The organism is Enterobacter sp. SM3 (genome assembly GCF_009811935.2).
GTDB lineage: Bacteria > Pseudomonadota > Gammaproteobacteria > Enterobacterales > Enterobacteriaceae > Enterobacter > Enterobacter asburiae_D.
This window is the reverse complement of sequence record NZ_CP099971.1, coordinates 1-56,562: the sequence shown is the minus strand read 5'-3', so window position 1 is coordinate 56,562 and position 56,562 is coordinate 1. Positions and strand designations below refer to the sequence as shown.

Annotated in this window: 54 protein-coding genes and 1 other annotated feature (1 of these 55 only partly in view); of the genes, 22 read left to right on the top strand and 32 right to left on the bottom strand. The window is 58.3% G+C overall.

The annotated features are described in order from the left end of the window. On the bottom strand, positions 1 to 871 hold the 5' portion of the coding sequence (locus GVO84_RS00270) for an MDR family MFS transporter (RefSeq protein ID WP_159515213.1). 629 nt of this gene lie to the left of the window's left edge; the window shows 871 of its 1,500 coding nt (coding positions 1-871); its start codon is at positions 869 to 871; its stop codon lies off the left edge, out of view. Positions 872 to 949: 78 nt separating this feature from the next. On the opposite strand from GVO84_RS00270, the gene GVO84_RS00265 reads away from it, so the two are divergent. Then, positions 950 to 1,597 (top strand): TetR/AcrR family transcriptional regulator, encoded by a 648-nt coding sequence (locus GVO84_RS00265; protein ID WP_032661988.1) that lies wholly within the window; start codon positions 950 to 952, stop codon positions 1,595 to 1,597. On the opposite strand, the gene GVO84_RS00260 is transcribed toward GVO84_RS00265, so the two are convergent. After that, positions 1,594 to 2,013 carry a GNAT family N-acetyltransferase gene (locus tag GVO84_RS00260; protein ID WP_159515212.1) on the bottom strand — a complete coding sequence of 140 codons (420 nt, stop codon included), beginning with the start codon at positions 2,011 to 2,013 and terminating at the stop codon, positions 1,594 to 1,596. The genes GVO84_RS00265 and GVO84_RS00260 overlap by 4 nt on opposite strands. Before the next feature lie 186 nt (positions 2,014 to 2,199). On the opposite strand from GVO84_RS00260, the gene GVO84_RS00255 reads away from it, so the two are divergent. The 5 genes from GVO84_RS00255 (at position 2,200) to GVO84_RS00235 (ending at position 8,930) form a co-directional block, all read left to right on the top strand. Further along, positions 2,200 to 2,769 (top strand): TetR/AcrR family transcriptional regulator, encoded by a 570-nt coding sequence (locus GVO84_RS00255; RefSeq protein WP_121426064.1) that lies wholly within the window; start codon positions 2,200 to 2,202, stop codon positions 2,767 to 2,769. Positions 2,770 to 2,917: 148 nt separating this feature from the next. Continuing rightward, entirely contained in the window at positions 2,918 to 4,039 is a 1,122-nt protein-coding gene (locus GVO84_RS00250) for an efflux RND transporter periplasmic adaptor subunit (RefSeq protein ID WP_159515211.1), read from the top strand. Further along, positions 4,039 to 7,149 carry an efflux RND transporter permease subunit gene (locus tag GVO84_RS00245; RefSeq protein ID WP_159515210.1) on the top strand — a complete coding sequence of 1,037 codons (3,111 nt, stop codon included), beginning with the start codon at positions 4,039 to 4,041 and terminating at the stop codon, positions 7,147 to 7,149. Before GVO84_RS00250 ends, GVO84_RS00245 begins: the two co-directional genes overlap by 1 nt. Then, complete coding sequence (locus GVO84_RS00240) at positions 7,149 to 8,513, top strand: efflux transporter outer membrane subunit (protein WP_159515209.1); 1,365 nt, start codon at positions 7,149 to 7,151, stop codon at positions 8,511 to 8,513. The genes GVO84_RS00245 and GVO84_RS00240 overlap by 1 nt, the downstream gene beginning before the upstream one ends. A gap of 21 nt (positions 8,514 to 8,534) precedes the next feature. Next, on the top strand, positions 8,535 to 8,930 hold the full coding sequence (locus GVO84_RS00235; protein WP_423257765.1) for a YicS family protein: 396 nt from the start codon (positions 8,535 to 8,537) through the stop codon (positions 8,928 to 8,930). A gap of 49 nt (positions 8,931 to 8,979) precedes the next feature. Here the strand turns inward: GVO84_RS00235 and GVO84_RS00230 are convergent, their stop codons facing one another. Next, positions 8,980 to 9,930 carry a LacI family DNA-binding transcriptional regulator gene (locus GVO84_RS00230; RefSeq protein WP_121426068.1) on the bottom strand — a complete coding sequence of 317 codons (951 nt, stop codon included), beginning with the start codon at positions 9,928 to 9,930 and terminating at the stop codon, positions 8,980 to 8,982. A 293-nt stretch (positions 9,931 to 10,223) separates the two neighbouring features. On the opposite strand from GVO84_RS00230, the gene GVO84_RS00225 reads away from it, so the two are divergent. The 6 genes from GVO84_RS00225 (at position 10,224) to GVO84_RS00200 (ending at position 16,133) form a co-directional block, all read left to right on the top strand. Next, on the top strand, positions 10,224 to 10,538 hold the full coding sequence (locus GVO84_RS00225) for a PTS sugar transporter subunit IIB (RefSeq protein WP_010426508.1): 315 nt from the start codon (positions 10,224 to 10,226) through the stop codon (positions 10,536 to 10,538). Positions 10,539 to 10,549: 11 nt separating this feature from the next. Beyond that, entirely contained in the window at positions 10,550 to 11,875 is a 1,326-nt protein-coding gene (locus GVO84_RS00220; protein WP_159515207.1) for a PTS sugar transporter subunit IIC, read from the top strand. Between the two features lie 17 nt (positions 11,876 to 11,892). Then, positions 11,893 to 13,269 carry a glycoside hydrolase family 1 protein gene (locus tag GVO84_RS00215; RefSeq protein WP_159515206.1) on the top strand — a complete coding sequence of 459 codons (1,377 nt, stop codon included), beginning with the start codon at positions 11,893 to 11,895 and terminating at the stop codon, positions 13,267 to 13,269. A 5-nt stretch (positions 13,270 to 13,274) separates the two neighbouring features. Continuing rightward, entirely contained in the window at positions 13,275 to 13,577 is a 303-nt protein-coding gene (locus GVO84_RS00210) for a PTS lactose/cellobiose transporter subunit IIA (protein ID WP_029741865.1), read from the top strand. Between the two features lie 136 nt (positions 13,578 to 13,713). Continuing rightward, complete coding sequence (locus tag GVO84_RS00205) at positions 13,714 to 15,093, top strand: carbohydrate porin (RefSeq protein WP_047347464.1); 1,380 nt, start codon at positions 13,714 to 13,716, stop codon at positions 15,091 to 15,093. A 134-nt stretch (positions 15,094 to 15,227) separates the two neighbouring features. Beyond that, positions 15,228 to 16,133: an EamA family transporter gene (locus GVO84_RS00200; RefSeq protein ID WP_159515205.1), complete on the top strand. Its 906-nt coding sequence runs from the start codon at positions 15,228 to 15,230 to the stop codon at positions 16,131 to 16,133. 101 nt (positions 16,134 to 16,234) lie between these two features. Here the strand turns inward: GVO84_RS00200 and nepI are convergent, their stop codons facing one another. Both nepI and GVO84_RS00190 read right to left on the bottom strand, forming a co-directional pair. Next, positions 16,235 to 17,425, bottom strand: coding sequence for a purine ribonucleoside efflux pump NepI (nepI, locus tag GVO84_RS00195; protein WP_159515204.1), 1,191 nt, complete (start codon positions 17,423 to 17,425; stop codon positions 16,235 to 16,237). 102 nt (positions 17,426 to 17,527) lie between these two features. After that, entirely contained in the window at positions 17,528 to 17,980 is a 453-nt protein-coding gene (locus GVO84_RS00190) for a DUF1198 domain-containing protein (RefSeq protein WP_047646739.1), read from the bottom strand. 197 nt (positions 17,981 to 18,177) lie between these two features. Between GVO84_RS00190 and GVO84_RS00185 the strand changes: the two genes are divergently transcribed. After that, a complete protein-coding gene (locus GVO84_RS00185) occupies positions 18,178 to 18,978 on the top strand; it encodes an MBL fold metallo-hydrolase (protein ID WP_159515203.1) in 801 nt (266 codons plus the stop codon). Positions 18,979 to 19,042: 64 nt separating this feature from the next. Here the strand turns inward: GVO84_RS00185 and uhpT are convergent, their stop codons facing one another. The 7 genes from uhpT to ivbL form a co-directional block, all read right to left on the bottom strand. After that, entirely contained in the window at positions 19,043 to 20,434 is a 1,392-nt protein-coding gene (gene uhpT, locus GVO84_RS00180; protein ID WP_023333957.1) for a hexose-6-phosphate:phosphate antiporter, read from the bottom strand. Positions 20,435 to 20,566: 132 nt separating this feature from the next. Continuing rightward, positions 20,567 to 21,886 (bottom strand): MFS transporter, encoded by a 1,320-nt coding sequence (locus GVO84_RS00175; protein ID WP_159515202.1) that lies wholly within the window; start codon positions 21,884 to 21,886, stop codon positions 20,567 to 20,569. Continuing rightward, the gene (gene uhpB / locus GVO84_RS00170; protein WP_159515201.1) at positions 21,879 to 23,384 is read right to left on the bottom strand and encodes a signal transduction histidine-protein kinase/phosphatase UhpB; all 1,506 of its coding nucleotides are present in this window, start codon (positions 23,382 to 23,384) and stop codon (positions 21,879 to 21,881) included. The genes GVO84_RS00175 and uhpB overlap by 8 nt, the downstream gene beginning before the upstream one ends. Beyond that, positions 23,381 to 23,974 carry a transcriptional regulator UhpA gene (gene uhpA, locus GVO84_RS00165; RefSeq protein WP_024907372.1) on the bottom strand — a complete coding sequence of 198 codons (594 nt, stop codon included), beginning with the start codon at positions 23,972 to 23,974 and terminating at the stop codon, positions 23,381 to 23,383. Before uhpA ends, uhpB begins: the two co-directional genes overlap by 4 nt. A 125-nt stretch (positions 23,975 to 24,099) precedes the next feature. Further along, a complete protein-coding gene (gene ilvN, locus GVO84_RS00160) occupies positions 24,100 to 24,387 on the bottom strand; it encodes an acetolactate synthase small subunit (protein ID WP_010426528.1) in 288 nt (95 codons plus the stop codon). 3 nt (positions 24,388 to 24,390) lie between these two features. Then, the gene (gene ilvB / locus GVO84_RS00155; RefSeq protein WP_159515200.1) at positions 24,391 to 26,079 is read right to left on the bottom strand and encodes an acetolactate synthase large subunit; all 1,689 of its coding nucleotides are present in this window, start codon (positions 26,077 to 26,079) and stop codon (positions 24,391 to 24,393) included. Between the two features lie 106 nt (positions 26,080 to 26,185). After that, positions 26,186 to 26,284: an ilvB operon leader peptide IvbL gene (ivbL, locus tag GVO84_RS00150; protein ID WP_057979964.1), complete on the bottom strand. Its 99-nt coding sequence runs from the start codon at positions 26,282 to 26,284 to the stop codon at positions 26,186 to 26,188. A gap of 521 nt (positions 26,285 to 26,805) precedes the next feature. Here ivbL and tisB point away from each other — a divergent pair. From tisB to emrD, 4 genes are all read left to right on the top strand, one after another. Next, entirely contained in the window at positions 26,806 to 26,895 is a 90-nt protein-coding gene (tisB, locus tag GVO84_RS00145; protein WP_023309830.1) for a type I toxin-antitoxin system toxin TisB, read from the top strand. A 64-nt stretch (positions 26,896 to 26,959) separates the two neighbouring features. Then, on the top strand, positions 26,960 to 27,406 hold the full coding sequence (locus tag GVO84_RS00140; RefSeq protein ID WP_121426079.1) for a GNAT family N-acetyltransferase: 447 nt from the start codon (positions 26,960 to 26,962) through the stop codon (positions 27,404 to 27,406). Between the two features lie 62 nt (positions 27,407 to 27,468). Next, positions 27,469 to 28,302 (top strand): EamA family transporter, encoded by an 834-nt coding sequence (locus tag GVO84_RS00135; protein ID WP_121426080.1) that lies wholly within the window; start codon positions 27,469 to 27,471, stop codon positions 28,300 to 28,302. Between the two features lie 175 nt (positions 28,303 to 28,477). Further along, positions 28,478 to 29,662: a multidrug efflux MFS transporter EmrD gene (emrD, locus tag GVO84_RS00130; RefSeq protein ID WP_159515199.1), complete on the top strand. Its 1,185-nt coding sequence runs from the start codon at positions 28,478 to 28,480 to the stop codon at positions 29,660 to 29,662. Here the strand turns inward: emrD and GVO84_RS00125 are convergent. Continuing rightward, positions 29,565 to 30,653: a cellulase family glycosylhydrolase gene (locus tag GVO84_RS00125; RefSeq protein WP_159515198.1), complete on the bottom strand. Its 1,089-nt coding sequence runs from the start codon at positions 30,651 to 30,653 to the stop codon at positions 29,565 to 29,567. The two genes, emrD and GVO84_RS00125, sit on opposite strands and share 98 nt — an antisense overlap. 84 nt (positions 30,654 to 30,737) lie before the next feature. Then, the gene (dsdC, locus tag GVO84_RS00120; protein WP_159515197.1) at positions 30,738 to 31,664 is read right to left on the bottom strand and encodes a DNA-binding transcriptional regulator DsdC; all 927 of its coding nucleotides are present in this window, start codon (positions 31,662 to 31,664) and stop codon (positions 30,738 to 30,740) included. Between the two features lie 204 nt (positions 31,665 to 31,868). On the opposite strand from dsdC, the gene dsdX reads away from it, so the two are divergent. After that, positions 31,869 to 33,206 (top strand): D-serine transporter DsdX, encoded by a 1,338-nt coding sequence (dsdX, locus tag GVO84_RS00115; RefSeq protein WP_159515196.1) that lies wholly within the window; start codon positions 31,869 to 31,871, stop codon positions 33,204 to 33,206. A 17-nt stretch (positions 33,207 to 33,223) separates the two neighbouring features. Further along, entirely contained in the window at positions 33,224 to 34,510 is a 1,287-nt protein-coding gene (dsdA, locus tag GVO84_RS00110) for a D-serine ammonia-lyase (protein ID WP_159515195.1), read from the top strand. An 81-nt stretch (positions 34,511 to 34,591) separates the two neighbouring features. On the opposite strand, the gene GVO84_RS00105 is transcribed toward dsdA, so the two are convergent. From GVO84_RS00105 to GVO84_RS00070, 8 genes are all read right to left on the bottom strand, one after another. Continuing rightward, positions 34,592 to 34,939 (bottom strand): DUF202 domain-containing protein, encoded by a 348-nt coding sequence (locus GVO84_RS00105; RefSeq protein ID WP_159515194.1) that lies wholly within the window; start codon positions 34,937 to 34,939, stop codon positions 34,592 to 34,594. After that, positions 34,929 to 35,276: a YidH family protein gene (locus tag GVO84_RS00100; protein ID WP_023309821.1), complete on the bottom strand. Its 348-nt coding sequence runs from the start codon at positions 35,274 to 35,276 to the stop codon at positions 34,929 to 34,931. Before GVO84_RS00100 ends, GVO84_RS00105 begins: the two co-directional genes overlap by 11 nt. Before the next feature lie 9 nt (positions 35,277 to 35,285). Continuing rightward, positions 35,286 to 35,456 carry a hypothetical protein gene (locus GVO84_RS00095; protein WP_159515193.1) on the bottom strand — a complete coding sequence of 57 codons (171 nt, stop codon included), beginning with the start codon at positions 35,454 to 35,456 and terminating at the stop codon, positions 35,286 to 35,288. Between the two features lie 13 nt (positions 35,457 to 35,469). After that, the gene (locus GVO84_RS00090) at positions 35,470 to 36,123 is read right to left on the bottom strand and encodes a DUF2931 family protein (protein ID WP_159515192.1); all 654 of its coding nucleotides are present in this window, start codon (positions 36,121 to 36,123) and stop codon (positions 35,470 to 35,472) included. A 9-nt stretch (positions 36,124 to 36,132) separates the two neighbouring features. Further along, the gene (locus tag GVO84_RS00085; RefSeq protein ID WP_370686481.1) at positions 36,133 to 36,789 is read right to left on the bottom strand and encodes a DUF2931 family protein; all 657 of its coding nucleotides are present in this window, start codon (positions 36,787 to 36,789) and stop codon (positions 36,133 to 36,135) included. After that, positions 36,783 to 38,684 (bottom strand): PAAR domain-containing protein, encoded by a 1,902-nt coding sequence (locus GVO84_RS00080; RefSeq protein ID WP_159515190.1) that lies wholly within the window; start codon positions 38,682 to 38,684, stop codon positions 36,783 to 36,785. Before GVO84_RS00080 ends, GVO84_RS00085 begins: the two co-directional genes overlap by 7 nt. 186 nt (positions 38,685 to 38,870) lie before the next feature. Then, a complete protein-coding gene (locus tag GVO84_RS00075) occupies positions 38,871 to 40,193 on the bottom strand; it encodes a 6-phospho-alpha-glucosidase (RefSeq protein ID WP_159515189.1) in 1,323 nt (440 codons plus the stop codon). Next, a complete protein-coding gene (locus GVO84_RS00070) occupies positions 40,190 to 41,812 on the bottom strand; it encodes an alpha-glucoside-specific PTS transporter subunit IIBC (protein ID WP_047646753.1) in 1,623 nt (540 codons plus the stop codon). Before GVO84_RS00070 ends, GVO84_RS00075 begins: the two co-directional genes overlap by 4 nt. Positions 41,813 to 42,033: 221 nt before the next feature. On the opposite strand from GVO84_RS00070, the gene GVO84_RS00065 reads away from it, so the two are divergent. Continuing rightward, positions 42,034 to 42,780 carry a GntR family transcriptional regulator gene (locus GVO84_RS00065; RefSeq protein WP_024907387.1) on the top strand — a complete coding sequence of 249 codons (747 nt, stop codon included), beginning with the start codon at positions 42,034 to 42,036 and terminating at the stop codon, positions 42,778 to 42,780. On the opposite strand, the gene GVO84_RS00060 is transcribed toward GVO84_RS00065, so the two are convergent. The 3 genes from GVO84_RS00060 to ibpA form a co-directional block, all read right to left on the bottom strand. Beyond that, a complete protein-coding gene (locus tag GVO84_RS00060) occupies positions 42,748 to 44,409 on the bottom strand; it encodes a putative transporter (protein ID WP_032662051.1) in 1,662 nt (553 codons plus the stop codon). The two genes, GVO84_RS00065 and GVO84_RS00060, sit on opposite strands and share 33 nt — an antisense overlap. 172 nt (positions 44,410 to 44,581) lie before the next feature. Next, positions 44,582 to 45,010 carry a small heat shock chaperone IbpB gene (gene ibpB / locus GVO84_RS00055; protein WP_108417247.1) on the bottom strand — a complete coding sequence of 143 codons (429 nt, stop codon included), beginning with the start codon at positions 45,008 to 45,010 and terminating at the stop codon, positions 44,582 to 44,584. A 136-nt stretch (positions 45,011 to 45,146) separates the two neighbouring features. Then, on the bottom strand, positions 45,147 to 45,557 hold the full coding sequence (gene ibpA, locus GVO84_RS00050) for a small heat shock chaperone IbpA (RefSeq protein WP_008500162.1): 411 nt from the start codon (positions 45,555 to 45,557) through the stop codon (positions 45,147 to 45,149). Then, positions 45,551 to 45,622: a sequence feature (ROSE (Repression Of Heat Shock gene Expression) occurs in the 5'-region of heat shock genes and acts as an RNA thermometer to modulate expression.), on the bottom strand. (Overlaps the previous gene by 7 nt.) A gap of 248 nt (positions 45,623 to 45,870) precedes the next feature. Here ibpA and GVO84_RS00045 point away from each other — a divergent pair. Beyond that, entirely contained in the window at positions 45,871 to 46,203 is a 333-nt protein-coding gene (locus GVO84_RS00045; RefSeq protein WP_032640291.1) for a YceK/YidQ family lipoprotein, read from the top strand. Here the strand turns inward: GVO84_RS00045 and GVO84_RS00040 are convergent. The 3 genes from GVO84_RS00040 to GVO84_RS00030 form a co-directional block, all read right to left on the bottom strand. Further along, positions 46,200 to 47,429, bottom strand: a complete 1,230-nt coding sequence (locus GVO84_RS00040) for a DUF3748 domain-containing protein (protein WP_159515188.1) — start codon at positions 47,427 to 47,429, stop codon at positions 46,200 to 46,202. The two genes, GVO84_RS00045 and GVO84_RS00040, sit on opposite strands and share 4 nt — an antisense overlap. Before the next feature lie 50 nt (positions 47,430 to 47,479). Then, positions 47,480 to 48,292 (bottom strand): sugar-phosphatase, encoded by an 813-nt coding sequence (gene yidA / locus GVO84_RS00035; RefSeq protein WP_023333936.1) that lies wholly within the window; start codon positions 48,290 to 48,292, stop codon positions 47,480 to 47,482. Between the two features lie 115 nt (positions 48,293 to 48,407). After that, complete coding sequence (locus GVO84_RS00030; RefSeq protein WP_159515187.1) at positions 48,408 to 49,433, bottom strand: zinc-dependent alcohol dehydrogenase family protein; 1,026 nt, start codon at positions 49,431 to 49,433, stop codon at positions 48,408 to 48,410. 110 nt (positions 49,434 to 49,543) lie between these two features. Between GVO84_RS00030 and GVO84_RS00025 the strand changes: the two genes are divergently transcribed. Next, on the top strand, positions 49,544 to 50,479 hold the full coding sequence (locus tag GVO84_RS00025) for a LysR family transcriptional regulator (protein ID WP_159515186.1): 936 nt from the start codon (positions 49,544 to 49,546) through the stop codon (positions 50,477 to 50,479). Positions 50,480 to 50,513: 34 nt separating this feature from the next. On the opposite strand, the gene gyrB is transcribed toward GVO84_RS00025, so the two are convergent. From gyrB to dnaA, 4 genes are read right to left on the bottom strand one after another with little or no spacing between them, the layout of a single operon-like run. After that, on the bottom strand, positions 50,514 to 52,925 hold the full coding sequence (gene gyrB / locus GVO84_RS00020) for a DNA topoisomerase (ATP-hydrolyzing) subunit B (RefSeq protein ID WP_159515185.1): 2,412 nt from the start codon (positions 52,923 to 52,925) through the stop codon (positions 50,514 to 50,516). A gap of 28 nt (positions 52,926 to 52,953) precedes the next feature. Continuing rightward, positions 52,954 to 54,027 (bottom strand): DNA replication/repair protein RecF, encoded by a 1,074-nt coding sequence (gene recF, locus GVO84_RS00015; protein WP_159515184.1) that lies wholly within the window; start codon positions 54,025 to 54,027, stop codon positions 52,954 to 52,956. Further along, a complete protein-coding gene (gene dnaN, locus GVO84_RS00010) occupies positions 54,027 to 55,127 on the bottom strand; it encodes a DNA polymerase III subunit beta (protein WP_010426557.1) in 1,101 nt (366 codons plus the stop codon). Before dnaN ends, recF begins: the two co-directional genes overlap by 1 nt. 4 nt (positions 55,128 to 55,131) lie before the next feature. Further along, positions 55,132 to 56,526, bottom strand: a complete 1,395-nt coding sequence (gene dnaA, locus GVO84_RS00005) for a chromosomal replication initiator protein DnaA (protein ID WP_121423358.1) — start codon at positions 56,524 to 56,526, stop codon at positions 55,132 to 55,134. Positions 56,527 to 56,562: the final 36 nt, after the last annotated feature.

The following is a 56,562-nucleotide window of genomic DNA, read 5'->3' as shown; positions in this document are numbered from 1 at the left end:
TCACCGAGCCGAACAGCGACATGCCAATGATAAAGCCAATCAGGCTGCAGAGCAGGAAGCTGCGGTCGCGGAAAAGTGACAGCGGGATGATCGGCTCCCACGCCAGCCGCTCCTCATAGATAAACCCGGCAATGCCCGTCAGGCCAAAGGCCAAAATGCACCACAGTTGCGGGTCGCTCCACTGGCGAACGGTGCCGCCTTCGGTGGTAAACAGGATGATGCACAGCAGCGCCATACTGAGGTAAATCGCCCCCAGATAGTCAATCTCGTGCTTGCTGCGCCGCGCGCTACCGTGGAACACCGCACCAATTACCAGCAGGGCAAACAGCCCCAGCGGCAGGTTGATGTAGAAAATCCAGCGCCAGGAGACGTGCTGGACGATAAACCCGCCGATCAGCGGCCCAATGACCGTCGCCAGCCCGAATACGCCGCCAAACAGCCCCTGATAGCGCCCGCGATCGGCAGGCGGGATCACGTCCGCCACGGCGGCCATGCTGATGACCATCAGGCCGCCGCCGCCCAGCCCCTGCAGGGCGCGCATCATCACCAGCTGGGTCATGTTTTGCGCCAGCCCGCACAGCGCGGAGCCCACGAGGAACAACACAATCGCGATTTGCAGGACGATTTTACGCCCAAACAGATCGCCGAACTTACCGTACAGCGGTACCACGATAGTGGAGCTGAGAATATAGGCCGTTACCACCCAGGAGAGCTTATCCAGCCCACCAAGTTCGCCGACGATGGTCGGCAGCGCGGTAGAGACAATGGTCTGATCCAGCGCCGAAAGCAGCATCACCAGCAGCAGCGCGCTGAACAGCAGCTTTATCGACGGCGCTTTTTGCACGGGTGGGGTCATGACGTCGGATTCCATAAGAGATCGCTTGAAATTAATTAATCGCATAATTAATATTTGTGGAAGTGATGAATAAGATCAAGAGGCACCGTGGTCATGCCAGCATTAAAAGACAATTCTGAACCGCGCCGCCCCGGCCGCCCTCGCGGAGGTAAACGCGTCACCGCCAGCCGCGAACAGCTGCTGGATATCGCCCTGAACCTCTTTTCCCGTCAGGGGATCGCCAACACCTCACTCAACGCCATTGCCAAAGAGGCGGGCGTCACGCCCGCGATGCTGCACTATTACTTCAACTCCAGAGAGCAGCTGCTGGATGCGATGATTGAGGAGCGTTTTCTGCCGTTACGCGAGAGGATCGGAACTATTTTCGCCGATAACCGGGATTCGCCGGTGAATGCCCTGACGGAAATGGTTAAGGTGCTGGCTGAACTGGCAGAACAGCATCACTGGTTTGCGCCGCTGTGGATGCAGGAGGTGATTGGCGAAATGCCGGTACTGCGCACCCATCTTCAGGCGCGGTTTGGTGACGAGAAGTATCAGGCGACGCTTGCCACCATCAAAGGCTGGCAGCAGGAAGGGAAGCTGAATCAGGCGCTGGCACCGGAGCTGCTGTTTACGACCTTGCTGAGCCTGGTGCTGGTGCCGTTCTCACGCATGCGCAATGACGAGAGGCTAAAATCCCTCTCGCCGGAAATCATTGTCCGTCATGCGCTTGCCGTGATCGGCACCGGGATCGGCGGTTAAAGCGCTTTCGCCAGATAGTGCCGCTGCATGCCCTCATACGGATAATCCTGCAAAGACATCTGCAGCTGGTACCCCTGTTTTTCATAGAACGGGCGCGCCTGGAAGCTGGCGGTATCGACCAGCGCGTGCCTGCAGCCTTTGCGTCGGGCTTCCTCTTCGGCCGTTCTGATGAGCTGGCTGCCGACGCCGGATCCGCGCACGGTCTCGCTGACCCACAGAAAATCAATATTCAGCCAGTCGCCTTTACGCACCCCAATCAGCCCACCGAGCATGATGCCTTTTTCGTCCCGCACGTAAACGCCAATATCCCCGCTGAAGGTCGCCAGATCTAAAAACTGCCCGTTATACGATCTCAGCCCCGTTAATAACTCTTCTTTTTCTTCTGGCGTAACTTTTTCAGTGATGCTCAACTGCATATTGTTCTCCTTATTTTCAGCGCAATCTGAATATCTCACAGCTTCACCTTCATAAAAACTCCTTATTTCCTCCATTGTTTAACCCTGGAAATATTCATTCAATATGTAAATAAAAAAAGCCTTTCCAATACGCACCTAAAACGTATACTGAGAACGATCATTCTCACTTTTATACGGTAGCCGACGATGAGCACAAAGCTGGAAGAACGACAAAAACTGCGCCAGGACGAGATCATCACCGCCGCGCGCCGCTGCTTTCGCGCCAGCGGATTTCACGCCGCCAGCATGTCGCAGATTGCCAGCGAGGCGAAGCTCAGCGTCGGACAAATTTACCGTTATTTCAGTAACAAAGACGCGATTATTGAAGAGATGATCCGCCGCATCATCGACTCGCGCATTGAGGAGATGCAGGGTAAAACCCTGGTGGAAGGAATGCCGCAGGCGCTCGCCTGGCGACAGACCCTCAACGAAGATGACGATGCCCTGATGCTGGAAATGTCCGCCGAGGCCACGCGCAATCCGCAGGTGGCGACGATGCTGATAGAAGCCGAATCGCGCATGTTCGCCAACGCCTGCGCGCACCTGAAAAAGCAGTTTCCGCACCTGAGCGACGAGCATATTCGCTGCTGCGTGGAGATTACCGCCGTGATGATTGAGGGGACGATTTATCGTCGATTAACCCCCTTAAAAGTCCCGTCAGAACAATTAGAACCCCTTTATCAGGATATTTTAAATATGCTTTTCTCTGCGAAGTAATCGCATATGAATAATTAGCGGGAATAAGTAATCCCCCTTTTTTACATTTCTGGCTCAGCCAGAGATGCGGTATCGCTGTGCCTTTAAATAGCCCTCCTCCCTGTTAAGCGATTAACAGGGCAGGCATCGTTCACCCTGGAAAAAGATTATGAAAACCATAACAACCTCCATCGCGGCATTACTCCTCCTGACAGGGTGCGATAATGCGCAAACATCTGCTCCCCAGCGTCCTCTTCCGGAAGTGGGGATTGTCACGCTCATGAGCCAGCCTGTTTCCGTCGTCAGCGAGCTGACGGGCCGCACCGCCGCTGCCATGAGCGCCGAAGTGCGCCCGCAGGTGGGCGGCATTATTCAGAAGCGGCTGTTCACCGAAGGCGATACCGTTAAAGCCGGACAGGCGCTGTATCAAATTGACCCTTCCAGCTACCGCGCGGCGTTTGATGAAGCCGCCGCGGCGCTGAAGCAGGCCCAGGCGCTGGTAGCAGCCGACTGCCAGAAGGCCCAGCGCTACGCGCAGCTGGTGAAAGACGACGGCGTGTCGCGTCAGGACGCAGAGGACGCGAAGTCCACCTGCGCGCAGGACAAGGCCAGCGTTGAGTCAAAGAAGGCCGCGCAGGAGAGCGCGCGTATTAACCTCAACTGGACCACTGTGACCGCACCGATTGCCGGACGCATCGGCATCTCCTCCGTCACGCCCGGCGCGCTGGTGACCGCCCAGCAGGATACCGCGCTCGCCACCGTTCGCGGGCTCGACAGCATGTACGTCGATCTCACGCGTTCCAGCGCCGATCTGCTGCGTTTACGTAAGCAAACCCTCGCCACCAATAGCGATACGCTAAGCGTGTCGTTAATCCTCGAAGACGGCAGCACCTACAGCGAGAAAGGCCGCCTGGCGTTAACCGAAGTGGCGGTGGATGAATCAACCGGCTCGGTCACGCTGCGCGCCGTCTTCCCGAACCCGCAGCATCAGCTTCTGCCGGGGATGTTCGTTCGCGCCAGGGTGGATGAAGGCGTCATGAACGACGCGATACTCGCGCCGCAGCAGGGAATCACCCGCGACGCCAAAGGCACCGCCACCGCGCTGGTGGTCAATGCCAGCAACAAGGTCGAGCAGCGTCAGCTGGAGACGGGTGACACCTACGGCGACAAATGGCTGGTGCTGAGCGGCCTGAAGGCGGGCGATAAGCTGATTGTGGAAGGTACAGACAAAGTGGCCGCCGGGCAGGAAGTGAAGGCCGAAGAGATGAAAACCAGCGGAGGAAACGCCTGATGTTTTCCCGCTTCTTCGTGCGTCGCCCGGTCTTTGCCTGGGTGATCGCCATACTTATCATGCTCGCCGGGATGCTGGCGATCCGCACGCTGCCGGTAGCGCAGTACCCGGACGTCGCCCCGCCGTCGATCAAAATCTCCGCTACCTACACCGGCGCCTCCGCGCAGACGCTGGAAAACAGCGTGACGCAGGTGATCGAGCAGCAGCTCACCGGGCTGGATAACCTGCTCTACTTTACCTCCACCAGCAGCTCGGACGGGTCGGTAAGCATCAACGTCACCTTCGAACAGGGAACCGATCCGGACACCGCCCAGGTGCAGGTGCAGAACAAGGTCCAGCAGGCGGAATCGCGCCTGCCGACCGAGGTGCAGCAGTCCGGCATTACCGTCGAGAAATCGCAGAGCAACTTCCTGCTGATCATGGGCGTGTACGACAAAACCGACACCGCCAGCAGCTCGGATATCGCCGACTGGCTGGTGAGCAATATGCAGGACCCGCTGGCGCGCGTGGAGGGCGTTGGCAGCCTGCAGGTGTTCGGTGCGGAATACGCGATGCGCATCTGGCTCGACCCGGCTAAGCTGGCGTCCTACTCGCTGATGCCGTCCGACGTGCAGAGCGCGATTGAAACCCAGAACGTGCAGGTTTCCGCCGGTAAAATCGGCGCGCTGCCTTCGTCAAACGCCCAGCAACTGACCGCCACCGTCCGCGCCCAGTCACGCCTGCAGACGGTGGACCAGTTTAAAAACATCATCGTGAAGAGCCAGTCCAACGGCGCGGTCGTGCGCATCAGCGACGTCGCCCGCGTGGAGATGGGCAGCGAAGATTATACCGCCACAGCGAAGCTCAACGGCCACCCGGCGGCGGGTATGGCGGTGATGCTTTCACCGGGCGCGAACGCGCTCAACACCGCCACGGCGGTGAAAGATAAAATCGCCGAGTTCAAAAAGTCGATGCCGGAAGGCTACGACGTGGCCTACCCGAAAGACAGCACCGAGTTCATCAAGATCTCCGTTGAGGACGTGATTCAAACCCTGTTCGAAGCCATTATCCTCGTGGTGGTGGTGATGTACCTGTTCCTGCAAAACATCCGCGCGACGCTGATCCCGGCGCTGGCGGTGCCTGTCGTTCTGCTGGGCACCTTCGGCGTGCTGGCGCTGTTCGGCTACTCCATCAATACCCTGACGCTGTTTGCGATGGTGCTGGCGATTGGGCTTTTGGTGGATGACGCCATCGTGGTGGTGGAAAACGTCGAGCGTATTATGCGCGACGAGGGGCTGCCCGCGCGGGAAGCTACCGAGAAATCGATGGGCGAAATCTCCGGCGCGCTGGTCGCCATTGCGCTGGTGCTCTCTGCGGTATTCCTGCCGATGGCCTTCTTCGGCGGCTCCACCGGGGTGATTTACCGTCAGTTCTCGGTCACCATTATTTCGGCGATGTTCCTCTCCGTGGTGGTGGCGTTGACCCTGACGCCCGCGCTCTGCGGCTCGATTCTGAGCCACACGACGCCGCACAAAAAGGGCTTCTTCGGCGCGTTTAACCGCTTCTACAGCAGGACCGAGCGCGGCTATCAGAACAAGGTCCTGCGCGCCCTGCACCGTTCCGGCGGCATGCTGGTCATCTACGCCCTGCTCTGCGGCGCGATGGGCTTCGCCATGCTTAAGCTGCCGGGCAGCTTCCTGCCGACGGAAGACCAGGGCGAAATCATGGTGCAGTACACCCTGCCAGCCGGCGCGACGACGGTGCGTACCGCCGAAGTCAGCCGCCAGGTGCGCGAATGGTTCCTCACCAAAGAGAAAGCCAACACCAACGTTATCTTCACCATTGAAGGCTTCAGCTTCAGCGGCAGCGGCCAGAATGCCGGGATGGCGTTTGTCTCCCTGAAAAACTGGTCAGAGCGTAAAGGCGATGAGAATACCGCGCAGGCCATCGCCCTGCGCGCCACGCAGGAGCTAAGCACCATCCGCGATGCGACCATCTTTGCCATGACGCCGCCTGCGGTGGACGGCCTGGGCCAGAGCAACGGCTTTACCTTTGAGCTGATGGCCAGCGGCGGCACCGACCGCGACGCGCTGCTGAAGCTGCGTAACCAGCTGATTGGCGAAGCCAGCCAGGACAGCTCGCTGCACGCCGTGCGCGCCAACGATCTGCCGCAGATGCCGCAGCTTCAGGTGGATATCGACAACAACAAGGCCGTGTCGCTGGGGCTGTCCCTGAGCGACGTTACCGATACCCTCTCCAGCGCCTGGGGCGGGACCTACGTTAACGATTTTATCGACCGCGGCCGCGTGAAAAAGGTCTACATCCAGGGTGACAGCGACTATCGCGCCGTGCCGTCGGATCTCAACAAATGGTATGTGCGCGGCAGCGACAGCACCATGACCCCCTTCTCCGCCTTCGCCACCACCCGCTGGGAGTACGGCCCGGAAAGCCTGGTGCGCTACAACGGCTCGGCGGCGTATGAGATTCAGGGCGAAAACGCCAGCGGCGCGAGCTCTGGCACGGCGATGAGCAAAATGGAGCAGCTGGCAAACGGCCTGCCGTCCGGCAGCACCTGGGCGTGGAGCGGTTTGTCGTTGCAGGAAAAACTGGCGAGCGGTCAGGCGATGAGCCTCTATGCCCTCTCCATCCTGGTGGTGTTCCTGTGCCTGGCGGCGCTGTATGAGAGCTGGTCAGTGCCGATTTCGGTCATTCTGGTGATCCCGCTTGGCGTGCTGGGCGCGGCCGTCGCCGCCTCCCTGCGCGGCCTGAACAACGACGTCTACTTCCAGGTGGCGCTGCTCACCACCATCGGCCTGTCGTCGAAGAACGCCATTCTGATTGTGGAATTCGCCGAAGCCAAAGTCGCGGAAGGGTACTCCCTGACGCGCGCCGCGCTGCGGGCCGCCCAGACGCGCCTGCGACCGATCATCATGACCTCGCTGGCGTTTATCGCAGGGGTGACGCCGCTGGCCGTGGCAACCGGGGCAGGTGCCAACAGCCGCGTGGCAATTGGTACCGGCATTATCGGCGGGACGCTGGCCGCAACGCTGCTGGCGATCTTCTTCGTCCCCTTATTCTTTGTACTGGTGAAACGTCTGTTCTCCGGTAAGCACGCAAACCGGAGGTCATAATGTTTCGTGTATCTATTTTAGCGTTAGCTCTGCTGAGCGCAGGCTGTGTGTCGTTAGACCCAACGTATCAACGCCCGGACGCCCCCGTCCCGGCAACCTTGCCCGGCGCGCACGGCGAAGCCACCGCCGTGGTGAGCCAGTGGCAGCAGGTGATAAACGACGCACGGCTGAAAAGCGTGGTGACGATGGCGCTGAACAGCAACCGCGACGTGCAAAAAGCGATTGCGGATATTGATGCCGCCCGCGCCCAGTACGGTGAAACGCGCTCGTCCCTGTTCCCGACGGTGGACGCCGAGCTGAGCCATACACGCAGCCGCACGCTGGCAAGCGGCGTCTCGACAAGCGACGAAGCCAACGGCGCGGTCTCCAGCTTCGAGCTGGATCTGTTTGGCCGCAACCAGAGCCTCTCCCGCGCCGCGCGTGAAACCTGGCTTGCCAGCGAGTTCACCGCGCAGAACACGCGCCTGACGATGGTTAGCGAGCTGACCACGGCCTGGGTGACGCTGGCGGCGGATAACAGCAACCTGGCGCTGGCGGAATCCACGATGGAGAGCGCCGCGAACTCGCTGAAGATTGTGAAGCGCCAGCAGGAAGTGGGCGTGGCGGCGGCGACGGACGTTAGCTCGGCAATGGCGGTATACCAGCAGGCGCGCGCCAGCGTGGCGAGCTACCGGACGCTGGTGATGCAGGACAAAAACGCCCTCAATCTGCTGGCGGGCGAAACGGTGCCGGAGAACCTGCTGCCCGGCACGCTGGAGAGCCTGAGCGACAACGCCATCACGCTGATCCCGGCGGGCGTCAACTCCAGCGCGCTGCTGCGCCGTCCGGACATTCAGGAGGCGGAGCATAACCTGCTGAGCGCCAACGCCAACATCGGCGCGGCGCGCGCCAACTTCTTCCCGACCATTTCGCTGACCGCCAGCGCGGGCATCGGCAGCGACTCGCTCTCCTCCCTGTTCAGCCACGGGATGAAGGTCTGGTCGTTCGCGCCGTCCATCACCCTGCCGCTGTTCAGCGGCGGGAACAACCTGGCACAGCTGCGCTACGCGGAAGCGGAGAAGAAGGGGCTGATCGCCACCTATGAGAAAGCCATCCAGAGCGCGTTTAAGGACGTGGCCGACGCGCTGGCGCGACGTGAAACGCTGAGCGAGCAGCTCGACGCCCAGCGTGAATACGTGGCGGCGGAACAAAAAACGCTGGATGTGGCAACGCGCAGCTATAAGGCGGGCGCGGGGGATTATCTGACGGTGCTTACCGCGCAGCGGTCGCTGTGGTCGGCGCAGGAATCGCTGATTGCGCTGCAGCAAACCGACCTGGAAAACCGCATCACGCTGTGGCAGTCGCTGGGCGGCGGGATCCAGTAACCTCATCGGTGGGCGATTCTGATGCGCAGAAAAGAGAAAATCATACTTTCGGCTGGAATCGCTACACTGAATGTAACGATATATTTCATGGGAAGCACGTGTCTCTTAAAGGGGGTTTCGATGAAAGCTGCGCACCTGGTCTGCCTGCTGGTTTGTCTGCTCTTCGCCGCGTTTGTCCATGCTCAGGAAAAGGAGGATCCGGCGAAAGAGGCGCAAATAAAGCATCAGGTCCTGAAGGATATTAAGAAAACCTGTACGCCACAGAAAAAGCAGAGCGATAAGGCCTGGCAGGAGATGATTTTGTCGTCCGAGGCCAATCAGCTGCTGATCAAAAACGCCATCACCGCCGTGAAGCGCGACAACCTGGACGCCTACTGGGCGGCGGTGGGTCAGGTGGATTGTCTGGAAGATTATTGAATGCTCCTTGCCGGGTGGCGGCTGCGCCTTACCCGGCCTACACACACGTTTAACGCTTGCGTACGTCCGGAATGATGAGATCCCCACGCAGCACGTACGACCCCAGCATCTGCGTTTTCTCCGTCAGCCAACTCACAATGCGTGCCGCCATCGCGTCCATGGAATATTCAATCGCCGGGATCACCGGAATACCCGGCAGGTGCAGCGACCCGGCAAGGCTGAAGACCATGATGTCCTCCGGCACCGATTTGTTAAACGCCTGCAGCTGCGGGATCACCCGCTGGGCTTCCTGCTCGTCCGCCACCAGCAGCGCGTTGAAATTCAGGGTGCTGGCGTTGTTAAGCAGCTCCTGCAGCGCAACGGATGAGGAGGTGGCGTCCATAAAGACCAGGCTGCGATTGAAGGGCAGGAAGTTTTTCTCCAGCGCATGCTTGTAGCCGAGCAGCACCTGGTCGGCAAAACCGCTGCCGTGCGGGTGGATCAGCGCAATCTGGCGACGCCCCTGGCTGGTGAGGTAGTTACAGGCGGTTTCGGCGGCAAAGGCGTGATCGAACTGGATGCTGTTGGAATTATCAGACTCCATGCAGTCCACCAGAATGACGTTGTCCATATCCACGTCCAGCGGGAAACGGGCGCCAATCACCAGGATGTCGTCACACAGGCCGCAGGAGAGTTCTTCAAGGGCGTGCATCACTTCCGCTTTGCTGTGCGCGAAGCGCAGCAGGAGGTGTTTTTGATGCTGGCTGAGCTGTTTTTCCAGCGCGTACAGATAACCGGTGGTCTGGTTAATGTTTTCCTGCGCGCAAATGACCCCGATACAGCCCGTCGACTGGCTCAGCAGCGACTGGGCAATCACGTTAGGCCGGTAGTTCAGCTCATCCACCGCTTTCAGTACGGCCTGACGGCTGGCTTCCTTTACGCCACGCGACCCGCTCAACACTCGCGATACCGTGGCTTTAGATACCCCGGCAAGACGTGATACATCATTGATTGTCGACATCTCTTTCCCCTGACAGGCTTACCTCGCGCCTGCAAATTCCATGACCGCTTCGGCTCACATTATAGCCAGAACGGAGTATATCCGTTTCCGTTTTCCATGGAAACCGATTTTCCATTTCCACTCAAAATGATGTCAAAACAGCCAAATAATGTGATGCACATCCGGTTAATTAGCCTCATAAGTAAGGGATCTTGATGGGTATCACACTTCTGTTTTTTATGAATGGAAACCGGTTTCCATATAATGTCCAATCATCCTCGCAATAACTTTTTACATTTAGAGGATGGTTGTCGATGTTCAAGATTATGCTGTGCTGCTCTGCCGGGATGTCCACCAGCCTGTTGGTCAGCAAAATGGTCGATGTCGCGAAAGAGCGTGGTTTGCCGGTGAAGATTGATGCGTACGGTGTTTCCGAATTTGATACGCAGTTTCCGCAATACCAGGTCGTCCTTCTCGGACCGCAAGTGAAATACATGTTAAAGACACTCTCAGACAAGGCGGCGACGCAAGGCATTCCGGTACAGCCCATCGACATGATGGACTACGGCATGCAGCGTGGCGATAAAGTACTGGACTATGCTCTGTCGCTCATCGAAGCGGCACACTAAAAGGTGTTCACATGAGTTCGTTATATCAATCCATGGTCGCGGTGATTGAGCAGTCAATTACCCCGCTGGCCGCCAAGCTGGGCCAGCAAAAGTATGTGATTGCCATCCGCGACGGCTTTACCGCCGCGCTGCCGTTTATGATCATCGGCTCGTTTATGCTGGTGTTCATCTTCCCGCCGTTCTCCGCGGATACCACCAACAGCTTCGCCCGCGGCTGGCTGGATTTCTCCCAGACCTACCGCGAGCAGCTGATGCTGCCGTTTAACCTCAGCATGGGCGTGATGACCTTCTTCATCTCGGTGGGGATTGGGGCGAGCCTGGGGCGTCAGTTTAACCTCGACCCGGTGATGTCCGGCCTGCTGGCCTTTATGGCCTTCCTGCTGGTCGCCGCGCCCTATGCCGATGGCAAAATCTCGACCCAGTATCTCTCCGGCCAGGGCATCTTCACCGCGCTTATCACCGCCATCTACTCTACCCGCGTGTATGCGTGGCTGAAGCAGAACAACGTGACCATCCGCCTGCCGAAAGAAGTGCCCACCGGCGTGGCGCGTTCGTTCGAGATCCTGATCCCGGTGATGGTGGTGATCGGCACGCTGCACCCGCTGAACCTGTTCATCGAAGCGCAGACCGGGATGATTATCCCGCAGGCAATCATGCACCTGCTGGAGCCGCTGGTGTCCGCGTCTGACTCCCTGCCCGCCATTCTGCTCTCCGTGCTGCTGTGCCAGATCTTCTGGTTCGCCGGTATTCACGGCTCGCTGATTGTCACCGGCATCATGAACCCGTTCTGGATGGCGAACCTTTCCGCAAACCAGGCGGCACTGGCGGCCGGTGCGGCGCTGCCGCACGTTTACCTGCAGGGCTTCTGGGATCACTACCTGCTGATTGGCGGCGTAGGCTCCACGCTGCCGCTGGCGTTCCTGCTGCTGCGCAGCCGCGCCACCCACCTGCGCACCATCGGCAAAATGGGCATTGTGCCAAGCTTCTTTAACATCAATGAGCCGATTCTGTTCGGCGCGCCAATCATCATGAACCCAATGCTGTTTATCCCGTTCGTGTGCGTTCCGCTGGTTAACGCCTGCCTGGCGTACGGCGCAACCAAGCTCGGCTGGCTGGCGCAGGTTGTATCGTTGACCCCGTGGACTACCCCTGCGCCGATTGGCGCGTCATGGGCGGCGAACTGGGCGCTCAGCCCGGTGGTGATGTGCCTGGTCTGTATGGTGATGTCCGCGCTGATGTACCTGCCGTTCCTGCGCGCCTATGAGCGTACGCTCATCAAAAACGAAGAGCAGAAAGCCCAGGCAACCGTCGGCGCCGCCGAGACCGCCAGCAATTAAGTCAAAGAGGAAGAGTCATGAAATACGCATTTCCCGATAACTTCTGGTGGGGCAGCGCAAGCTCCGCTCTCCAGACGGAAGGGGCAAGAGAGGGGGAAACCACGTGGGATTACTGGTTTTCCCGCGAGCCGAACCGTTTTCACAACGGCGTGGGGCCGCAGCAGACCTCCACGTTTTATCAGCACTGGAAAACGGATATTCAGCTGTTAAAGCAGCTGAACCACAACAGCTTTCGCACCTCGATTAGCTGGGCGCGCCTGATCCCCGACGGTATCGGTGAAGTGAACCCAGAGGCGGTCGATTTTTACAATCAGGTCATTGATGAGCTGAATGAACAGGGCATCACGCCGTTTATCACCCTGTTCCACTTCGACATGCCGATGGCGATGCAGGAAATCGGCGGCTGGGAAAACCGCGACGTGGTGGACGCCTACGCCCGCTATGCGCAGATCTGCTTCGAGCTGTTTGGCGATCGCGTGCTGCACTGGTTTACCTTCAACGAGCCGATCGTGCCGGTGGAAGGTGGTTATCTGTACGACTTCCACTATCCGAACGTGGTGGATTTCCGCCGGGCCGCCACCGTGGCGTATCACACCGTGCTGGCCCATGCGAAGGCGGTGCAGGCCTACCGCGCCGGGCATTACGCGGGGGAGATTGGCATCGTGCTGAACCTGACGCCCTCGTACCCGCGCTCGCAGAACCCGGCAGACGTGAAGGCGGCGCACATCGCGGACCTGATGTTTAACCGCAGCTTCCTTGACCCGGTCCTGCGAGGGGAATACCCGGCGGACCTGGTCGCGCTACTGAAATCCTACGATCAATTACCCGCCTGTAAACCGGAAGACGGCTTCCTGATTGCGGAAGGGAAAATCGACCTGCTCGGCGTGAACTACTATCAGCCGCGTCGCGTGAAGTGTCGCGACAGCGCGGTGAACCCGCAGGCGCCGTTTATGCCGGAGTGGTTCTTTGATAGCTACGAGATGCCGGGCCGCAAGATGAACCCGTACCGCGGCTGGGAAATCTACGAGCCGGGTATTTACGATATTCTGGTCAACCTGCGCGACAATTACGGCAACCCTCGCTGCTTTATTTCTGAAAACGGCATGGGCGTCGAAAACGAGCAGCGCTTTATTGAAAACGGCCAGATTAACGATCAATACCGCATTGATTTTATTTCCGAACATTTAGCCTGGCTGCATAAGGGTATTAGCGAAGGGTGCAATTGTCTCGGTTACCATATGTGGACGTTTATTGATAACTGGTCGTGGTGTAATGCCTATAAAAATCGCTACGGATTTATCCAGCTCGATTTAAAGACGCAGCAGCGCACCATCAAGAAAAGCGGAGAGTGGTTTGCCGCCACCGCCTTAAATAGTAGCTTTGATAAAGAGTAATAATGATGATCGCACTTGAAGAAGCCGTAATGGAAATTATCGTCAACGCCGGGCAGTCCCGCAGCCTGTGCTTTGAGGCGCTGCACGCGGCGCGCCAGGGCAACATTGACGAGGCCAAAAGCCTGCTGCGCGAAGCCGACGGCTACGCGCGCCAGGCGCACAAGATGCAGACCAAACTGATCGAGCAGGATGCGGGCGAAGGCCGCCAGCCGATGACGTTAATTATGGTGCACGCGCAGGATCATTTAATGAATTCCTTATTAGCGCGTGAATTATCCGAAGAAATTATTCATTTATACCAGAGATAATCTATGGCGAAATAATTACTGTAATACCTCTGTACCCTAAATAGAGATCCACTTGTTCTGATGATAGCGACATACTCTGTCAGATCGGAGCGGGATGGTTATTGTCTGAATAAAACTAAACTATATTGAGATAACCATGAATACGATTAAAAAACTTCCATTAACCATGGCGGTTATCGCCGCGCTTTGCCCAATTTCCGTGCTCGCGCAAGAATTCACCCAGGAGCAAATCGACGCCATTGTGGCGAAAGCGGTGGATAAAGCCCTGGCCGAACGTCAGGCCAAAATGGATGCGGCGGTCGCGAAAAAAGCGGACGTGGTGACCGAGCCGCAAAGCGCGGCACAATCCCCGGATATGGCTATCCCGTTCGGGATTAAATTTACCGGCTACGCCCGCTACGGCGCGCACTTCCAGGCCGCCGATCAGAAATACGTGGCGGTGGACGGCTCCTACAACGGCGCGTCCGCGATCGGTCGTCTGGGCAACGAAGGCAACGGCGGGGAATTCCAGCTCTCCAAGGCCTTCAAGGGTGAAAACGGCGCCATCTGGGACATCAACGTGATGATCGACCACTGGGGCGACGAAGTTAACCTGAAAAAAGCCTACGCGGGGGTGACCAACATTATGGCCTCCAACCCGAACGCCTATTTCTGGGCCGGTCGTGACTTCCACCAGCGTCCGCAGCAGGGCATCAACGATTACTTCTGGATGAACCACGACGGCCAGGGCGCCGGGGTGAAGAACTTCGACATCGGCGGCGTGCAGTTCGACGTGGCCGCCGTGGCGGCGGTGGAATCCTGTAGCCCGGAAGTGATGGAAGACGAAGCGAACCCGTCGCGCATCACCTGTACCGGCGGTTCCGGCACGGGCGACAAGGGCAACTACGCCGCCACCTCAAAAATCCACGGCATGAAGCTCGGCCCGATCGACATGGAGCTGTACGCCAACTACGGCTTTGACTCCAAGGCGGTGGAGAGCGACGAGCGTCTGAACGCCTGGCAGGGCGGCGTGGTGCTGAGCCACACCAACGACAGCGGCGTGAACAAGGTGATCGCCCGCTACTCCGATAACGCGGACAACAGCGTGTTCAACAAAACCGAGGATCTGACCACGGTTTACGCCAGCTTCGAAGGGCTGTACAAATTCACCCAGGCGACGCAGGTGGAGTACATCCTCGCCTTCCACGACTACGACAACAGCCGCGATAAGACCGACAACCGTAAGAACTACAACGCCATCGTGCGCCCAATGCACTGGTGGAACGACGTTCACTCCACCTGGCTGGAAGCGGGCTGGCAGCACGTGGATTACGACAACGGCGGCGACAACAAGGGCTGGAAGCTGACCCTGTCGCAGAACATGTCTATCGCCATGGGGCCGGAGTTCCGCCCGATGCTGCGCTTCTACGTGACCGGCGGCAAAGTGGATAACGAACGCACCGCGCGCGTGAACGGCACCAAAGACGAAACCCTCGACGACTTCAACGTCGGCGCGATGTGGGAGGCGTGGTTCTAGTACAGCGACGTTTGTTTCGCCCGGCGGCGCTGCGCTTGCACGGGCCTACAAAACCTTGTAGGCCGGGTAAGCGCAGCGCCACCCGGCAAGATCCCATGTTATGCTACAAAAAAACCAACATAGCAGGGGAGAACATGGGTTCCACACGCAAAGGGATGCTAAACGTCCTGATCGCCGCCGTTTTATGGGGCAGCTCGGGGGTTTGCGCGCAGTACATCATGGAGAAAAGCCACATTTCTTCGCCTTACCTGACCATGGTTCGCCTGCTGTTTACCGGCGTGATCCTGCTGACGCTCTCCTTCGTTCACGGCGACAAGATTTTCTCGGTCATCAAGCATCGCAAAGACGGCCTCAGCCTGCTGATTTTCTCGCTGGTCGGCGCGCTCACCGTGCAGCTCACCTTCCTGCTGACGATTGAGAAATCCAACGCTGCGACCGCCACCGTGCTGCAGTTTCTGTCACCGACCATTATCGTGGCGTGGTTCGCTCTGGCACGGAAAAAGCGTCCCGGCGTGTTTGTGCTGTCGGCCATCATGACGTCGCTTGTCGGTACCTTCCTGCTGGTCACCCACGGCGACCCAACCTCGCTCTCCATCTCGCCTGCCGCACTGTTCTTCGGCATCGCCTCGGCGTTTGCCGCCGCGTTTTACACGACGTACCCGTCAACGCTGATCGCCCGCTACGGCACGCTGCCGATTGTCGGCTGGAGCATGTTGATCGCCGGGCTAATGCTGACGCCGTTCTACGCCGGGCGCGGAACCACGTTCGTGATTGACGGCAGCCTGCTGCTGGCGTTTTTCTATCTGGTGGTGATTGGCACCGCGCTGACGTTCAGCCTGTACCTGAAAGGCGCACAAATGATCGGCGGGCCGAAGGCGAGCATTCTGAGCTGCGCCGAGCCGCTGAGCAGCGCGTTACTGTCGGTGATTTTGCTGGGCGTGGCGTTTACCCTGCCGGACTGGCTGGGGACGCTGCTGATTGTGTCGTCGGTGGTGCTGATTTCGATGGATTCGAGAAGACGGGTTCAGACATCGGCGTAGCCTGATGTCCCCTCACCCCGGCCCTCTCCCCAAAGGGGCGAGGGTGAAAAGACAGCACCGAGCAGTCCCCTCTCCCCTATGGGGTGAGGGGGGAAAATTTACTACTTCGCCTTAACCTTCCCCGCCACCAGCAGTGCCGTCAGCAGCATCAGCGTACCGGAAATCACCAGCGGCGACGTCAGCCCCAGATGGTCGAGCGCCACGCCACCAATGGCCGCACCGCAGGTGTTCGCCAGCTGGATCACCGCCACCTGAATCGACCCGGCTTTTTCAGCCTGATCGGCCAGCGTGCGGGTGATCCACGTCGACCAGCCCACCGGCACCAGCGCAAAGGCAAAGCCCCAGATAATCGCAATCGCCGACGCAACCCACTTATCGCTGCCCCACAGCACCAGCACCGTGGCACTGACCGCCAGCACCAGCGGCGCACCAGCCAGCACGACCTTCAGGGAGCGTTTCAGGAACTGGGACGACAGCGAGGTACCAACAAAGCTGGCGATACCGAAGCTCAGCAGCACCAGCGTCAGGCCGTCGACGTCAAAGCCCGCCATGGTCATAAACACCGGGCGGATATAGGTAAAGAAGGCAAACTGCCCGGCAAAGGACATAAAGATGGCGGCCATCCCCGCCAGCACGCCGGGGCGCTTCAGCAGCGCTAACATGTTCTGTTTGTGGTGCGCCGCTTCGCCCGGCAGCGACGGCAGCGTTTTCCACACCCAAATGATGCAGAGCAGGCCCATCACCGCCGCAGCGTTGAAGACGTTACGCCAGCCGATAATCCCACCGAGGAAGCTGCCGAGCGGCGCGGCAATCACCAGCGCGATAGAGACCGCACCGAAGATAACGGAAAGCGCTTTTGGCACCGTACGCGCGGGCACCAGGCGCATGGTCAGCGAGGCCGACATCGCCCAGAAGCCGCCGAGCCCCAGCCCCAGACAGGCGCGACCGAGCAGCAGCAGGGTGAAGCTTTCCGCGAAGGAGACCAGCAGGCAGGAGAGCGTCAGCAGCACGCTGAACAGAATGACCACCTTGCGGCGGTCGATAGTGCCAATCACCTGGGTGATAAACAGGCTGGCGAACATCGCCACGAAGGCGGTCACGGTGACGGACTGCCCCGCCACGCCTTCGGAAATGCCCAGATCCTGCGCCATCGGCGTCAGCAGGCTCACCGGCAGAAACTCAACGGTAATCAGGCAGGCGACGCAGAACGCCACGGCGAAAACGGCCGACCAGTTGGGGCGAGAAACCTCGTTGGTCTGCGGTCTGGTCGTGGGCTGGATATGTTCTGTCATGGCGTCACCTGAAGATAAAAACGTGCGGAAAAGTCGCGCAGTTTATCATCAAAAGTGTGACGAATTTAACGATTTGACAACTTTTGTCGTTTTTACAGGGGATCAGTGCAGGTAAAACACGCCCTCTTCCGGCAGGAAGAGCTGGTTATAGCGCAGCTGGAAGGCGTTAAGCTCCTGCGGATCGGGCTCCATCTCGCGCATAAAGCCAAGCGCCAGACGAATTTGCGCATCGGTAATGGGCGCGGCCAGGCGGGCTTTACGCAGCATACGGTGCCAGGTATGCAGGTTCTCTTCGCTGCCGTCGACAATGCAGACCTGCCAGATGAGCAGCACCTGCGCCGCATTTTGCAAATGCGCCTCGTCCGGCCGCTCAAGGTAGCGGATAAACTCATTGCCCGACGTTTTACCAAACTGGTCGATCATCGACTCAACCGGCATCGGGGTGATCCCCAGCCGTTCGCTTAATCGTTTGATGGCGCGGCGGGAGTCTGAGGTCAGGACGCGAAATCCCACCACAAACACCACGGCAAGCGTTGCCAGCATTATCCAGACCATGCGTTCTCCTTAGACTAGCCGCTCATCATAGCGGGAAACGCAGCGCCTCGACAGCGGGCGGCACCATAATAGTGAACTGAAAAGCTCTGGAAAAAGAGCAGAAAAGTCGATTTAGTTTTTATGGGGACGATTGTATTTCCAGGGTGTATGGTCAACGGGTGGCGGTAACCAATCATTACTTCAGGGAAAGAGCGAACATGTCCATAACAATCAGTGTCTTGCTGGAGAACCGGCCTAACCTTAGCGCTCAAAGCTCACTGCGGGCCAAAGCAGGGCTCAGCCTGTTTATACAGGATGAAAATGATTCCATTCTATTTGATACCGGTCCTGATGATAGCTTCCTGCATAACGCAGGTCTGATGGGAGTCGATTTAACCTGCCTGACCGCAGCGGTACTTTCTCACGGGCACTATGACCATTGCGGCGGCGTTGCGTGGTTACCGGATAATTGCCGGATCGTATGCCATCCCCACGTGGCCTGCGAGCGCTATTCGGCAATACAGTTTTCGGGGTATACCGCCAGACTAAAAAAACTGTCGCTGAATAATGATTATTCACGCTATCGCATGGAATACAGCCGTACCCCGCTCCAGATTGGGGAGCGCTTTATGTGGTCAGGGGAGATCCCTGTCGCCAAACCGCATGCATACGGTGTTATTGGTAGTAAAAATGCGAATGCGGATTATGTGAAAGATGAAGGGGTTCTGATTTATAAATCTGATCGGGGCCTGGTCATTTTTATCGGCTGTGGGCACCGAGGGCTGATTGATATTGTGCGTCACTGCCAGAGAATAACCGGAATCAATCACATCCATGCAATTTTCGGCGGTTTCCATCTTCGCTGTGCGTCACCGCGTAAGCTCTGGGCAGTCAGGCAGTTTCTGCGCAGCCTACAGCCCGACAAAATAATGGGCTGCCATTGTACGGGTAAATGGGGCAATTTGTGGTTACCGGACGCAGTCACCCCGTCAACAGGGGATATTTTTGTTCTGGGGTAGGTCTTAACTCACTGAATAAAAAAAGCCCGGCATCACACACCGGGCAAAGAAGTTACCTGCACACTCAGGCTGTTTTTAATTTCTGCGCGCGATTCTCACGGCGAATCTTACGTTCTTCCAGCACCGCGACCATCGCCATCAGGACGATACAGCCAATCGCTGCCGCATCCAGCGCCGCGAAGGTGCCCGCCCAGCCGGTGAGGCCGAAAATTGGCGTACCGTCGGCGATCATCCCCAGGCCCAGCTTGGCGAAGCTGTCGCCGATAAGATAAGCGAAGGTGCCTTTAATCCCATCGGCGGCGCCGATCGCTTTTTTCGGGACGAAACCGACTGCCGCCACGCCGATCAACAGCTGCGGACCAAACACCAGGAAGCCGAGCGCAAAAAGGGACGCCAGGTAAACGTACTGGTTGCTGGCGTGCTGGTAGACGCCGAGCGTGGCGATAATCAGCGCCAGCGCGACGCAGGCCACCAGCGCACGACGACCGTTGGCGAGGTCGGAGAGCCAGCCCCACAGCAGCGTGCCGACCAGCGCGCCCACTTCAAACAGGGTAAAGCCCTGAATCGCCACTTCTTTAGAAAGCTTCAGCTCCTGGAAGGCATACACGGTCGACCACTGGTCGATGCCGATACGCACCACGTAGAGGAAGATGTTTGAGAAGCACAGCAGCCAGATCACTTTGTTTTTCAGCACGTACTCAACAAAGATCTGCCATTTGGACATCTCGTTTTCTTCGGTCTCTTTGTCCTCTTCGCTGATCTCCTCGCCAAACAACTCTTCGGCTTTGCCGAGGCCGTACGATTCCGGGGAGTCGCTGCCGTAGCGCAGGCCAATAAAGCCGACAATCAGGGCGATAATCGACGGGAAGATAAACATCCCGATCACGTGGCCGTCGAACAGGTAGTTTGCGCCAAACAGCGCCACGCCTGCCGCACCGGCACCGCCGAGGTTGTGGGAGATGTTCCACATGCCGAGGTAGGAACCACGCTTGCGGCGCGGGGTCCATTTGGTGATGGTGGAGTAGCTGCACGACCCGCCGGTACTCTGGAAGAAACCGCTCAGGGCGTAGAAGGCGATCATCATGAACAGGCTGACGGAGCCCGCGCCCATGCTGGCGCTGAAGCCGAGCATACAGATGGCGGAGAGGATCAGCATAAACGGCAGGAACTGCTTGGTGTTTTTGCCGTCCGCGTAGTAGGACACAACGGTTTTACCCACGCCGTAGGTGATGGAGAAGCCCAGGCCAATCATCCCCAGCTGCGTCATGCTCAGCCCGTAGGTTGAGATCATGTCGTTCTGCGCGATGTTAAAGTTTTTGCGGATCAGGTACATGGTCAGGTAGCCGATGAAGACCACCAGATAGGACTGCATGAACGGTTTGAACCACATCTTGCGCCGCACGTCGAGCGGCAGATCCAGGGTCGGCTTGCGCACCTGATTTAAGAAGGCCAGCATGACTGAGTTACTCCTGAGCTGATTTTTGCAGCATTGTAAAAATCAGCCGGGAGAGATGCCTGAGACAGCGTCCAGGTAAAACCGGGAAAATTTCCTGGTTTTGCACCACTCGGGGCGAAAAGGTGAGGCGCATCACGCTTCGCTCACCTCGCGCGGCGCCTGCGCGTTCAAAAACGGCAGCAGCAGCAGGGCGGAGATCCCCGCCGCGATGGCGATCACCGCAAAGAAACCGCTCCAGTGCCAGACGTCGATCACCCGCGCCAGCGGCCAGCCGGAGAGCGATGCGCCGAGGTAGGCAAACAGCCCGACAAAGCCCGTCGCCGCGCCTGCCGCCTCTTTGTGGGAACACTCCGCCGCCGCCATGCCGATCAGCATCTGCGGGCCAAACACGAAGAAGCCGATGGTAAAGAAGCACGCCGCCTGCATCACGTAGCTGGCAAACGGCATCAGCCACAGCGAGCCGACCGAAAGCAAAATCCCGGCGGCAAAAATCAGGTTCATCGGGCCACGGTTGCCGTTGAACAGCTTGTCCGACCCCCAGCCCGCCACCAGCGCGCCGATAAACCCGCCCAGCTCGAACATCGTCACCGCCGAGTTGGCGGTCACCAGATCCACGCCGAGCGTCTCGGACATGTACAGGTTGCCCCAGTCGTTGATCGCCGCGCGCACCACGTAGACCAGCACGTAGCAGAGCGACAGCAGCCAGATGTACGGGTTTTTCAGCACGTATTTGGTGAGGATTTCCCTGCGGGTCAGCCCTGCGCCCTCCTGCTGCTGGGCAATCTCCATCTCGTCGTGCCGCCAGTCGCCCACCGGCGGCAGGCCGACGGTTTGAGGCCTGTCGCGCAGGCGCCAGCAGAGGAACAGCCCGGCGACAATTGCGAGGCCACCGGCAATCATCATCCCCGCGCGCCAGCCGTAGTGCAGCGCCGCGGCACCCACCACCATCGGGATCAGCGCCCCACCGACGTTATGCGCGGTGTTCCAGATGGCCCACCAGCCGCCGCGCTCGTTGCGCGAGTACCAGGCGGTGAGCAGGCGGGCGCAGACCGGCGCGCCCCAGCCCTGGAAAAAGGCGTTCAGCGCCCACAGCAGGGCAAAGGCCCACAGCGAGGTGGAGAAACCAAACAGGATGTTCACTATGCCGGTGGCGATCAGCCCAACGCCCATAAAATAGCGCGCGTTGGAGCGGTCGCTGACGATGCCGGAGAAGAACTTCGACAGGCCGTAGGTGATGTAAAACAGCGTCGCCAGCAGGCCGATATCGGTACGCGTCATCACGCCGCTGGCGAGGATTTCCGGCGCGGCGGCGTTGAAGCTTTTGCGGGTGAAGTAGAACAGCGCGTAGCCGAGCCAGATGGTAATCAGGATATGGCGACGCCAGTAGCGGTAGCGGGCGTCGATTTCCGCTTTGTCGCCTATCGGCGCGGCGCTGGCAGGGGTTTTAAACATGGTAACTCCGTAGCGGCAGGCTGACGCTGACGCGCGTTCCGTGGGTGCAGGAGATGCTCAGCGTACCGCCGAGCGCCTTCACGCGCTCGCGCATGCCCGCCAGGCCAAAGCCCTGCTGGCCGGATCCCGGCGGCAGGCCGCAGCCGTCGTCTTCAATTACCAGCATCAGGCGCTCGTCCTGCTGCCAGCCCTGGATCGTGACCGCGCTGGCGCTGGCGTGCTTGACGATGTTGTTCAGCCCCTCCTGACAGACGCGGAACAGCGTCACGCGCTGGCCTTCGCTCAGGGTGGCTTCATTAATACGCCAGTCGAGATGGCTGACAATGCCGCGGCTTTCCAGCTCCATCTCGCGCATCAGGGAACGCACCGCCTGCTCAAGCGACAGGTCGTCAAGCTGGCGCGGGCGCAGCCGTCCTAACAGGCGGCGAACGGAGTCATAGACGCCCAGCGAAAGCTGTTCGATATGCGCCCCGCCCTGCTTCACGCCCGCGTTTTCCGCCGCCAGGCGCTGGACAATGCCCGCCTGGGTGCGGATGGCGGTGATGGTCTGGCCGATATCGTCGTGCAGCTCGCGGGCGACCTCCTGCCGCACGCTCTCTTCCGTCTCCAGCAGACGCTCCGCCAGACGGCGGTTGCGCGCCAGCTCGGTTTGCAGGGACTGATTCAGCTCGCGCAGACGCTGTATGCCCGCGCCGAGCAACAGCCCGGTCAGGCTCTGGGCCAGCAGGGAAAGCAGCAGATCCACCGGATGATCGTGCCAGGTCTGGCTGGCAATCAGCGCGATGGCGTTCATCAGCGTCGCTATCAGCGCCCCCTGCCAGCCGTAGTGCCAGGCCAGGGCGATAATCGGCAGCGCAAGGCAAAATGGGGTAAAGCGTGAAAGCTCGGCGGGAAGGCCAAGCTGGAGCCACAGGCTCACCACAAACAGCAGCAGATACCAGATGAGGTGCCGGGCGCGCCAGTTCACCGGTTGGGAAACCAGCGCCGGGCCGAGCGGCTGCCAGACGGTGCTGGTGAGGTAGTGCCAGATCACGAGGCAGGTTGGTGCCAGCGTCAGGCCGCCGGTCAGGGTCAGCAGCAGGGCGTTGAGCATCTCCTTCTCGCCTACCCACGGAAGCGACTGCAGCAGCGCGGCGGCAATCAGCGCCGCCCCCTGACGCAGCAGCGTGCGCCAGTCGCGCTGGTGGCGGTAGCGGGAAATGAGCGCAACCGGGAGAAGCGTGAGCAGGCTTCCGGTCATCAATAAGGGCAGATGCGCCAGAGCGACTTCCTGCGCAAGCCAGACCAGCATCAGCCACTCTGCGCCGAGCAAAACGGGCCAGTAGCCGCGCGGGCACTGGAGCATTAAGCCCAGACGCAGGCCGAAGGGAAACAGCAGCACCGCCAGCTCGGGGCGTTCCACCAGGTGCAGGCTGATGCTCCACAGGCAAAACCAGGCGGCGGAGAAGATAAAAAAGCTGGCGACAACGGCGATCAGCCGCGAAAAGACGGGACTCATTGCCAGCTGTCGAACATGCGGCGCGCCAGCTCGACGTCGTTGCTGACGTTAAGTTTTTCCATCAGGTTGGCGCGGTGGACGTGCACGGTTTTCGGGGACAGTTCCAGCTCGGCGGCAATCTCTTTTACCGACATCCCCTGCGCGAGTTTTTCCGCAACCTGACGCTCGCGTCTGGTGAGCGGATCCTGACGTCCGGCCGCCAGCTTGATGGCGATATCCGGCGTTAAATAGCAGCCGCCGGTGGAGACGGTGCGCACCGCGGCGATCAGTTCGTCGGGGCTACAGCGTTTAGAGAGGAAGCCGCGCGCGCCCGCGTTGAGCGCCTGCTCGACCAGCGCCGGGCTGTCGTGAACCGACAGCATAATCGTCGACATCCCTTTCGGCAGCTGGCTTAGCAGCTCCAGCCCGGAGAGATCCGGCATCGAGATGTCGCAGATACAGACCTGCACCCCGCGCCCCGGCAGGCCCGCCAGCGCTTCACGACCGGAGCCAAACTCGGCCACGACCTGAAAATCCGGTTCGAGGTTTAAAAGCTGGGCAAAGCCGGAGCGGACGATAAGGTGGTCGTCGATGAGAGCGATGGTGGTCATGGGTTGATCCTGATGCGTGAACACGCCGGATGGCGGCGTAAACGCCTTATCCGGCCTACGTGTAACGTCCTTGTAGGCCGGATAAGCGCAGCGCCATCCGGCAAAAGCCTCTTACCTTAAGTGATTTACTCGAAAAACACCGCAATTTTGTTAAACATGGTGGGATCGGACTGGTTGCGCGCCACTTTGGTGACGTCTTCCAGCTTGTCGATCTGCGCCATCATCTGCTCCAGACGCTGATCGTCATTGACCAGCAGCCAGATGCGGCTGTGCTCGCTGCCCTGAATCGGCAGACAGAGAATGCCTTCCACGTTAAACGCCCGGCGGGCAAAGAGCCCGCAGACGTGGGTCATGACGCCAGGGTGGTTGCGGACGGTGAGTTCCAGAATGACGTTATCATGTTGTTTCTGCATGGCTTATTCTCCCACCATCTCAGTATTTGCCGCACCCGGCGGCACCATCGGATACACTTTTTGTTCAGGGTCGATACGCACGTGGATCAGCGCCGGGCCGGGGCGAGAAATCGCCGCCTGCAGCGCCGCGTGGGCGTCTTCTTCCGCGTTCAGATCGCAGGTATGCAGGCCAAAGCCGGCGGCAATCTGCATAAAGTTAATCATCCCCGGATAGGTCGCCGCAAACACGCCCTGCTTGTAGAACAGGCTCTGCTGCTGGTGCACCAGACCCAGCGCCTCGTTGTTCATCAGGATGATTTTCACGTCTAACTGGTTTTCGGCCGCGGTCGCCATTTCCTGAATGTTCATCATCAGGCTGCCGTCGCCGGAGAAGCAGATGACCTTGCGGTCCGGATTCGCCAGCGCCGCGCCTACGGCTGCGGGCAGGCCAAAGCCCATGGTTCCCAGCCCGCCGGAGGTCAGCCACTGGCGCGGACGGTTCAGCGGGTAGGCCTGAGCTGTCCACATCTGGTGCTGGCCCACATCGGTGGTGATAATCGCGCTGTCGTCCACGCAGGCGGCCACGGCGTTGATCAACCCGTAGTGGCTGAGCGGGTCGCCTTCGGTTGGGATGGCGCCCGGGAACTCGCGCTGCAGATCCGCCACCAGCAGGCGCCAGTCGGCGCGGTCGGCTGCGTCCGTCTGCGGGATCAGCTGCGCCAGCACCTCGGCCACGTCGCCCTGAATCGCCACGTGCGGCTGCTTGATTTTACCCAGCTCGGCGCGGTCGATATCCACGTGAATGATTTTCGCGTTCGGGCAGAACTGCTCGGTTTTTCCAATCGCCCGGTCATCAAAACGCGCGCCCATAACAATCAGCAAATCCGCCTCTTGCAGGATGTAGTTGGTGCTGCGCGCGCCGTGCATGCCCAGCATGCCGAGAGAGAGCGGGTGCGCTTTAGGCAGCATGCCCAGCGCCATCAGGGTCATAGTGGTCGGCAGGTTGGCTTTTTCCGCAAACTGGCGGATTTCATCCGCGGCGTTAATCGCCCCGCCGCCCAGATAGAGCACCGGGCGTTTGGCGGCGTTAATCATGGCGGCGGCGTCGCGCACGCTCTCAGCGCTGAATTCCGGCGCGGGGGCACGCTCGCCCGGCTCCGGCAGGACGTCGATCTCGATCTCTGCGGTCTGGACATCCTTAGGAATGTCTATCCACACCGGGCCCGGTCGGCCAGACTGCGCAATGCGGAACGCATCGCTGATAACCTGAGGCAGCTCGCTGATATCGCGAACTAAATAGTTATGTTTGGTGATGGGGATAGAGATGCCGTAGGTGTCCACTTCCTGGAACGCATCGGTGCCGATCATCGAGGATGGTACCTGGCCGGTAATGCAGATCAGCGGAATGGAGTCGAGACGCGCGTCGGCGATGGCGGTGACCAGGTTGGTTGCGCCCGGGCCGCTGCAGGCCATACAGACCGCCGGTTTGCCCTGCGTACGTGCCATGCCCTGAGCGATAAAGCCTGCCCCCTGCTCGTGACGCGCCAGCACGTGGCGGATCTGCGTGCTTTGGCTTAACGCATCGTACAGCGGCAGCACCGTGCCGCCAGGGATGCCCGCAACGATGGTAATGCCCTGTCGTTCCAGTAAGTGAACGATTAACTGCGCGCCCGTAAAGCGCGTCCTGGTGGATGTTGTGCCCGAAATTGCCATGCTCCAGTCCTTTTCTTCTGGGCCGACTTTCCGGGGAGGCTCTTAAACGAAAAACCCCGCCCGGTTTGCGCCGGCGGGGTTTTGGATTCGTGTGTTGATCCAGTCCCTACGGCGCATTGCCGACGACCACCACCACACGCACGACGACCACTGCGGCAGGTTGCGCAGTTTTTAGTAGGGTCGAAGTGAAGATGGATGAAGTCATTGGGGACCTGTGTTTGGAATCATTGATTGAATTTATACAAACACAGGTTTTCGGGCGTGACAATGGAAATATTTTCATCTGAGTAAAAATGCGTCAGGGATCACGTTTCGTTTGTTGGGGGATGAAAACAAAAAACCCCGCCTAAGCGAGGTTTTTATCAGGGTTTTGCGGTTGGTTGCCGCAGAACACACTGTGTTACGTCAACGCAAAAAGTATACGCGATCGAAGACGAACGCGCAATTCCGGCACGGATTTTGACGTTTTTGAGTATGGATCGCCTTCCTGATTTTGTCCAAAAAATACTGTTCATACATACAGTATTTATCTATACTGAGGGTGTTCGCAGTGAGCGAGGGGGCCGCAGTTCTACCGGCGCAATGAAGTCCTGGCTGAAACGGGTGGTGCCGTCAGTGCCTTAACCCCTGAAGTGAGCACACTGTGTTACGTCAATCCAGGTGCTGGCAACAGGCGGCGGAAAGGTACGCCAGCATCGTGCTCCTTTTAACCAAAAGGAGACGCGTATGAGCGTAGTGGATATGGTGATACTTATCCTCAAACTCATTGTTGCAGTACTGCAACTGCTTGATGCTGTCCTGAAATTCCTTCGGTAATTCAGGTTCAAGTCGCACCTGAGAGGGGCGGGCAACCGCCCCTCTTTAATAACGAGGGAATGCTATGTCGCGTCTGTTAATTGAGCCTGTCACACCGGATGAACCGGGGTATATCGCCCTGAAGGCGGAAAGTCTCGCATTGAATTTCAACATGCTGCGCAGGCTGGAAGAGAACTGGCAGCGTGGTGAGAACCGCTTTAACGCGCCGGGTGAAAAGCTGCTGGGTGCGTTTCTCAACGGCAAGCTGGTGGGCGTGTGTGGTCTGAATCGCGATCCGTTCAGCCTGCAGCCGCGCGCCGGACGCATTCGCCATCTCTACGTCAGCGAGAAGTGCCGCGGGCTGGGCATTGGCAAACAGCTTTTGACCGTGGTCATGGCCGATGCCAGCATCTGGTTTGATTTCCTGAATACCCACGCGCCGGACAGCGCCTACGGATTTTATCATCAAGCGGGTTTTACGCTGGTCTCAGACGAACCGCGGGTGACGCACCGCCTTTTTTGTGCGGTGTAACCGGCTGGCAGCATCAGGATGTGAATGTTACAGTTGAGTGACAATTCATCACCCGATACGCCATGACCATCACCGTATTCTGCATTTTGCTGTTCGCCGCGCTGCTACATGCCAGCTGGAACGCCATCGTCAAAGCCGGAACGGACAAACTCTATTCCGCCATAAGCGTCAGCGGCTCCGCCACGGTTATCGCTCTGGTCTTACTGCCGTTTTCTCCACAGCCATCTGCTGAAAGCTGGCCGTTTTTGATCGTCTCCTGCGCCCTACAGGTGGTGTACACCGTGCTGGTGGCGAAGACCTATCAGGTCTCCGATATGAGCCAGACCTACCCGCTGATGCGCGGCACCGCCCCGCTGCTGGTGGCGCTGATCAGCGTGCTTGCGCTTGGCGATAGCCTTTCGTGGCTCGCCTGGTCCGGGATCGGGGTAATTTGCCTGTCGATTCTGGCGATGGCGATGAACGGGCGCATGCAGTCACGCAAAGGGATCTGGCTGGCGCTGCTGAACGCCTGTTTCATCGCAGGTTACACGCTGGTGGATGGCACCGGCGTGCGGCTGTCGGACACCGCGCTGGGCTATACGCTGTGGACCTTCTTTATGAACGGCTTCTGCCTGCTCGGCTGGGCGATGGTGGCGCGTCGGCGCGAGGCGTCCGGCTACCTGCGCCTGCACTGGAAAAAGGGGTTGCTCGGCGGTATTGGCACCATGGGCTCTTACGGTCTGGCGCTTTGGGCAATGACGCAGGCACCGCTGGCGGTGGTCGCGGCGCTGCGTGAAACCTCCATACTCTTTGGCGCGCTGATCGCGTTTGTCCTTTTAAAAGAGAAGGTTGCGGGTCTGCGCATCGTGGCGGCACTGGGTATTGCCGGCGGTGCCATTCTGCTGCGCCTGGCGTAAATCACTGGCAACATTAGTTGCCGTTCTTGTTTACAAATCCTGCCTTTCCCGGTTTTTTCATTCACCACGACAATGCTTAAATTGTCATCTCACTGTGGTAGATTCCTCGCGCATTTATGGGAATGCGCAGTCACTTATTCTTCATTTTTCTCTTTTGGCAAAAGTATTCAGCGACATGAAAAAACAAAGGAACGTTAACTTATTGTTGATGCTGGTGTTACTGGTGGCCGTCGGTCAGATGGCGCAAACCATCTACATTCCGGCGATTGCCGACATGGCAAAGGAATTGAACGTCCGCGAGGGTGCGGTGCAGAGCGTAATGGCAGCCTACCTGCTGACCTATGGCGTTTCGCAGCTCTTCTACGGCCCGCTGTCCGACCGCGTCGGGCGTCGCCCGGTGATCCTGGTGGGCATGAGCATTTTCATGGTGGCGACCGTTATTGCCATAACCACCCACAGCCTGACCGTACTGATTGGCGCCAGCGCCCTGCAGGGCGTCGGGACTGGCGTCGGCGGGGTGATGGCGCGTACCTTACCGCGCGATATGTATCAGGGCACTCAGCTCCGTCACGCAAACAGCCTGTTAAATATGGGTATTCTGGTCAGCCCGCTTCTCGCCCCGCTGATTGGCGGCCTGCTGGACACGATGTGGTCCTGGCGCGCCTGCTACGCCTTCCTGCTGGTGCTGTGCGTGATTGTCACCTTCAGCATGGCGCGCTGGATGCCGGAAACGCGCCCGCAGGACGCGCCGCGCACGAAGCTCATTACCAGCTATAAGACGCTGTTCGGTAACGGCTCGTTTACCTGCTACCTGCTGATGCTGATCGGCGGCCTGGCAGGCATTGCGGTGTTCGAAGCCTGCTCCGGCGTGCTGCTGGGCGCGGGGCTGGGCCTGAGCAGCATGGTGGTGAGTATTCTGTTTATTCTGCCGATCCCGGCGGCGTTCTTCGGCGCGTGGTTTGCCGGACGCCCGAACAAACGCTTCTCAACCCTGATGTGGCAGTCGGTGATCAGCTGTCTGCTGGCGGGTCTGATGATGTGGATCCCGGGGCTGTTTGACGTGATGTCGGTCTGGACGCTGCTCATCCCGGCTGCGCTGTTCTTCTTCGGCGCGGGAATGCTGTTCCCGCTGGCAACCAGCGGCGCGATGGAGCCGTTCCCGTTCCTTGCAGGCACGGCTGGCGCGCTGGTGGGCGGTTTGCAGAATATCGGTTCCGGCGCGCTGGCCTGGCTCTCCGCCATGATGCCGCAGACCGGGCAGGCTAGTTTGGGCCTGCTGATGACGCTGATGGGGCTGCTGATTTTACTGTGCTGGCTGCCGCTGGCGTCGCGTGTCCCGCATCACGAGCAGCCGGTTTAACCGCATGATGGCCCGGCTTCTCGCCGGGCTTTTCACAGACGGGCGCAATCATCGCCTGCAATAACGGCTCTGGCGCTGGCCGCCAGGCTCCCTCTTCCCCGTCGTAAAACTGGAAGTCCGCGTTAAGGGCATACGGGATTTTCGCCTTTTGCAGCTCGCAGGCCATAAAGGTGGTGAAGGCCAGCTGCGAAGCGGTTGGCGTGAGGTGGTTTGACTCCCCCACGCCCCAGCCCCCGACCCAGCTAACGTGCCCGGTTTTTTGCTGCCAGCGCAGCGCGGTATTGATGCGATTATGGATAGCCGCTTTCTCCGCCGCCGTACCGGACGTCCACGGGTATTTACCGCTATTTTTCAGCGGCCCCCACGGGAAAATATGCCACTCCGCCAGCAGGTAGTTTTGGCTGTGCGCAGGCAGCTTCAGGCTGGATAAATCCTCCGGCGCGGCACGCAGGCGTGGCGCAATAAAGATCATGCGCTGCGGGTCCATGTCGTGGATCGCTTTAATGGTTTTTTCATACACGCGGTTTAGCGACGCGAGGTTGTGGTTAAGCTTGTCGGCGGGCTCATAAATGAGATCAAAACCCAGCAGCGGATAGCTCTGACCGAAATAGTGCGCTACGGCAATCCACCAGTTGATCGTCTCTTTCTCGTTATCGGCTTTGGGGTCGTTTTTATATTCATCAGCCTGATAAGCGATTATCGGGATCACGCCATACAGCTCGCAGGCCTCCACCAGCTTGCGCAGGTGGATCAGCCGCGCTTCCGTCGGCTCATCGGCCACGCGGATGCGCACGTGGGTAATGCCTTTTGCACGAAAATCGCGTACCACCAGCGGGTCGAATTCGCGTATGCCGCGCTCGGTGCGCGCCCAGTCCACATCCATCCCGACACCCAACTGCTGCGCATAGTGGGCAGCCGTCAGCGGCGGCTCAGCGGCAATCGCCCAGCCGGAAGAGATCAGTAACGCAGAGGCAATAAAAGGCTTTAACACGGTTTACCCTGGATAAATCGAAAGCATTACCTGTATTTAGCACGCTTTTTCACATTTGGTGTAGAGCGAAAGCGTAATAATTCTTCAACCTGCCAGTTCTCTCAGCCAGCCGATAAAGGCGTCTATTTTCGGCCACTGGCGGCCAGAAAGCGTCGAGATATAGTAGTGCTGGTGACACTTCAGGGTTTTTTCACCAAACGGGGCGATCAGCTCGCCCCGCTCCAGCCGTTTCTGCACCAGCCGCTTTCTGCCCATCGCGACGCCTACATGGTTGATGGCCGCAATAATCGCTAAATCGGAACGATCGAAACCAATGCCCGACGATGGCGGCATTTTCACCGCAAAATGCTGCGCCCAGCTCAGCCACTCGTCCGTACCGGAATCATTGCTCCAGGCCTGACGGTCGTGCAGCAGCGTGCAGTGGCTGAGGTTATCGGGGTTTTTCAGCAGTTCATGCTCGCGGGCATACTGCGGTGAGCAGACGGGCAAAATCTCCTCGTCCATCAGAAAGTGATGAGAGAGGTGGTTTGGCGGCGTATCGTCGAAATAGAGCGCCAGATCGACGCCCGTTCGCTGCATATTAACGTAATCATTGCCGGTCAGGATGGTGAGTGAAATCGACGGGTAGCGGCGGGTAAAGTCCCCCAGCATGGGCACCAGCCAGCACTGGGCGATCGACGGGCGGGAGTAGACCGTCAGCGTGCCGGAGAGCGCCTGGTTTTTGATATCCAGGATCTCCTGATTCAGGGTATCGAGGGACGATTTCAGCGTCCAGTAAACGCGCTTTCCTTCCTGCGTCAGCTCGACTTTACGGTGCGAACGGACGAACAGCTGAATGCCCAGCTCCTCTTCAAGCAGGTTGATACGGTGGCTCACCGCGCTGGGGCTGAGCGACAGCTCCTCCGCCGCCAGGGCGAAGGACTCATGCCGGGCGGCCACTTCAAAGGTGTACATTTTCGACAGCTGCCAGCCGTTTAACAGCCGGTTTCTGGCTTCATTTGCATCGTTCATCACAATTCTCGCGCGGGGTTTCTGCGCTCAGCATACCGTTTAAGGGTGAATTTATGTGAACCTAATACGGATTAAGTGCACTTTTTAGAGCGCAGTCACTCAGTTGATCCAATCTGGCTCACCTGAACGCCAATTTATATCGTTTGTCAGCCCACGCCGTTTTTTCGTCCAATACCCACAGATGACATAAGGGTGAGGTGAGATATGGGATCTCAGGTCTGGGTTGTGGCAACGCTGCTGGTCAGCATTGTGTTGATTGTTTTAACCATCGTAAAACTGAAGTTTCACCCGTTCCTCGCGCTGCTGCTGGCGAGCTTTTTCGTCGGCGCGATGATGGGGATGAGCCCGCTGGATATGGTGAATGCCATCGAGAGCGGAATTGGCGGTACGCTGGGCTTCCTGGCGGCGGTGATTGGTCTGGGCACCATTCTCGGCAAAATGATGGAAGTCTCCGGCGCGGCCGAGCGCATCGGGATTACGTTGCAGCGCTGCCGCTGGCTGTCGGCAGACGTGATTATGGTGCTGGTGGGCCTTATCTGCGGTATCACGCTGTTCGTGGAAGTGGGCGTCGTACTGCTGATCCCGCTGGCGTTTTCCATCGCCAAAAAGACAAACACGTCGCTGCTCAAGCTGGCCATTCCGCTCTGTACCGCGCTGATGGCGGTGCACTGCGTGGTGCCGCCGCATCCGGCCGCGCTGTTTGTGACCAATAAATTAGGCGCGGACGTCGGAACGGTCATTGTCTACGGTTTGATGGTAGGCCTGATGGCCTCGCTGGTCGGCGGCCCGCTGTTCCTGAAACTGCTCGGCAATCGTCTGCCGTTTAAACCGGTTCCGGCGGAGTTTTCAGACCTGAAGGTGCGGGAAGAGCACACCCTGCCGTCGCTGGGCGCCACGCTGTTCACGGTGCTGCTGCCAATTGGCCTGATGCTGGTGAAAACCGTCGCCGAGTTGAATATGGCAAAAGAAGGCACGCTGTATACGCTGCTGGAGTTTATCGGCAACCCGATCACCGCCATGTTTATCGCCGTGTTTGTCGCCTACTACCTGCTGGGGATCCGCCAGCATATGGGCATGGGCACGATGCTGACGCACACCGAGCACGGCTTCGGCTCTATCGCCAACATTTTGCTGATTATCGGCGCGGGCGGCGCGTTTAACGCCATCCTGAAAACCAGCGGACTGGCGGACTCGCTGGCGCATATTCTCTCGAACCTGCACATGCACCCTATCCTCCTCGCCTGGCTGGTGGCGCTGGTGCTGCATGCTGCCGTTGGCTCCGCGACGGTGGCGATGATGGGCGCCACGGCGATAGTCGCGCCGATGCTGCCGCTCTACCCGAACGTGAGCCCGGAGATCATCACCATTGCCATCGGTTCCGGCGCCATTGGCTGCACGATCGTGACCGATTCTCTCTTCTGGCTGGTGAAGCAATACTGCGGCGCGACCCTGAATGAGACCTTCAAATACTATACGACGGCGACGTTTATCGCCTCGGTGCTTGCACTTGGCGGCACATTCCTGCTTTCCTTCATTATCTGAGCGCGAAGAGACGTATTATGGAAAACGCAACAATCACTACTTTAACCGCACAGTTTCCTCTGGTTGAGGATCTGATCGCCCTGAAAGAAACCACCTGGCTTAACCCGCGCACCACGACGCTTGCAGAAGGGTTGCCGTACGTCGGGCTGACCAAAGCCGACGTGGACGACGCCCACGCTCGCCTCAAGCGCTTCGCGCCGTACCTGGCGAAAGCCTTCCCGGAAACGGCAGCAACGGGCGGGATTATCGAATCCGAACTGGTCGCGATCCCGGCGATGCAGGCGCGGCTGGAGAAAGAATCTGCGAAGTCTATTCCCGGCACGCTGCTGCTGAAAAAAGACAGCCATCTGCCGATTTCCGGCTCGATTAAAGCGCGCGGCGGCATCTATGAGGTGCTGACCCACGCGGAGAAACTGGCGCTGGAAGCCGGGTTGCTGAGTATTGAAGACGACTACAGCATTCTGCTGGAGCCGCGCTTTAAGGCGTTCTTTAGCCAGTACAGCATTGCGGTAGGCTCAACCGGCAACCTCGGGATGTCCATCGGCATTATGAGCGCCCGCATCGGCTTTAAGGTGACGGTGCATATGTCCGCCGACGCCCGCGAGTGGAAGAAAGCCAAACTGCGCAGCCACGGCGTCATCGTCGTGGAATATGAGCAGGATTACGGCGTGGCGGTAGAGCAGGGACGAAAAGCGGCGGAAAGCGATCCGAACTGTTTCTTCATTGACGATGAAAATTCCCGCACCTTATTCCTGGGCTATGCCGTTGCGGGCGAGCGCCTGAAGGCGCAGTTTGTCGAACAGGGCCGGGTGGTGGATGCCGATCACCCCCTGTACGTCTACCTGCCGTGCGGCGTCGGCGGCGGCCCCGGCGGCGTGGCGTTTGGCCTCAAGCTGGCCTTTGGTGACAACGTCCACTGCTTCTTCGCGGAGCCAACGCACTCCCCGTGCATGCTGCTGGGAGTTTACACCGGCCTGCACGATGAGATCGCGGTGCAGGATCTGGGCATTGATAACGTCACAGCAGCGGACGGTCTGGCGGTAGGACGCGCCTCCGGCTTCGTGGGCCGCGCGATGGAGCGCCTGCTCGACGGGTTCTATACGCTTTCCGACCAGAGCATGTATGACATGCTCGGCTGGCTGGCGCAGGAGGAAGGGATCCGCCTGGAGCCGTCGGCGCTGGCGGGGATGGCCGGGCCGGTGCGCGTTCATTCGCATACCAACGTTACCCACCTGGTTTGGGCGACCGGCGGCGGGATGGTGCCGGAAGACGAGATGGCGAAGTATCTGGCGAAAGCGAAGTAATTATGCCGGGTGGCGGCTGCGCCTTATCCGGCCTACGTTCGCGGTAGTTGTAGGCCCGGTAAGGCGTAGCCGCCACCGGGCTTACAGGCTCACAATTTGCTGAATGTGTGTAACTGCAAAGAGTAAAGACAGAGACAGCACGGCCAGCGCGATCAGGAACTTATCGCGCACCGCTTTCGGCTGGACAAAATCGTTCTGCGCCACGTCCATCAGGTTACGGCTGCGGGTATAGCGCCATAAAATGATAGCCACCAGCGCCAGCACAACCACTGAGATCCAGAATGGCACCCCGGTGCGGTGCCAGTTGTGCTTAATCGCCAGGGCAATCAGCGCGCCATACCCCAGCAGCGTGCGCAGCCAGGCGAGTGACGTCCGCTCCGGCTGCAGGCCGGGGTCCGCTTCGCGCCGCGCTTTGCGGCTATCCGCCATAGAACACCAGCACCATTACCACGCCCGCCACCGTCAGCAGAATCGTGCTGATGATCAGCAGCCCGCGCGTATAGGGCAGATCCTGCTTCAGGCGCATCGCCTTTTCGTTTCGCAGCCAGCGCAGGTAGCCGTAAATCGCCAGCACGCCCGCGAACAGACACAGTAGCAGCGCCAGCACTTCACGGATCAGCGGCGTGGCGAAATCAGGCGCGAGCTGATCGAGACCGACCCCTGCGGCAAGAAAGCCCAGCGCGGTGCGGATCCACGCTAAAAAAGTGCGTTCATTAGCCAGAGAGAAGCGGTAGTCCGGCGCTTCGCCGAGGCGGGAAATTTTCATTGGTACTCCTCACAACGTCTGCTTCTTCTGTTCCCCGTACATCGCACGGCCGGTGTAATTATCGAGCACAACAGGCAAGACGGTGGGCAGAATGTTACTTTGCTCAGCATAGCGCGGCGAGTCGATCTGGTTAAGTATTTCGAATGGACCTTTGCAGGAGTCCCAGAACGTAGCGCCCATTTATCTGTTTCCGTCACCACTGTCCGTACGGGTAGGTTTTGTCTTTGATAAACTCCACCGTATCTTTTGTATACCTGTAACCATGCGAAAACTGTGTTACTCCCTTGCAGGCATCCAGTTTTTCGCCGGACAGCGTGGTGAGCCGCTGCGGCACTACCGGCAGGTTCTCGCCAATCCCGCTGTTCTGCAGCCAGACTCGCACCCTGCCTTCCGGGGCCAGGCCAATCAGCAGCGTGTCATACCACGTGGTGCCGTATGAGTCCTGGCCTGTAGGAGCCAGCATTCTGGTCCTGAGCGACGCCGGAAAAACTATTCGGGTCTCATAGGTCTTCTTGTCGATGACCGAATCCCAGCAGAACAGCATCATCACGGGCGGGTGACGCGCCTGATTAAACTGGGCGTTCCGTCGCACCCGGTTACTCCATGTTCCCACGGTAACGCCACTTGGCTGCACTGCATCCAGCGTCCGGAAGGTATACACCACCCCCTTCTCATCAATAACCAGCGCCTGCGTGACCTCGGCATACAGCGCTTTCGGGGTGAAGAAAGCGAAGTCCCATTTCCCGTAAGGCATCCCGCCGGTCTCTTCGGGGGTTGCTGGCTTACCTGTATGGCAGCCGGACAGCAGGAAGAGGCAGGCCAGTACGGCGGTGAATCTCCTTTTCATTGGTTTTCCTTACCACTGCCCGTACGGGTAGGTTTTGTCTTTGATAAACTCCGGCGTTTCTCCGTAATAAGCATAACCATACGGGTGCTGAGTAATTCCCTTGCAGGCATCCAGTTTTTCACCGGACAGCGTGGTGAGCCGCTGCGGCTCTACCGGCAGGTTCTCGCCAATCCCGCTGTTCTGCAGCCAGACACGCACCCTGCCTTCCGGGGCCAGGCCTATCAGTAGCGTGTCATACCACGTGGTGCCGTATGAGTCCTGGCCTGTAGGAGCCAGCATTCTGGTCCTGAGCGACGCCGGAAAAACTATTCGGGTCTCATAGGTCTTCTTGTCGATGACCGAATCCCAGCAGAACAGCATCATCACGGGCGGGTGACGCGCCTGATTAAACTGGGCGTTCCGTCGCACCCGGTTACTCCATGTTCCCACGGTAACGCCACTTGGCTGCACTGCATCCAGCGTCCGGAAGGTATACACCACCCCCTTCTCATCAATAACCAGCGCCTGCGTGACCTCGGCATACAGCGCTTTCGGGGTGAAGAAAGCGAAGTCCCATTTCCCGTAAGGCATCCCGCCCGTCTCTTCGGGGGTTGCTGGCTCACCTGTATGGCAGCCCGTCAGGGTGGCCAGGATTAAAAACAGCCACAAGCAGCATTGTTTCAAAATGACTCTCCTTCCATGTTGTAGCGCGTACGCCGCCAGTCTTCATCGGGGCGATTAACGAAGCTGAGCAGTTCAGCCAGTGCGGCACCGCCCTGAATCTCACCGCGGGTATTTCTCACGACGGGGTTCCAGTTAGCAGAGCAGTGGATATATGAGCGAGCCAGAATGTTCATTTCCTGCGGGGTAAAAGCAGGCGGCACTTTGCCATCACGTACCGCTTTTCCCATCTGCAGGGACTTGTTACATAAGTGACTTAAATCTTCCGGGATAACGAGAGCATCATTATCCTGAACAGATTTAAAATTCACCCCAGCCTCTTTCGCCGCCTCGATCATCACCCGCAGTACCACCTTTGCCCAGTCATTGCGAATAAACCGGTTTCGCAGCGTCAGCGCCGAAAAACTTCGTTTCTGAAACTGCCCGTAGCGATCCGGTGGAAGCCGGTCGTCATACCAGGTTTCGGCCATAATGCGGCTGGTCTGCAGAACGGGGGCGAGACAGGGAAACGTATCCAGCTGCGGGAGTTGTTGTATCAGCTGCGTATAGCTTCGCGTCTGGCTTCCCGGCTGGCTGAGGGGGACCGTTTCCGTGGCGGGGCGGGTCAGGAACAGGTTTTCCCGCACCAGGGGCAGATAGCCGCCGCCAGTGTCGGAATGCGCGCCAGGGAGAACCAGTTCGGGCCATACGGGCCGGACGCTGTTCAGGGCAAAGTTAAACCGGCACTCATTTCCCGCCGTGATATGGAAGACCTTCTCCGCGATGCCGGGAGGCAGCGTGATTTTCACCTCGCCGGTACTGGCTGAGTGTGGATTCATGCCGTTCACCGGACTGCCGATGGCCGCAACGGTGTCAAACAGGCCAATAAATCGGGTCTTTCCGGCTGGCAGCCCCAGAAAGATAACGCCGTTAAGCCCCTGGCGAATGGCGGCAATAATCGCGCTGTCCTGAGCCAGGACGCGGTTGGCGAAATGCCGTGCCGCAGCGGCACCACGGCTGAACCCGAAAATATCGAACTGGAGTGATTTAACAATCAATAGCGGTCTGTTTAGAAGGTTTTTTAAATTTCGAAGAGTCTGCTCAATTATTGATATCAGACCTGCTACCGCTTTATCCGTTTTGGCAATCACGCCCGTATCCGCAATCCCCATCGACTGGCCAATCAGGCTGTCGGGTTTACCCGCTTCGGTGCCGATACCGTCGATATACAGTGACGCCTGAACCGCTGTACTGTCGGGCAGCAGGTCCGTCTGATAGAGGGTATGCAGCCAGTGCACGTTGGTGTAATACCCGATGTAGCTGCCTGCGCCAGTGCCGGATACCCCGAACGCCTCCCGCGCGCACCGGGCCATAATGACCTCGGCTTCCGCGCTGGTGTAGTCGTAGTGTCTGGCCGTACAGGCTTTAATCATGTTCTCCGTGTTAACGGCGTTATTCCCCGTACCGTCAAAAAACAGGCCGATCGTCAGCGTCACCTCTTGCGGCACGGCCCCGGGTGCCGCCGGAGCCGGGAAGGATGGCAGCGGAGAAGACGCCGCGGTGGGTTCCTGTGTTTGTGTGCGAGGTGACGGGCGTCCGGCGCTCTGTAAGGTGGCCGGCGTTGTCGAAAGGGCAGCGGAAGAAGAGACGATAACGCGGTTTTGTCCTGCCGGGCAGCCACATTTCACTTCAGAGCCATGAACGGCAGCCCTGGCACCATCAACAATGAAATCTGATGTGCCGGTGACAACGATGCCCGGGCATTTACAGACCGGGCAAACCGTCGTTGTATCGCCCACGCGAACCATGCCCCTGCCGGTATCCTGATGGGTGCGAAGGGAGCTGATACAGCTGGCGCCGGTGGTGGTTTCATCCCCGTCAAGGGCAAGCTCAAGTCCATTAATACTGACAGAGTGGAGCATTTCATATCCGTATGAAAAGTGTGCCTGGTGCGCCGGACTATACGCCCGGTTTGCAGGTAAAAAATATGATTAGCACGCAAATTGTCACATCGAGAGAGAATTAGGAGAAAAGCCCGGTTTTACTGAAGGTTGAAGGTTATTTTTATTAGAGGAAAACCGGCACCACCACGATGCCGGTCAGGAAAATCAATGCAACTCTGGCCAGTACGCTTTGTTGGCCTCGATCAGGTCATCCAGAATCGCTTTCGCGACGGACGCGCTCGGCACGGTTTTCGACAGGGTAATCGCCTGCCAGAGTTTCTGGTACGAGCGCTGCTCCCAGGCATCCACCACCAGTTTTTCCACCGCCACCTGCTGGCTCATCAGCCCTTTCTGGAAGTGTGGAATATCGCCCACCGTAAGCGGCTCTGGGCCGTTATGGCCTACCAGGCACGGGATCTCCACCATCGCGTCGGCATCAAAGTTATGGATGGCACCGTTGTTTGGCACAATCAGCAGCATCCGCTCCTGGGTGTTGAAGGCAATTGCCGTCGCCAGATCGACGATGTACGACGCATGTTCGTCGATTTCCAGCTCACCGGCGGCGGAGTTACCGGCTTCGATAATCGCCCGGCAGGCGCTGAACACGTGCTTCTCACGGTGATCCATAACTTCATTGGCGCGGGTACGTTCCGGGTTGGAGTGCGCAACTACGTAGTCCGGGAACAGGTAATACTTCAGGTAGGTGTTCGGCATGGTGTCCGGGTCCAGCGCCTGCACGTCTTTTGCTTTGGCGAACGTATCGTTCCAGCTCGCTTCGGTATGCGCATCTTCTGAAGGCGGAACATAGCCCTTTTTCGCCACGTATTCGCGCAGTTTTGGCATCAGATCGTTGCCGTTCAGATCTTCAATCGACGTCCACCAGCCGAAGTGGTTCAGGCCGTAGTAGCGTACGCGCATCTCTTTACGGTCCTTCAGGCCGACAATCTGCGCCATACGCCCTTCAATGCCGATCGGCATATCGCAGATGTTGAGGATTTTGGCGTTCGGACGCAGGCGGCGCGTGGCTTCCGCGACAATCGCCGCCGGGTTGGAGTAGTTCAGCATCCACGCGTTCGGGGAGTACTGCTCCATATAATCCACCAGCTCCAGCACGCCGCCGATAGAGCGCATGCCGTAGGAAATCCCGCCCGGTCCACAGGTTTCCTGGCCCAGCACGCCGTGGCGCAGCGGGATTTTTTCATCTTTTTCGCGCATCGGGTATTTGCCCACGCGGATATGCGCCATCACGAAATCCACATCGGTAAACGCCGCTTTAGGATCGGTGGTGTAGCTGAACTCAATCTCCGGCGCCTGCTCCCTGAGGATGATTTTGCACGCTTCGGCGATGGTCTCCTGACGCGCGCCGTCGTTGTCATAGAACTTCAGGGCGCGCAGCGGGAAACGGTCACGGTTGGCTAACAGCATCAGGACGATACCAGGCGTAAAGGTGCTGCCGCCGCCTGCAATGACAACTGAGAATTTTTTCATGATATAGCCTCTGTCAGGGTGGTTTGTTCATTCGATAAAGGGGTTTTCATCAGCGATTCCAGCTGGTCGCGCACCTGAGGAACGTGCAGGCCGACAATCACCTGAATGCCGTTGCCGCGTCGCACCACGCCGTGGGCGCCGAGGGCTTTGAAGACGTCATCGCTTTGGGTTTTCGCCATATCCACCAGCGCAATGCGCAAGCGGGTGGCGCAGTTGTTGATGCTTTCGATGTTGGCCGCACCGCCAAGCGCCTGTAAGAACCCGGCGGCCTGCCCGACCTGCTGGCTGGCCGCCGCCGGGGCGGTGGTTTGCCCCCGCGCCGCCTTATAGTCGGCCTTGCTGTAGAGCTTGATTTCGCTCTCTTCCCGGCCCGGCGTTTTCAGGTTCAGACGTTCGATCAGCGTTTTGAAGACCACGAAGTAGATGCCGGTGAAGCAGACGCCGATGCCGATCTGGGTGAATACCGTCGAGGCGTGGTTATGGAACATCGGGATCCAGTTTTGCGGCAGGAACTGGTCCAGCAGGCCGCCGCCCATGTTCCCGACCACGCCGAAGGCGTACATCACCGTTGCCATGGTGGCCGCCAGCACGGCGTGCACGGCAAACAGCAGCGGCGAGATAAACAGGAAGGTGAATTCGAGGGGTTCAGTAATGCCCACCAGCACCGCGGTGAGCGTAGCCGGGACCAGCAGGCCCGCCACCTTGACGCGGTTTTCCGGCGACGCGGTGTACCAGATAGCGAACGCAATCCCGACCGAGCCAAACACTTTTGAGTTGCCGTGCAGCGCGAATCCGCCTTCCGGGAAGAGGGTTTTCAGCGGCAGGGTACTCTGGCTGAATTCCTGCAGATGCTGCGCCCAGTAGACCTGAATCCCGCCCTCCACCGCCGCCGGGCCGAAGATGAACGGACCGTAGACGAAGTGGTGCAATCCGGTTGGGATCAGAATGCGTTCCAGGAAGGTATACACCCACACGCCCAGCGCGCCGGCAGAACGCAGGAACGCCTGCAGGGACTCAATGCCCATCTGTACTTTCGGCCAGCCCAGCAGCGTCAGCCAGGCGCAGGGGATCATGACGAAGAACGCGAGGATAACGACAAACGAGCTGCCCTGGAAAATCCCCAGAAAGACCGGCAGCGGCTTGTCGAAGTAGCGGTTGTGGATGGCGGTGACGATGCCTGAAATCACAATGGCCCCGATGATGCTGGTATCCAGCGTTTTGATCCCGGCAATCATCGCCAGCCCACTACCCGCCGTCGGTTCTGCGGAGAAGTCGACGCCGAAGAAGTGGCCCCAGGTCATCCCCATCGCGTTAATAAAGTAGTTCCAGGTCAGAAAGCTAATCAGCACCGCCAGACAGGCGCGGCCCTGCGCCTGCTTCGCCAGGCCAATCGGCAGGCCGACGGCAAAAATCAGCGGCATATTGCGAAACACCGCCCAGCCGCCCTCTTCAATGATGTGAACGATCTGCGCGAAAAGATGATCGGGGGCCGTTAGCGCTTCGCCGACAAACAGCGGGTTGCGAAGCATGATGGCGATTCCCACCACGATCCCGGCGAATGGAAACAGCAACACCGGGGTAAACATGGCACCGCCAAAACGTTGTATTTGACTGAGCATTTTTAAATCCTCATGAAACAACCTGTAGGGGTAGAGGCCTTTATGGTTTTTTGCTGGCCTGAGGTGAGCATAAGAACTTACTGATGCGCGAACATGGCGTGCCGCTGCGATTCGTGATCGCATTCATGGTTTTATTTTGACCAATCAGGTCTACTTTTTGCGGTAAATATGGACATGTCAGGATGCAATCCACACCCTGATAAGGGCAGAGAGGTCTACTGGTGATCTACAAATCAATCGCCGACAGGTTGCGGCTGCGGCTAAATTCGTCGGACTACAACATCGGCAGTCCGCTGCCCGGCGAAAAAGCGCTGGCGCAGGAGTTCGGCGTAGCGCGAATGACCATCCGCAAGGCGCTGGATCTGCTGGTGAGCTGGGGGCTGGTTGAGCGGCGGCACGGCAGCGGAACCTTTGTGTCGCGCAAAGACGTTCACCACGAAACCACCAACCTGACCGGGCTGGTGGAGGTGCTGCGTCAGCAGGGAAAAGAGGTGCAGAGCAAGGTCTTACAGTTCGAAGTGATGCCCGCCCCACCCGCCATCGCCAGCCAGCTGCGGATCCAGGTGGATGAGCGGATCTACTTTTCCCGGCGGGTGCGCTACGTGGACGGGAAGCCGCTGATGCTGGAAGACAGCTTTATGCCGGTGAAGCTGTTTCGCAACCTCTCGCTGGCGCATCTTGAGGGGTCTAAGTTTGATTACATCGAGAAGGAGTGCGGGATCACCATCAGCGGCAACTACGAGAGCCTGACGCCGGTGCTGGCAGATAAAACGCTGGCCGGTTATATGAACCTGCCGGAACAGACGCCGCTGCTGCGCATTACGTCTCTCTCCTACAGCGACAGCGGCGAGTTCCTCAATTATTCCGTGATGTTCCGAAATACCAGCGATTACCAGGTGGACTACCATCTGCGGCGCATCCACCCGGACGACCTGCTAGCTCATCCCCCAGAACAGCACCGCCAGTAGCTGCGGGGTAATGATGCGCAGGAACATCACCAGCGGATAGACGGTGGCATAGGAGAGCGCGGCCGCACCGCTGGTGGCGTGCAGGTTGTTGGCAAAGGCCAGCGCGGGCGGATCGGTCATGGAGCCCGCCAGCATGCCGCACAGGGTCAGGTAGTTCATTTTGGCGAACATCCGCGCCAGTATTCCCACCGTCAGCAGCGGGATCGCCGTGATAAAGATGCCGTAACCGACCCAGCTCATCCCTTCGCCCTTGACCAGGGTATCGACAAAATCCCCGCCGGATTTTAGCCCAACCACCGCCAGGAACAGGACGATGCCCAGCTCGCGCAGCGCCAGGTTGGCGCTCGGCGGCATAAACCAGTAGAGCTTGCCGATACAGCCGATACGCCCGAGGATCAGCGCCATAATCAGCGGCCCGCCCGCCAGGCCCAGCTTGAGCGCCACCGGGAAGCCCGGGACGTACACCGGAATGGAGCCGAGCAGCACGCCGAGTCCGATACCGATAAACACCGGCAGCATCTGCACCTGCTGCAGTTTTTGCTGGGCGTTACCCACCATATCCGCCACGGCGTCGATGGACGACGGACGCCCGACCAGGTTGAGGATATCCCCGAACTGCAGGCTGGCCTCCGGGCTGGCGACCAGCTCGACGCCCGCACGGTTGAGACGGGAGATCACCACGTCGTAGCGCTCTTTAACCTGTAGATCGCGTATTTTCTTGCCCAGAACGTGCTCGTTAGTCACCACAACGCGTTCCACGCGCATATCGGTGCCGCGGGTTGAGAGCGAGGTATCCACCTCCTGACCAATCACCAGACGGGCGTTGTTTAAATCGCCGGGCTGGCCAACCAGGTGCAGCAGATCGCCCTGCTGAATGACGGTGCCGGGCGCGGGCACCATCAGCATATCGTCACGCTTAAGGCGGGAGCAGATGATATTGGCGCTGTTCAGGATCGGCACGTCCTGAATCGCCATATTGTTCAGGTTGGGGTTATCGACCCGAATGTTGATGGTTTTGATCGGCATATGGCCGTTTGTGAGCGTGGTTTCATGGTCCTTCGCCTCTTTGTCGACGTTAATGCGAAACAGGACGCGTACCAGCCACATGGAGAGCAGAATGCCGCAAATTCCAAACGGATAGGCCATGGCGTAGCTCATCCCCATCTGGTCGACGATGCCGGGTTCGATACCCAAATCGCGCAGGATTTGCTGCCCGGCACCGAGCGCAGGCGTATTGGTGACCGCCCCGGAGAAAATGCCCAACACCACGGGCAGCGGGATATCGAAGATTTTGTGCAGAATTGCGGTGACCAGCCCGCCCATCACCACAATGCCGAGGGCAAACAGGTTGAGCCGTAATCCGGAGACCCGAAGTGAGGCGAAAAAGCCCGGTCCCACCTGAATACCGATGGTATAAACGAAGAGGATCAGGCCGAACTCCTGAGTAAAGTGGAGCATTTCGGCGCTGAGGACCAGCCCGAGTTTGTCGGCGAAGTGCCCGACAAAAATGCCGCCAAACAGTACCCCGCCTATCCCAAACCCGACGCCGCGGATTTTGATATTCCCTATCCACAGGCCAACAACAGCGACCAGGGCCAACACGCTTACGGTTAACGCGATATCACTCATGATCCACTTCCTGTGCATAACCTTAGTTATGCTAAGGATTCTCTCAGAGCCGGATGCGATTGTATGGGCGATGGCGCACAAAAAAGCCCTGCCGGGGCAGGGCTTCGTGCAGTCTGTGAGTATTGTCGGGTGGCGGCTGCGCCTTACCCGACCTACAGGTTCGGCGGGCTTGTTAACTGTTTAACGCCGGCCGCTCGCTAATGGCGATACGCTGCGGCGCGATGGCTTCCGGCACGTTGCGGAGCAGGTCGATATGCAGCAGCCCGTTGGTAAACGTTGCGCCGGACACTTCCATATGGTCTGCCAGGGTAAAGCTCAGGCTAAACGGCTGATTAACCAGCCCCTGATGCAGCCATTTGGTCTCGGTCTCTTGTTTTTCCGGCGACCCTTTCACGGTCAGGCGAGTGCCTTCAAGCTGGATGTCCAGATCGTCCTGGCGGAAACCGGCCAGCGCAAGGGTGATGCGATAGTGGTTATCGTCGCTTTTTTCGATGTTGTACGGCGGAAACGTCTGTTGCTCATTGCTGCTTTGCAGGGCGTTAGCCAGTTTGTCAAAACCAATCCACTGACGCAGCAGGGGGGATAAATCGTAGTTACGCATACTAAATCTCCTTCTGAGAAGCGAGTTCGGCACAGTTTAATTTTGTGCGCAGTTGTTCCTGCAAATCCTGATGGATTCGCATATGCTCCCGTTACGGCAAGCAAGTCCGGGTGGGCCGCTCACGCGACCCGCGTAATTAGTTAATTTCGATACGGCGCGGTTTTTTCTCTTCCGGAATCACACGTTCCAGTTCGATAAACAGCAGGCCGTTGACCAGGTTCGCGCCTTTAACGTGAATGTTCTCGGCTAACTGGAACTTGCGTTCAAAGTTGCGCTCGGCGATGCCCTGATACAGGTAGGTACGTTCTTTCTGCTCGGCCGTATGGGAACCTTTCACCACCAGCAGGTTGTCCTGCGCGGTGATCTCCAGTTCGTTTTCTGCGAAACCGGCGACGGCAATGGCGATGCGGTAGTGGTTTTCGTCAACCAGCTCAACATTGTATGGAGGGTAGCCGTTGCTCTGGCTTTGGTTATTTTCTAAATGGTTAAACAGGCGGTCAAAACCAATTGCAGAACGGTATAGCGGAGAAAGATCGAAGTTACGCATAAATAAAACTCCTGAAATCAGCGAGAAATTGTAGCCTTCCACCATGGACAGGCCTTTGCGCCCCCGAACACCCATCAGGCGAGTTCGTTATCGGGCCACATTCTTAAAATGGGTCTGCAATCGGCCTTTTCAAGCACGACAACTGCACTTTTTTTTGCACTTTCCGGCATCTCGCTTAGACTGGGACAACAGCACAAAGGGTTAAATTGCGATGGCTGCCACAGTGCGGGGTTATCGGGCTATCCATTTTGGATAAGGCTCGCTATAACCCTGAGTTGCAGGTCTATGCAGTGCCATTAACGATGACTGAGTGATGATGAAAAATGTTCTGATAAAGCTGACGACGTTCAGCGGGGTAGTTTTACTTTGCGGGTGTTCGAGCGTGATGTCTCACACCGGCGGTAAAGAAGGAACATATCCGGGGACGCGCGCCAGCGCGGCGATGATCTCCGATGACGATACAAACTGGGGTACCAAATCCCTGGTTATCCTGGATATGCCGTTTACGGCCGTGGCGGATACGCTTTTGCTACCGTGGGATATGTTTCGTAAGGACAGCTCCGTGCGCTCACGGGTAGAAAAAAGCGAGCAGGAGAATCTGGCCACAAACGCCGTCATCCCGCCCGCAGAGATGCCTCCACGCTAGTTCTGCGCGGTTTCCGTTGCCCAAAGCTGACGGAAACCGCCTGTCTCTTCCATCCATGCAATAACGCGCCCGTCCGGGGAAAACACGACCGCATCAGCAGACGGCGGGTTGCCGTGATCGGACGTCAAAAACGTCACCTCTCCGCTCTGCGCGTCGCAGCAGGCGATCCGATTTTCGAGGACAAATCCCAGACGGTCGCCTGAAGGATGCCAGTTAAATGCAGACTGAATATCGCTCCCGGTACGCGTCAACTGGCGCGGCTCGCCGCCCTCAGGAGAGATCAGCCACAGCTGCACAATGCCGTTATCATCCCGCATCAGAAACGCGATCTGCGTCCCCTGCGGGTTGCTGCGTACCCAGTGACGCGGCAGGTTCACCAGGCCTGGATACGCCCTCTGATGCGTAAAGGTCAGACGACGCTGCATCACCCCGGCAGGCGGCGCTGGCAGGGTCACTGTCGTGCCCTGCAGCGGCGCATCGCCCACCCGCTTCCAGCCCTGCTCGTCTTTCGGCAGGTCGACGATAAACAGTTCGGGTACTTTTTCGCCCTGCGCAGAGAGGGTGTCGCCGATAAACGCCAGCCTGTCGTTTCCCACCCAGCCCTCTTCGTAAGCGCGGTTGATTTCATCGCTGCCCGGCTGTGGGTCAGGCGTCGTGCGGCTAACCAGCACGCTCCAGAAGGTTCCCGAATATTCACGGGGATGGTTTCCCTGCGGGTTCACCGGGCCGTAAGGCGCAGCCACGCCGACGTTGCGTAAATCAAGTTTAGGATCGCGCTCGTGCAGGACATGGTCGTTATAGGTAAAGCTGACGAGCTGCCCGTTCGGGCTGAAGACATGGACGTGGCTGCCGCCGCGCAGCGCGCCTGGGGTGTAGGGCGCAGTGATATCCATCGCGTCCAGGTTGCTCACCTGACCGTTTTGCGCAATCACTCCCTGGCGATGATGAAAATCGTAGTGCCAGTCTGCGTCCGGGTTTTTCGGGCCGTGGATAAAGACATATTTATCCTGGGCAGGATGAACGGTCACCACGCCAACGTGCGCGCCATCGGTGGCGCGATAAACCACCTCTACCTCACCCGTACCGACATTGACCCGCTCGATGGTTTCGCCGGTGAACGACGCACCGGACGGGCGCACGTCGTAGACCAGCCACTGGCTGTCCGGCGTCCAGGTATTGATGTTTGTCAGCTGGTGGTTATGGGAGGCGAAGGTGATTTGTTTCATGAGGATACCCTGATGCGCAGTTATCGCATCAGGGTATCGCAAGCGGGTTTTTAGTTCAGCACAAACTTCTCAATGGCGTAAGCCACGCCGTCTTCGAGGTTGGATTTGGTCACAAAATTAGCCACTTCTTTCACCGACGGGATCGCGTTATCCATCGCCACGCCCATGCCTGCGAACTCAATCATCGCGATGTCGTTTTCCTGGTCGCCCAGCGCCATGATCTCTTCCGGCTTGATACCCAGCGCATCGGCCAGAGATTTCACGCCGGTGCCTTTATTGACGCGTTTATCGAGAATTTCGAGGAAGTACGGCGCACTTTTCAGCACGGTGTACTTCTCTTTTACCTCCGCCGGAATGCGCGCAATCGCTTTATCCAGGATCTCCGGCTCGTCGATCATCATCACTTTCAGGAACTGCGTCGCCGGGTCCATTTTCTCCGCTTCACAGAACACCAGCGGAATGGTCGCAACGTAGGATTCATGTACCGTGTAGTAGCTGATATCGCGGTTGGCGGTATAGAGCGTATTGCGATCGAGCGCGTGGAAGTGGGACCCCACGTCGCGGGACAGTTTTTCCAGGAACAGGTAGTCATCGTAGCTCAGCGCGGTTTGCGCAACCGTACTGCCATCTGCAGCTTTCTGCACCAGCGCGCCGTTATAGGTGATGCAGTAGTCGCCAGGCTGATTCATGTGCAGCTCTTTCAGGTAGCTGTGTACGCCCGCATACGGACGCCCCGTGGTCAGGACCACATTCACGCCCTTTGCGCGCGCCGCGGCGATCGCGTTTTTAACGGCTGGAGAGATGGTGTGGTCTGGCAGCAGCAGCGTGCCGTCCATATCGATTGCAATGAGTTTGATAGCCATGAGTTCCCCGGAATAAATGAGTGCTGCCTCATGCTAACGCGATTAAGCACACAAAAATAGAGCTACATTGCGCAACAGAAACACCCCTTTTACGCTTATCCCGGGGAACAAAGGCTTACTCGCGGGTGAGCACGATTTTACCGAACGCGCCGCGATCGAGATGTTCAAACGCCTGTTCAAGCTCGTTAAAACGGTAGCGATGCTCAATCACCGGCTTCAGTCCGGTGATATCCACAGCGCGGACAAAATCTTCCAGCGCCCGGCGGTGACCTACGCCAATCCCCTGAATGACGGGGGATTTCAGCAGCAGTTCACCTGCAGAGAGCGTAATCTCCGTCCCGGCCAGCACGCCGATAACGGAGATACGTCCGTGAACGGCAACGGCGCGCAGGGAATGCTTCAGGTTCTCTCCCCCCACGGTCTCGATAATATGGTCGATGCCGCGATCCTGAGTGAGTGCCAGCGTATTTTCAGCCCAGTCGCCTTTTAGCCGGTTGATGCCCTGGCTGGCCCCCAGCGTTTTGGCCAGCGCCAGTTTTTCATCACTCCCCGAGGTGACAAACACCTCCGCCCCGTGCGCTTTTGCAATTTGCAGGGCGAATATCGCAACGCCGCCCGTGCCCTGCACCAGCACCGATTGCCCGGCGCGCAGCTGGCCGCGCTCCACCAGCGCAAACCAGGCGGTAAGCCCTGCGCAGGGTAAGGTACTGGCCTCGGCGTCATCCAGAGTCTCCGGGGAGGCCGCCAGCGCGTCTTCCTTCACAATCACATACTCGGCCAGCATGCCCTGGAAGTATCCGCCGGACGTTTTATAGGGCAGATTGCGCGCGTCCGCCTGCGGCTTACCGTCGATCCACTCAGGGAAGAAGGTTGAGATGACGCGCGCGCCGGGTTTGAAGCGGGTAACGCCTTCACCAATGCTCTCCACCACGCCCGCCATGTCAGACGCCGGGGTAAAGGGGAAGGAAAGTGGGATCGGCATTGTGCCTTCAACAACCATTTTATCGCGATAGTTAAGCGCAACGGCATTCACCCGTACGCGCACTTCACCCGGGCCGGGCTGTGGAACGGGTGCCTGAGTCAGCTTGAGGTTCTCGCGCCCGAGGGCGTCCATGGACCAGCGTTGCATTGTCTCTGTCATTTTATTTCTCCTGCCATCAGATGAGCTTTAGTCCTGACAGTCTACCGTTGACTAACTGTCGCCAGTGGCGATAAGTTTTCTCTTTATTGACGCCAGAATAGATACAATCCATGACCGATACGCTGAAGGATATCCCTGTTTTTGTGGCCGCCGTGGAGGCGGGAAGTTTTGCTCAGGCCGCAGTTCGCCTGCATTTGTCACGCTCGGCGGTAGGGAAAAGCATTGCCCGCCTCGAGGAGCGGCTTGGGGTACGTCTTTTTCAACGCACCACCCGCAGCCAGAGTCTGACCGATAACGGCGCCCTTTTTTATGAACGCTGCCTGCGCGCGCTGGAGGAGATTCGGGGTGCGGAATCGCTGCTTGAAACAGGGAAACAGCAGGTCAGCGGTCGCCTGCGCGTTGCCATGCCGGTGCTGTTTGGTCGCCAGTGTGTCGCCCCGCTGCTGATAGCGCTGGCGCAGGAACACCCCGGGCTTGAACTGGAAATGTCATTCAGCGACCGCGTGGTGGATCTGGTGGAGGAAGGGTTTGATATGGCGGTGCGTAACGGCACGCTTCAGGACAGCAGCGTGCTGGTCGCCAGAAAGCTGGGAGAACACCGCATGGTGCTGTGCGCCGCGCCGGAGTATCTGCAGAAGAAAGGCCAGCCACAAAGCGTTAATGATTTACCCCAGCATACGGCGATTAACTATTTGAGCGCAGGCAGAGTGTTATCCTGGCAACTGATGGATAACGAAGGAACGTCGCACACCTTTACGCCCCGATCGTCGCTCAATATGGATGATTTGCAGGCGATCTGCGACGCTGCGCTGGCCGGACACGGCATTGCATGGCTGCCCTGCTGGATGGTCGTCAAAGATATTCACCAGGGTAAACTCGTCCCGCTCCTGAAGCAGGCACCGGATGTGCATTTCAACGTTCATGCCGTGTGGCAGCAGACGCCGCATCTGCCGCTGAGGGTAAGAATAGCGATAGATACGCTGGCGAGCCGTTTACCGTCCGTGATGTCGCTGGATATGCCTGCGCCCATAAAAAAGCCGCGCTAAAAGCGCGGCCAGTTATCGTGCGGTATAACGACGATTAAATATCGATATTTGCCGCTTTCAGGGCGTTCTCTTCAATGAAGGCACGACGTGGTTCAACCGCATCGCCCATCAGGGTCGTGAACAGCTGGTCCGCAGCAATCGCGTCCTTAACGGTGACGCGCAGCATGCGGCGGCTTTCCGGATCCATGGTGGTTTCCCACAGCTGGTCCGGGTTCATTTCGCCCAGACCTTTATAGCGCTGGATCGCAAGGCCACGACGGGACTCTTTCACCAGCCAGTCCAGCGCCTGCTCGAAGCTGGCTACCGGCTGACGACGTTCGCCACGTTCGATGAACGCATCGTCTTCAATCAGGCCACGCAGCGTCTCGCCAAGCGTGCAGATACGGCGGTATTCCGGACCGGTCACAAACTCGTGTTCCAGCGGGTAGTCGGTATCAACGCCGTGGGTACGCACGCGCACAATCGGCTCGAACTGCTTATCGGCGTTCTGCTGGATATCGCATTTCCACATGCTGCCGTGCTGCTCTTTCTCGTTGAGATCGGTCACCAGGGCGTTCACCCAGCGGGTCACGGTCTGCTCGTCGCTCAGATCGGCTTCGGTCAGGGTTGGCTGATAAACCAGCTCCTTCAGCAGCGTTTTCGGATAGCGACGTTCCATACGCGTGATCATTTTCTGCGTCGCGTTGAACTCGGACACCAGACGCTCTAGCGGCTCACCGGCCAGTGCAGGGGCGTGCGAGTTCGCGTGCAGGGTCGCGCCATCAAGGGCGATTGCGATTTGGTACTGATCCATCGCTTCGTCGTCTTTAATGTACTGTTCCTGCTTGCCTTTCTTCACTTTGTACAGCGGCGGCTGTGCAATATAGACGTGGCCACGCTCAACGATTTCAGGCATCTGACGATAGAAGAAGGTCAACAGCAGCGTACGAATGTGCGAGCCGTCGACGTCCGCATCGGTCATGATGATGATGCTGTGGTAGCGCAGTTTATCCGGGTTGTACTCATCACGGCCGATGCCGCAGCCCAGCGCGGTAATGAGGGTCGCCACTTCCTGAGAAGAGAGCATCTTGTCGAAGCGCGCCTTCTCAACGTTGAGGATTTTACCCTTCAGCGGCAGGATAGCCTGGTTCTTACGGTTACGGCCCTGCTTCGCAGAACCGCCCGCGGAGTCCCCTTCCACGAGGTACAGTTCGGACAGCGCCGGGTCGCGTTCCTGGCAGTCAGCCAGTTTGCCCGGCAGGCCTGCTAAGTCCAGCGCGCCTTTACGACGGGTCATTTCACGGGCTTTACGCGCCGCTTCACGGGCACGCGCCGCATCGATAATTTTGCCCACCACGATTTTCGCGTCGGACGGGTTCTCCAGCAGGTATTCGCTCAGCAGTTCGTTCATCTGCTGTTCAACGGCCGATTTCACCTCGGAAGAGACCAGCTTGTCTTTGGTCTGTGAGGAGAACTTCGGATCCGGGACCTTCACGGAGACAACGGCAATCAGGCCTTCACGTGCGTCATCACCGGTGGCGCTGACTTTCGCTTTCTTGCTGTAGCCTTCTTTGTCCATGTAGGCGTTCAGGGTACGGGTCATCGCCGCACGGAAGCCCGCAAGGTGAGTACCGCCGTCACGCTGTGGAATGTTGTTGGTGAAGCAGTAGATGTTTTCCTGGAAACCGTCGTTCCACTGCAGCGCCACTTCCACGCCGATACCATCTTTTTCAGTGGAGAAGTAGAAGATATTCGGGTGAATTGGCGTTTTGTTCTTGTTCAGATACTCAACGAACGCTTTGATACCACCTTCGTAATGGAAGTGGTCTTCTTTGCCGTCACGCTTGTCTTTCAGGCGAATCGAGACGCCGGAGTTCAGGAACGACAGTTCACGCAGGCGTTTCGCCAGGATGTCGTACTCGAATTCGGTGACGTTGGTGAAGGTTTCGAGGCTAGGCCAGAAACGCACCATGGTACCGGTTTTGTCGGTGTCGCCAGTAACGGCCAGCGGTGCCTGCGGCACGCCGTGCGTATAGAGCTGACGGTGAATTTTGCCTTCGCGCTGGATAACCAGCTCCAGCTTCTGCGACAGGGCGTTTACTACGGAAACACCTACGCCGTGCAGGCCGCCAGAGACTTTATAGGAGTTATCATCAAACTTACCGCCTGCGTGCAGAACGGTCATGATCACTTCTGCAGCAGAGACGCCCTCTTCCGGGTGAATACCGGTTGGGATGCCACGACCATCATCGGTGACGGAGACGGAGTTGTCCGCATGGATGGTGACCACGATGTCTTTACAGTGACCCGCGAGCGCTTCGTCGATAGCGTTATCTACCACCTCGAATACCATGTGGTGCAGACCGGTGCCGTCATCCGTGTCGCCGATATACATACCCGGGCGCTTACGCACCGCATCCAGTCCTTTCAGGACTTTGATACTGGAGGAGTCATAAGAATTCGACATCAACGTTTCTCGCTCATTTCAACTTGGGTTAATCCGTTATTTTACCCTTTTCCACGGTAAACATCTTCGAATTTTCGTCCGACATGTCTATAACGTGTTCAGCGCTAATGGCGCTGACGAAAACCTGCGACTGCGTGGCTTTTAAGCGGCTGGCAAGCAGCCCGCGCCGCGCGTCGTCGAGTTCCGAGGCAAAATCATCTATCAGGTACAGGCAGCGTCTTCCGCTCTCGCGGGTGAGAAACTCTCCCTGTGCCAGGCGCAGCGCACACATCAGGAGCTTGAGCTGCCCGCGCGACAGCGTGTCCTCCACCGGCGCACCGTCGGCACGAATGCGGAAATCCGCCTTGTGCGGGCCGTGCGCGGTGTAGGTCAACATGCGGTCGCGCTCGAAGTTTCTCTCTAACACCTCGGCATAATCCGTCTCTTTCTCCCAGCCACGCTGGAAGGAGAAGGTGAGAGAGAATTCGGGTAAAAACTGTTTGCAGGTGTCGGCCATGTCTTCGGCGATACCTGCGCTGTATTCGGCACGCCAGCGGCTGATTTGTTCCGCGAGAGGGATTAATTCCATATCCCACGGACGCAGCTGGGCGTAGCGTGTTACCTGGCGCAACGCGGCGTTACGCTGCTTGAGCAGGCGCTTCAGGTTGCTCCAGGCGTTAAAGAAACCGGCTTCGTTGTGAAAGCATCCCCAGTCGAGGAATGCTCTTCTGTATTTGGGGCCGCCGTTGAGTAAAGTAAACCCCTCCGGCGTAATCAGCTGCATTGGCATCAACAGCGCCAGCTCCGCCACTTTATGGCCGTCGGTGCCGTCGATGCGCACCTTACTGTCGCCCTGCTTGTCTTTGGTCAGGCCGATAGAGGTTTCGCGCTCCGCTCCCTGCAAACGTCCGTGCAGAACAAAGGCTTCCTGCTCGTGGCGAATGACGCGACCAATCTGCAAACTGCGAAACGCCCGACCGTGGCCGAGCGTATAGATGGCTTCCAGCACGCTGGTTTTGCCGCTGCCGTTTGCGCCAACCAGGAAGTTAAAGCCAGGGGATAAAGCGAGATCCGCACTTTCGATATTGCGAAAGTCGCGGATCAACAGACGGGTGAGCGACATTACAGTCTCATTGGCATGACAACATAAGCCGCGCTTTGGCTGGCCGCATCTTCAATCTGTACGCTTGAAACGGAGTCGGTCAGCAGAATGCGCACGTTCTCGCATTTCAGTGCATTCAGCACATCCAGCACGTAGCTGACGTTGAAGCCGATTTCCATCTCGGTTCCGGCGTAGGTGACGTCCAGAATTTCTTCTGCCTCTTCCTGCTCCGGGTTGTTGGCGGTGATTTTGATCTGGTTTTCACTCACGTACAGGCGCACGCCGCGGAATTTCTCGTTAGAGAGGATCGCGGCACGGGCAAAGGCCTGCTTGAGGCTATCGCAGCCTGCTTCCAGCGTTTTGTCCGGGTTCTTCGGCAATACGCGGCGATAATCCGGGAAACGGCCGTCAACCAGCTTAGACGTGAAGACAAAATCGCCCACGTGTGCGCGGATGTTGTTGCTGCCGATCTGCACGCGCAGCGGCGTGTCGCCACCGTCGAGCATACGCATCAGCTCAATCACACCTTTACGCGGCACGATCACCGAATGGTTTGGCAGTGAATCGCCAATCGGCATAGAACAGACCGCCAGACGGTGGCCGTCGGTCGCCACGGTACGCAGCTCTTCACCTTCGGTTTCGAACAGCATGCCGTTTAAGTAGTAACGAACGTCCTGATGCGCCATGGAGAACTGCGTGGCTTCAATCAGACGCTTCATCGTCGCCTGTGGCAGGGTGAATTCAACTTCACTCTGCCAGTCGTCCAAGTTCGGGAAGTCTGCAGCAGGCAGCGTGGAGAGCGAGAAACGGCTGCGGCCAGAGCGCACCAGCATACGGTCGCCTTCCAGTTGCACGGCGATTTCAGCGCCTTCCGGCAGCCCGCGGCAGATATCAAAGAATTTACGTGCCGGAACCGTGGTCGCGCCCGCGTCGTGCGGCTGCGTCAGCGTAACGCGCGCGATCATTTCCATTTCCAGATCTGTCCCGGTCAGCGACAGCGTACCGTCCGCGACCTGAAGCAGCAGGTTTCCGAGAATAGGCAGCGTTGGGCGGCCACCTAATGGGCCACTCACCTGTTGCAGCGGTTTTAATAAATGTTCACGTTCAACGGTAAATTTCATAGCGTCACGATGATAATGTTCTGATTAGATTGGAAAAATCTTCTTTTATGTCGTGGCTTTCTTCGCGTAACTGCTCAATCTTGCGACAAGCGTGCAGCACGGTCGTATGGTCACGGCCACCAAACGCATCCCCGATTTCCGGCAGACTGTGGTTGGTTAACTCCTTTGCCAGCGCCATCGCCATCTGACGCGGACGCGCCACCGAGCGGGAACGACGTTTAGACAGTAAATCTGCCACTTTGATCTTGTAGTACTCAGCCACCGTCTTTTGAATATTGTCGATAGTGACCAGTTTTTCCTGCAATGCCAGCAAATCGCGCAGCGCTTCACGCACAAAATCGATGGTGATCGCACGACCGGTAAAGTTGGCATTGGCGATAACGCGGTTCAGTGCCCCTTCGAGCTCACGCACGTTGGAGCGCAGACGCTTGGCAATGAAGAACGCCACTTCCCCAGGCAGGCGAATGTCGTTTTCATCGGCTTTCTTCATCAGGATCGCGACGCGGGTTTCCAGCTCCGGTGGCTCGATCGCCACGGTCAGGCCCCAGCCGAAGCGGGATTTCAGACGATCTTCAACGCCGTTGATCTCTTTTGGATAACGATCCGAGGTCAAAATGATCTGCTGATTGCCTTCCAGCAGGGCATTGAAGGTGTGGAAAAACTCTTCCTGCGATCGTTCTTTATTGGCAAAGAACTGGATGTCATCGATGAGCAGCGCGTCAACGGAACGATAGTAGCGTTTAAACTCTTCGATCGCATTGTTTTGCAGGGCTTTTACCATGTCCTGAACGAAGCGCTCGGAGTGCATATACACCACTTTGGCATTGGGCTTGCGCGCCATAATACCGTTGCCCACCGCATGCAGCAGGTGCGTTTTACCCAAACCCGTGCCGCCATAAAGGAACAGCGGGTTATAGGCCCCACCGGGATTATCAGCAACCTGACGAGCCGCCGCGCGCGCCAGCTGGTTCGACTTACCTTCAACGAAGTTATCGAACGTATGTTTCACGTTAACGTTAGAGCGGTAGGTTGGCTCAGCCGGTGCAGGGACATTATCCCAGCCCTGACGAGCAGGTGCGACGCGAGGGGCCGGAGCAGGAGCAGCCTGAGCAGGCGCTACTACGTTCACGGTTTCACGAACGGTTTGGGTGACCGGCTTTGTGCCCACTTCAAAGCGGAGCTGCGGGGCATCTGACCCGCAGAAATCGTTCAGCAGTCCATTGATGTTATTAAGGTACTTGTCCCTTACCCAATCGAGCACAAAACGGTTTGGCGCATACAAAGCCAGCGTGTTATCGCTCAGTTCCGCCTGCAACGGGCGGATCCACATACTGAATTCTGTGGCTGGTAACTCATCCTGCAATCGGGCAAGACACTGCTGCCAAAGCGAAAGTGACACGGCGGACTCCACTCGAACAATAAAAGAAAACTATTG

Coding starts and splice junctions, on each gene's coding strand:
- GVO84_RS00255 (WP_121426064.1), top strand. CDS start 2,200: ATGAGCACAAAGCTGGAAGAACGACAAAAACTGCGCCAGGACGAGATC.
- ivbL (WP_057979964.1), bottom strand. CDS start 26,284: ATGACTTCATCCATCTTCACTTCGACCCTACTAAAAACTGCGCAACCT.
- GVO84_RS00185 (WP_159515203.1), top strand. CDS start 18,178: ATGTCCATAACAATCAGTGTCTTGCTGGAGAACCGGCCTAACCTTAGC.
- uhpT (WP_023333957.1), bottom strand. CDS start 20,434: ATGCTGGCCTTCTTAAATCAGGTGCGCAAGCCGACCCTGGATCTGCCG.
- GVO84_RS00105 (WP_159515194.1), bottom strand. CDS start 34,939: ATGGCGGATAGCCGCAAAGCGCGGCGCGAAGCGGACCCCGGCCTGCAG.
- GVO84_RS00060 (WP_032662051.1), bottom strand. CDS start 44,409: ATGAGTGATATCGCGTTAACCGTAAGCGTGTTGGCCCTGGTCGCTGTT.
- GVO84_RS00040 (WP_159515188.1), bottom strand. CDS start 47,429: ATGAAACAAATCACCTTCGCCTCCCATAACCACCAGCTGACAAACATC.
- ilvB (WP_159515200.1), bottom strand. CDS start 26,079: ATGGCAATTTCGGGCACAACATCCACCAGGACGCGCTTTACGGGCGCG.
- GVO84_RS00260 (WP_159515212.1), bottom strand. CDS start 2,013: ATGCAGTTGAGCATCACTGAAAAAGTTACGCCAGAAGAAAAAGAAGAG.
- GVO84_RS00070 (WP_047646753.1), bottom strand. CDS start 41,812: ATGCTCAGTCAAATACAACGTTTTGGCGGTGCCATGTTTACCCCGGTG.
- GVO84_RS00235 (WP_423257765.1), top strand. CDS start 8,535: ATGCGCAGAAAAGAGAAAATCATACTTTCGGCTGGAATCGCTACACTG.
- GVO84_RS00175 (WP_159515202.1), bottom strand. CDS start 21,886: ATGTTTAAAACCCCTGCCAGCGCCGCGCCGATAGGCGACAAAGCGGAA.
- GVO84_RS00200 (WP_159515205.1), top strand. CDS start 15,228: ATGGGTTCCACACGCAAAGGGATGCTAAACGTCCTGATCGCCGCCGTT.
- uhpA (WP_024907372.1), bottom strand. CDS start 23,974: ATGACCACCATCGCTCTCATCGACGACCACCTTATCGTCCGCTCCGGC.
- GVO84_RS00025 (WP_159515186.1), top strand. CDS start 49,544: ATGACCGATACGCTGAAGGATATCCCTGTTTTTGTGGCCGCCGTGGAG.
- GVO84_RS00140 (WP_121426079.1), top strand. CDS start 26,960: ATGTCGCGTCTGTTAATTGAGCCTGTCACACCGGATGAACCGGGGTAT.
- ibpA (WP_008500162.1), bottom strand. CDS start 45,557: ATGCGTAACTTCGATCTTTCTCCGCTATACCGTTCTGCAATTGGTTTT.
- yidA (WP_023333936.1), bottom strand. CDS start 48,292: ATGGCTATCAAACTCATTGCAATCGATATGGACGGCACGCTGCTGCTG.
- GVO84_RS00225 (WP_010426508.1), top strand. CDS start 10,224: ATGTTCAAGATTATGCTGTGCTGCTCTGCCGGGATGTCCACCAGCCTG.
- dsdA (WP_159515195.1), top strand. CDS start 33,224: ATGGAAAACGCAACAATCACTACTTTAACCGCACAGTTTCCTCTGGTT.
- uhpB (WP_159515201.1), bottom strand. CDS start 23,384: ATGAGTCCCGTCTTTTCGCGGCTGATCGCCGTTGTCGCCAGCTTTTTT.
- GVO84_RS00030 (WP_159515187.1), bottom strand. CDS start 49,433: ATGACAGAGACAATGCAACGCTGGTCCATGGACGCCCTCGGGCGCGAG.
- ilvN (WP_010426528.1), bottom strand. CDS start 24,387: ATGCAGAAACAACATGATAACGTCATTCTGGAACTCACCGTCCGCAAC.
- dsdX (WP_159515196.1), top strand. CDS start 31,869: ATGGGATCTCAGGTCTGGGTTGTGGCAACGCTGCTGGTCAGCATTGTG.
- GVO84_RS00230 (WP_121426068.1), bottom strand. CDS start 9,930: ATGTCGACAATCAATGATGTATCACGTCTTGCCGGGGTATCTAAAGCC.
- emrD (WP_159515199.1), top strand. CDS start 28,478: ATGAAAAAACAAAGGAACGTTAACTTATTGTTGATGCTGGTGTTACTG.
- GVO84_RS00205 (WP_047347464.1), top strand. CDS start 13,714: ATGAATACGATTAAAAAACTTCCATTAACCATGGCGGTTATCGCCGCG.
- GVO84_RS00075 (WP_159515189.1), bottom strand. CDS start 40,193: ATGAAAAAATTCTCAGTTGTCATTGCAGGCGGCGGCAGCACCTTTACG.
- nepI (WP_159515204.1), bottom strand. CDS start 17,425: ATGACAGAACATATCCAGCCCACGACCAGACCGCAGACCAACGAGGTT.
- GVO84_RS00090 (WP_159515192.1), bottom strand. CDS start 36,123: ATGAAAAGGAGATTCACCGCCGTACTGGCCTGCCTCTTCCTGCTGTCC.
- gyrB (WP_159515185.1), bottom strand. CDS start 52,925: ATGTCGAATTCTTATGACTCCTCCAGTATCAAAGTCCTGAAAGGACTG.
- GVO84_RS00045 (WP_032640291.1), top strand. CDS start 45,871: ATGATGAAAAATGTTCTGATAAAGCTGACGACGTTCAGCGGGGTAGTT.
- GVO84_RS00215 (WP_159515206.1), top strand. CDS start 11,893: ATGAAATACGCATTTCCCGATAACTTCTGGTGGGGCAGCGCAAGCTCC.
- GVO84_RS00265 (WP_032661988.1), top strand. CDS start 950: ATGCCAGCATTAAAAGACAATTCTGAACCGCGCCGCCCCGGCCGCCCT.
- ibpB (WP_108417247.1), bottom strand. CDS start 45,010: ATGCGTAACTACGATTTATCCCCCCTGCTGCGTCAGTGGATTGGTTTT.
- GVO84_RS00220 (WP_159515207.1), top strand. CDS start 10,550: ATGAGTTCGTTATATCAATCCATGGTCGCGGTGATTGAGCAGTCAATT.
- GVO84_RS00135 (WP_121426080.1), top strand. CDS start 27,469: ATGACCATCACCGTATTCTGCATTTTGCTGTTCGCCGCGCTGCTACAT.
- GVO84_RS00250 (WP_159515211.1), top strand. CDS start 2,918: ATGAAAACCATAACAACCTCCATCGCGGCATTACTCCTCCTGACAGGG.
- GVO84_RS00245 (WP_159515210.1), top strand. CDS start 4,039: ATGTTTTCCCGCTTCTTCGTGCGTCGCCCGGTCTTTGCCTGGGTGATC.
- GVO84_RS00190 (WP_047646739.1), bottom strand. CDS start 17,980: ATGGTCTGGATAATGCTGGCAACGCTTGCCGTGGTGTTTGTGGTGGGA.
- GVO84_RS00095 (WP_159515193.1), bottom strand. CDS start 35,456: ATGGGCGCTACGTTCTGGGACTCCTGCAAAGGTCCATTCGAAATACTT.
- dnaN (WP_010426557.1), bottom strand. CDS start 55,127: ATGAAATTTACCGTTGAACGTGAACATTTATTAAAACCGCTGCAACAG.
- GVO84_RS00080 (WP_159515190.1), bottom strand. CDS start 38,684: ATGCTCCACTCTGTCAGTATTAATGGACTTGAGCTTGCCCTTGACGGG.
- GVO84_RS00100 (WP_023309821.1), bottom strand. CDS start 35,276: ATGAAAATTTCCCGCCTCGGCGAAGCGCCGGACTACCGCTTCTCTCTG.
- tisB (WP_023309830.1), top strand. CDS start 26,806: ATGAGCGTAGTGGATATGGTGATACTTATCCTCAAACTCATTGTTGCA.
- GVO84_RS00210 (WP_029741865.1), top strand. CDS start 13,275: ATGATCGCACTTGAAGAAGCCGTAATGGAAATTATCGTCAACGCCGGG.
- dsdC (WP_159515197.1), bottom strand. CDS start 31,664: ATGAACGATGCAAATGAAGCCAGAAACCGGCTGTTAAACGGCTGGCAG.
- GVO84_RS00240 (WP_159515209.1), top strand. CDS start 7,149: ATGTTTCGTGTATCTATTTTAGCGTTAGCTCTGCTGAGCGCAGGCTGT.
- recF (WP_159515184.1), bottom strand. CDS start 54,027: ATGTCGCTCACCCGTCTGTTGATCCGCGACTTTCGCAATATCGAAAGT.